This window comes from Streptomyces sp. NPDC048277 (genome assembly GCF_040652235.1).
GTDB lineage: Bacteria > Actinomycetota > Actinomycetes > Streptomycetales > Streptomycetaceae > Streptomyces.
The window spans coordinates 1-57671 of sequence record NZ_JBEZLQ010000022.1 but is presented as its reverse complement, the minus strand read 5'-3'; the positions used below and the strand labels follow the sequence as shown (position 1 = coordinate 57671).

Sequence of the window (57671 nt, the reverse complement as noted above, 5' to 3'; positions counted from 1 at the left end):
CTGGCCAACCTGGGCGTGATCTTCGGAGGTCAGGACGCCGGAATCCTGACCGACGACCCCGGGCTCGCGGACTGGCTCACGGAGCACGGGGCGCCGGCCTCGACGTTCGACGGGGTGCTGGGCGGACGCGATCCGGCGCCGCCGCGGGCGGTCGCGGTGCCACTGGACTACGGCCGGCTGCCGTCCCGCCGGGCCCTGCGCGACATCTTTTCCAGAACCAGTGTGCTGTGGGTCCCGCTGGCTTCCTTCTCCGCCGATCCACGGGTCGCCAGATACGGTCTGGAAAGACTTTCGGAGATCGATGTGCCGGGCTGTATCGCGGCGAACCGCCGGATCATCTCCCAACTTCTCCTGGCCTCCGACGAAGTGCGTATGACCGGCCCCGGAACCGATATCACCATCCGTCTTCCGGAGGACCTCCAGCTTTCCAGCCGAACCCGTCCCGAACTTCTCCCCGACGAACACTCCACCATCGGCAACTACTTCGAAGTCGCCATGTCGCCGACCGATCTTGCGGGGCGGGTCGACACCGAACTCACGGTCTCCGGAACATTGCGTGTGGATTCCGTACTCGTCGCGAAACACCGTGAACTGCAGGGCGCCCGCGCCGGTCAATTCAGGGCCGCCGCCGAAATAGCGGAGGAGATGCGGAGATCCTGCCCGCTGCAGGTGCGGATCCAGGACAACCGGTTCGTCGACGGGTTCGGCCCGTTCGCCGGAGGCATCGACGCCACGAGCGGGCCGGAGTACCGGGGGGCGGTCACCGAGGTCGCCATCGGCACCGGCGTGCTGTCCGCCGACCGGGTGGACTGGAGCGTGAACTGCCTGCTCAACGAGGGTGCCGCCGGGGTCCATCTGGGCGTGGGCAACGGCCTGACCGGCATGCACTTCGACTTCATCTCGCGGGAGGCCCGACTTGACACCCTCTGACACGTTTTCCGGCGCGCCGACGATCCGCCTCGTGGGTTCCCTGCACCTGAGGCCGGAGCCGGACGGCGGTGCCCGGGTGATCGACGACACCACGTTCACCGCCGCCCAGGTGAACACCTCGGCCCGCATCCTCCTGGAGGCCCTGCGCGAACCCCGCACCGAACAGGAACTCGTGACCACCCTCGCCCTGGCCGCCGACTGCACCCCGGCCGAGGCCACCGCCCCGGTCGCCCGCCTCCTGGCCGACCTCACCGCCTACGGCTGGATCGAGCCGGCGCCCCGCACGGACTAGTCCGCCCCGACATCCTTCGCGCGCACGGCAGCCATGCACGGGAGCCGTGGGAGTCGTACCGGACCACGACAGGGCGCGGTCCGGGCATGACCATCCGGCGCCCGTGTACTAGAGTTATCTCGACATCGAGATATCTGCCAGGCGCACCGCGGCCGCCGACCCGGTAAGGGTTACCTAACTTAGCCTTGCCTTAGTGGGACGGGCAAGTCGGTGTGGCGGCAGGATGCGGTGGTACGCGCACATCAATGAAGGAGACTGTCGTGTCGGCGAACAGCTTCGACGCCCGCAGCACGCTGCAGGTGGGCGACGAGTCGTACGAGATCTTCCGGCTGGACAAGGTGGAAGGCTCGGCTCGCCTTCCGTACAGCCTGAAGGTGCTGCTGGAGAACCTGCTCCGCACCGAGGACGGCGCGAACATCACCGCCGACCACATCCGCGCCCTCGGCGGCTGGGACTCCCAGGCCCAGCCGTCGCAGGAGATCCAGTTCACGCCGGCCCGCGTGATCATGCAGGACTTCACCGGTGTCCCCTGTGTCGTGGACCTCGCCACCATGCGTGAGGCCGTGAAGGAGCTCGGCGGCGACCCGGCGAAGATCAACCCGCTGGCCCCGGCCGAGCTGGTCATCGACCACTCCGTCATCGCCGACAAGTTCGGCACCAACGACGCCTTCAAGCAGAACGTCGAGCTGGAGTACGGCCGCAACAAGGAGCGCTACCAGTTCCTGCGCTGGGGCCAGACCGCGTTCGACGAGTTCAAGGTCGTACCCCCGGGCACCGGCATCGTCCACCAGGTGAACATCGAGCACCTGGCCCGCACGGTCATGGTGCGGGGCGGGCAGGCCTACCCCGACACCCTGGTCGGCACCGACTCGCACACCACCATGGTCAACGGCCTCGGCGTGCTCGGCTGGGGCGTCGGCGGCATCGAGGCCGAGGCCGCGATGCTCGGCCAGCCGGTCTCCATGCTCATCCCGCGCGTCGTCGGCTTCAAGCTGACCGGTGAGCTCAAGCCCGGCACCACCGCCACGGACCTCGTGCTCACCATCACCGAGATGCTGCGCAAGCACGGCGTCGTCGGCAAGTTCGTCGAGTTCTACGGCGAGGGCGTCGCCGCCACGAGCCTCGCCAACCGCGCCACCATCGGCAACATGTCGCCGGAGTTCGGCTCCACCGCCGCGATCTTCCCGATCGACGACGAGACCCTGAACTACCTGCGCCTGACCGGCCGCTCCGACCAGCAGGTCGCGCTCGTCGAGGCGTACGCCAAGGAGCAGGGCCTCTGGCTGGACCCGAAGGCCGAGCCCGACTTCTCCGAGAAGCTGGAGCTGGACCTGTCGACGGTCGTCCCGTCGATCGCCGGCCCGAAGCGCCCGCAGGACCGTATCGTCCTCGCCAACGCCGCCCAGCAGTTCGCGCTCGACGTCCGCAACTACGTCGACACCGCCGACGAGGCCGGCAAGGAGTCCTTCCCGGCCTCCGACGCCCCCGCCTCCATCAACGGCGTCCCGTCCAACCCGGTCACCGTGACCGCCCCCGACGGCACCACGTACGAGATCGACCACGGCGCGGTCACCGTCGCGGCCATCACCTCCTGCACCAACACCTCGAACCCGTACGTCATGGTCGCCGCCGCGCTGGTGGCCAAGAAGGCGGTCGAGAAGGGCCTGACCCGCAAGCCCTGGGTCAAGACCACCCTCGCCCCGGGCTCCAAGGTCGTCACCGACTACTTCGAGAAGGCGGGCCTGACCCCCTACCTCGACAAGGTCGGCTTCAACCTGGTCGGCTACGGCTGCACCACCTGCATCGGCAACTCCGGCCCGCTGCCGGAGGAGGTCTCCAAGGCGGTCAACGACCACGACCTCGCGGTCACCTCGGTCCTCTCCGGCAACCGGAACTTCGAGGGCCGGATCAACCCCGACGTCAAGATGAACTACCTGGCCTCCCCGCCGCTGGTCGTCGCGTACGCCCTCGCGGGTTCCATGAAGGTGGACATCACCAAGGACGCCCTCGGCACCGACCAGGACGGCAAGCCGGTCTACCTGTCGGACATCTGGCCGACCGAGGCCGAGGTCAACGACGTCGTCGCCAACGCGATCGGCGAGGACATGTTCAACAAGTCCTACGCCGACGTCTTCGCCGGCGACGCCCAGTGGCAGTCCCTCCCGATCCCGACCGGCAACACCTTCGAGTGGGACGCCGAGTCGACCTACGTCCGCAAGCCCCCCTACTTCGAGGGCATGCAGCACGAGCCGGCCCCGGTCACCGACATCGCCGACGCCCGCGTCCTGGCCAAGCTCGGCGACTCGGTCACCACCGACCACATCTCGCCCGCCGGCGCCATCAAGGCCGACACCCCGGCCGGCAAGTACCTCACCGAGCACGGTGTGGAGCGTCGTGACTTCAACTCCTACGGCTCCCGCCGAGGCAACCACGAGGTCATGATCCGCGGCACGTTCGCCAACATCCGCCTGCGCAACCAGATCGCGCCGGGCACCGAGGGCGGCTACACCCGCGACTTCACCCAGGCCGACGCTCCGGTGGCGTTCATCTACGACGCCTCCAGCAACTACATCGAGCAGGGCATCCCGCTGGTCGTCCTGGCCGGCAAGGAGTACGGCTCCGGCTCGTCCCGCGACTGGGCCGCCAAGGGCACCGCGCTGCTCGGCGTCAAGGCCGTCATCGCCGAGTCGTACGAGCGCATCCACCGCTCGAACCTCATCGGCATGGGCGTCCTCCCGCTGCAGTTCCCGGAGGGCGCCACCGCCGAGTCCCTCGGCCTGACCGGCGAGGAGACCTTCTCCTTCACCGGTGTCGAGGAGCTCAACAACGGCACCACCCCGCGCACGGTCAAGGTCACCACCGACACGGGCGTCGAGTTCGACGCGGTCGTCCGGATCGACACCCCCGGTGAGGCCGACTACTACCGCAACGGCGGCATCATGCAGTACGTGCTGCGCAACCTGATCCGCAAGTAAGCGGTACGGAACGGCAGTCGAGGGCCGCCTCCCCGGTACGCCGGGGGGTGCGGCCCTTCGCCGTACCCGGACCCGGTACGGCTACACCCAGCCCCGCTGGGCGGCCCGCGCCCCCAGCTGGAACCGGCTGGCCGCCCCCAGCCGCTCCTGCAGCTCACTCACCCGCCGCCGCAGCGTCCTGAGGCTCACCCCCAGGTGGCGGGCCACCGCCTCGTCCTTCATCCCGGCCGACAGCAGCCTGATCAACGTCTGTTCGCCACCGGAGAGTTCACCGTCGCCGACCGGCTGGCCGAGCGGCATCGCCTGCTGCCAGGCCAGTTCGAAGAGTTTCTGGAGGGCCTCGGTCACCGCCGAGTGCCACACCACGACCGCGCAGTACCCGCCCGCCTCGGACGCGGTCAGCGGGAGCATCGCCCGGCATCCGTCGACCACCAGCAGTTTGAGGGGCACGGACGGCAGCACCCGTGCCTGTTCGCCGAGTTCCGCCATCGTCCAGGCGCGCGCGAGGACCTTCGGATCCTCCAGGGCGGTCGCCGAGTAGACCCCGCGGGAGACGATCCCGCGCCGGAGCAGATCGGCCTGGAGATCCACCTGCGGGGCGGGCGGGGCGAGATACGGCGGCGTGTCGAAGAGACACACCTCGTACTCGGCGCGCGCGTACAGCTCCTCCAGGCGGGCCGCGATGGCGCCCTCGCCGGAGGCGACCTCGACCAGCCGGGACGGCTCCTCCCGCAGCAGTCCCGCCTCGTACGCGGTCGCCATCTCCTCGGCGGTGGCGGCGAGCAGTTCGGACTCCGTCTCGCGCCGCCGGATCAGCGCGCGGATCGCCACCCGTGGGTCCACCGCCCGTAACCCGCCCATGGAGTCGGGCTCCTGGAGCAGACCGAGCCCGAGCAGCCGGTTGCAGGACTCGCGGACCTGGGCCGGGGACGCCCCGGCCAGCAGCGCCCAGCCGCCCGCGCCGATATCGGGCTGCTGAAGGATCGTCCGGTACACCCGCTCGTCGAACGCGGAGACCCCCACCACGGCCCAGGGGCTCGCGGCAGGGGTCTGTCTTGCCGGGTCGTGTGCCGTGTTCACCATGGCCCGGTACGGTAGACGATCACTGTTAAGGCCCGTCGAACCGATCCGGGCGATGACTCACTTCAAGCCGCGTCGTTCACTTCAGGCCGAACGCCCGCAGCACGGTCTGGTCGATCCGGTTGCCGTCCTTGTCGGTGGCCTGTACCCGCAGCGACACGGACGCCGAGCCCTTCGCGGGCTTGAACCGCGCCTCGCCGTGCCTGACCGTCACCTCCTTCCAGGACGTGCCGTCGTCGTAGGAGACCCACGCCTTCAGACCGCATGCCCTGACGTTCCCCAGCTGATCGGTGACCGAGAGGCCCACCACCGACTCCCGTCCGCCGTCGGCACGGTTGAGGAGGTCGAGCCCCTTCGGGACGATGCCGACGCTGAGCAGCGGCAGCGCCGTCGCGGTGTCGGTGTGCGCCGAGGCGAAGGACCACTCGGTGTGCGTGCTCGTGGAGTACACGGCCCAGTCGGGGTGGCGTTGTACGTCCAGGACGAAGCGGTACGAGGCCTTGTCCGCCGGTACGTCGAAGGTGCCGTAACCGCCGAGCGCCGAGTTGCCGACCGCCTGCCCGTTCGCGTACAGCGTGCCCTTCGCGGTGTTCTGGATGCCGTCCACGGCTCCGTAGTGACCCGGTGTGGAGTCGGTCAACTCCGGTATCCGCAAGGTGAGTTTGTCGCCGGTGCGCTGGGAGGTGCCGTACTCCTCGCTGGACGCCGGGCGGACGACCTGACGCAGCCAGTCCTCGGAGGGCTCGGTGATCGCCTTGTCGTAGGTCTTCAGGGGGCTCCACTCGCCCAGGAGCGCCGTCGAGTCGGGGTAGACGGCGTGCCGGGTACGGGTGTCGGGGTCGGCGTAGTAGTACTCGGTGCGCTTGATGCCGAGCTGCAGGTACTTGGGGTTCTCGATGCTGAACTTCTGCCAGGGGCGGAACGTGTACAGACTGTCCATGCCTATCCCGCCGGCCGTGCCCCCGTAGTAACGGGCCGTCTTCCTCGCCGTGTTGGAGTCGTCCAGACGGTACGTCTGGTCCGCCGAGATGGAACCGCTCTGCGCGGCGAGCAGGTTGTAGACGTACGGACTGACCGGTGTGCCGCCCAGCTTCATCATGACCCTCTTGCCGGTCTGCAGCAGACCGGTGAGTTCGGCACCCTCCTCACCGGTGGCGATCATCGTCGGGACGGTGGTGGCCTTGTCCACGGCCTCGATCCAGAAGCCGGGTGTCTTGCGGTACACGATGAGGTAACCCGCGCCGGCCTTGGTCGCGTTGTCCAGGGCGCTCTGCGCCCGCTCGGTGGAGCCGACCCCGACCACCGCGACCTTGCCCTTGACGTCGAGCCCCGCGAAGTCGGCCGCGGTACCGCCGCCCGCGTCCACCGCCTGCACGGTGTGCTCACCGCTGATCTTCAGCGGGAAGCCGTTGTAGGTCTGCGAGTAGTAGAGCGACGACAGTGACGTCTTCTCCGGACTGGTGACGCTCGCCGTCAACTCCTTGGCGTACAGGCGGAACTTGGCGGAGAACTCCAGGGTTCCCTCGGTGACCTTCGGGGTCGGCGCCACATAGATGTGGTCGGTCCACCAGCCCTGGCTGTACGTCAGCCCCCAGGCACCGCCCGGCCCTTCGCGGTGCCAGGAGGTGGTGAAGCCCTGGAACTCGGAGTCCTCCTTGGTCTTCGGCTTGATCTCCACGGCCTTGCGGGCGTCGAGGACGACCTCGGTGTCCCCGTTCACCTTGATCTCCGGATTGCCGACGACCGAGGTGCCGACGGGTGCCCCGCCCGCGTCGCGGTCCGGGATCCAGGTCGCGATGGAGTAGGTACCGGCCGGAACCTGCCAGGTCCAGCCCGCGCCGACGAAGCCGTACTCGTCGGGGTAGGCGCCGTTCAGTTCCTGCAGCGTGTAGAGCGAGGCGCCGGTGGACGGGTTGCCCTCCCGGTTCACGAGGGACACCTTCAGGTCGTACGTCTTCGGCGCCTTCTCGAAGCCGACGCCCGTGGTGACCTGGATGCCGTCGGCGGTCGCGGTGACGTAGCCGGTGTAGCGGCCCTGGGCCTCCTGCGCAGGGTCGACGGCGACCGGAACCGTGGCGCTGCCGTTCGCGGGCACCGTCACCGTGCCGGCGCCCAGCGCGAGGTCCGCGAGGCTCGACGCGACCTTCAACTCCACTGCATTGCCGGTGGTGTTGGTGTAGGTGATGTCCTTGGTGACGACATCGTTGTCGCCGTCCTCGAACTTGCCGAAGCTCAGTGTCGGGGTCGCGAAGACGCCCTGCTGCACCGCCCGTACGGCGTCGACCCGGCCGTCGCCCTGCTCGAAGGCGGTGGCGTCGGTCATGGTCTTCGCGGTGCTCGCCAGGTCCGCCTTGATCTGCTGGCCGGTCCAGTCGGGATGCGCCTCGGCCACCAGTGCCGCAGCGCCCGCCACGTGCGGGGTCGCCATCGACGTACCGCTCGCCGTCGTGTAGTAGTCGTTCACCGGGGTGCCCATGCTGGTCCCGGCCGCGCGGGCCGCCGTGATGTTCACGCCCGGCGCGGTGATCTCCGGCTTGACCGCGTAGTCGCCGGTGCGCGGGCCGCGGCTGGAGAATGGGGCCAGGTTGTCGGACTTGTCGACCGCGCCGACCGTCAGCGCCGAGTCCGCGATGCCGGGGGTGCCGACGGTCTGGTCGGACGGGCCGGTGTTGCCCGCCGCGATCACGAAGAGGGTGCCCGTGGCGGCGGACAGCTCGTCGACGGTCTCGCTCATTACGTCCGAGGGACCCGAGGCCGTGCCGCCCAGGGACATGGAGACGATCTTCGCGCCCGAGTTCGCCGCCCACTCCATGCCGGAGATGATCCAGGACTCCTGGCCCGAGCCCGTGTTGTCGAGCACCTTGCCGATCAGCAGCTGCGCGCCCGGCGCCACGCCCTTGTACTTCCCGTCCGAGGCGGCGCCCGAGCCGACGATCGTGTCGGCGACGTGGGTGCCGTGGCCGAAGCCGTCCTGCACGGTCTCGTCCGGCACGAAGCTCTGTGCGTCGGCGATCTTCCCGGCGAGGTCGGGGTGGCCGGTGTCGACGCCCGTGTCCAGGACCGCGACCTTGACGCCCGTGCCGTCGTAGCCCGCCTTCCACACCTCTGGCGCGCCGATCTGCGGCACGCTCTGGTCGAGCGACACCTTCACCCTGGCGTCGAGCCAGATCTTCTCGATGCCGTCGCCCAGCTGCCTCGCGGCCTTCGCGGTGGGCTCGGTGCCGACGGCGGGGGCGACGTCCGCCCAGAAGGCGGTCGACTTCTTCGCGGTCAGCGCGGCACCGGCGATCCCGGGCAGCGCCAGCGTGCGGCGTGCACCCTCGGGGACCTCACTGCCCTTCTTGTACGTCGCGATCACCGGGGTGGCGCCGGTCCTCGCGTCCGTGTACCCCTGCTTCACCAACTGGGTGACGTTGAACAGGGCCGGGTCGAGACGGCCCGACTGGAGCAGCGGGATCGCGTCCGACGGTACGACGCTGACCTCGCCGTTCTTCTCGCTGGACAGGAACGTGACGGCCTCACGGCCCTTCCCGCGCCGGACGTCGACGCCGTACCGGCCGTCCGCCGCGGCGGTGAGCGTCACGGTGTCGCCGGTGACGAGGGTGACGGTCTGTGTGCTCGTGGCGCCGGACGCGGTGACGCTCCGGGTGTCCGTGGCGGCCGCTTTGGCGACCGGGGACACGGGACCGGCCGCGGCGGGGACAACAGCCCCCGCGAGCAGCCCGGCCGCTCCTGCCACGGCCCAGAGGGCGTGGAGTCTTCGCATGTGTGGACTTCCTCCCCTGAACGCTGAAACACTTCCGGCCCGGTGGGCGGAAGCCAGTGATCAGAGTGGGCGCCGCGGGGAAAGCGGCTCAAGGGATTCCTGTGGCCGAGGCGTGCCAATGCCCGCTTCGGCCACGGCGGTCGGCGCTGAACGGTGCGCCTCGGGCCGGAACGGCGGCCGGTTCTGGACGCTCCGGCGCGGAACGCCGTCCAGGCATGCGGCCCAGTCACATGGCTGTGGCCCAGTCGGAGCACAGGATTCCCTCAGCGGACCGGGACAGTATCGAGACATGTCTGGCACCTCCGCGTCCCGAACCGGCCGAGTCCGCGTACTGATCGTCGACGACGAGCCCGGTCTCACCGAGCTGCTCGCCGCCGCCGTCGCGGACGCGGGCTGGTGCCCCTACCCGGCCCTCGACGGACAGACCGGACTGCGGCTGGCCCGCGGCTGCGCCCCGCACGCGGTGGTGCTCGACGGCATGCTCCCCGACCTCGACGGCCTCCAGGTACTGCGCAGACTCCGCTACGAGATGCCGAAGCTGCCCGTCCTGATGCTCACCGCCCGCGACGCCGTCGAACACCGGATCGACGGCCTGGAGGCCGGGGCCGACGACTACGTCACCAAGCCCTTCTCCCTGGAGGAGGTCGTGCTGCGGCTGCGCGGACTGCTGCGCCGGGCCGGCACCGAACAGACCCCCGCCGACGACCCCGTACGCGTCCTCGGCGACCTGGTGCTGACCGCCGAGTCCCGGGAGGTGCAGCGGGCCGGCACCCCGATCAAGCTCACCGCCAAGGAGTTCGACCTGCTCAGCCTGCTCCTGGACCATCCACGTCAGGTGCTGAGCAAGGCCCAGATCCTCGACCACGTCTGGAGCACGTCCTTCGACGCCGGCGGCAACCTCGTCGAGGTGTACATCTCCAGCCTGCGCCGCAAGATCGACCGCGGCCGCGCCCCGATGATCCACACCGTGCGCGGCATGGGATACGTCGTACGACCCGTGGAGGACGGCAGATGACCGCCCGGTTGCGGAGCCGGTCGCTGCGTACGCGACTGCTCGTCTTCATCACCGCCGTCCTCGTCTGCGTCTGCGCGGCGATGGCCCTGACCACCGTCCTCGCCCAACGCGCCTATCTGATGGGCAGCCTGGACAACCGGGTGAGCGACGCGGCCGAGCGCGGGGTGGGCGGCGCCGCCCTGCACCCCGAACTCACCCGCGATCTGACCTTCATCCACGAGAGCGGCCAGCCGGCCGGCATGCTCGCCGCCCGCCTCGACGCCCAGGGCAACATCCTGAGCGCGGCCGTCGTCACCCGGGACGCGCCCCCGACCTCGCTCACCACCGCCCAGACCGCCGCCCTCAAGGGCATGGCCCAGGACGGCTCCACCCACACCCGCCAGGTCCCCGGCCTCGGCACCTACCGGGTCACCGCCCTGAACGCGAGCGGCATCCGGGTCCTGGCCGGCCTCCCCATGGACGACGTGCTGGACACCATCAGCGGCCTGGTGGAGGTCGAGATCGCGGTCGCGGCGGTCGGCCTCACGGTCGCGGGCTGTGTGTGCGCCGTGGTCATACGACGGCAGCTGCGCCCCCTCGGCCGGGTCGCCGCCACCGCCGTCGAGGTCTCCCACGCGCCCCTCGGCCACGGCCAGGTGGCCGGTCTGACCCGGGTGCCCGAGCGGGACACCGACCCCGGCAGCGAGGCCGGCCAGGTCGGCGCCGCCCTCAACCGCATGATCGACCATGTCGAGGCGTCACTGGCGGAGCGCCAGCGCAGCGAGGAACAGGTACGCCGGAGCGAGGAGCGCATGCGCCGCTTCCTGGCCGACGCCAGCCATGAACTGCGCACCCCGCTCGCCTCGATCGCCGGGTACGCCGAGCTGATGAACCGCGGCACCGACCGTATCGAACCCGGCCTCGCCTGGCGCCGCGTCAACGCCGAATCGGCCCGCATGCGCAGCCTCGTCGAGGACCTCCTGCTCCTGGCCCGCCTCGACGAGGGCCGCCCGCTGCAGTCCACCGAGGTGGACATGGCCGCGCTGGTCGCGGAGGCGGTGTGGGACGCGCGGGCCGCCGGCGCCGGACACCACTGGCAGCTCGAACTCGGCCCGGGCGAACCGGCGCTGGTCCTCGGCGACGAGGCCCGACTGCACCAGGTGGTGGCCAACCTGCTCGCCAACGCGCGGGTCCACACCCCCGCGGGTACGACGGTGACCGCCACGGTCGAGGCCACCGCCACCACCTGTGTGATCCGCGTCCGCGACGACGGACCGGGTATCGCGCCCGGCCTCCTCCCCACCGTCTTCGAACGCTTCACCCGGGCGGACACCTCCCGCACCCGTGCCGGTGTCCTGGAGGGCGGCTCGGGCCTCGGCCTCGCCATCGCCTCGGCCATCACCTCGGCCCACGGCGGCCACCTCGACGTACAGAGCACGCCGGGCCGCACGGAGTTCACCCTCGAACTCCCGGTCACCGAACTCCCGCCGACCGGCACGGCGATGCGCGCCCGCCCGGCGCCGGTGTAGGAGAGCGGCGCCGGTCAGTCGTCCGGGGCCGTGTCACGCACCACATGGTCCGTGGCCTGGACCCGGTACAGGACCACGCCGTGCGGCGGGACGTCGGCGGCGATCCGGCCCGGGGACCCGGTCAGCCGGTGGCTCCACAGGTCCCGCAGGGCGTAGCCGCGCGCCGAGGGCAGCCCGAGCGCGGCGGCGCTGGTGGCGACCTCCCGTGCAGTCGCGCCGGTGTTGAACAGGCCGACGACGACATCCCCGTTCGGCTCGGTCTTGGCGAACACCTGGGAGTCCGCGTCCTCGGACATCCGCTCGGCGTCGATGCCGTCCTGGTCGACCGCGAGGACGTCGGTGTTCGTCAGCAGGGCGAGGTCGGCCGGGGCGAGGTGGGTGAGGTCGGTGCCGAGGACGAGCGGGGAGGCGGCCAGCGACCACAGGCTCAGCTGGGTCCTGCGCTCGTCCGGGGTCAGGCCGTCGTGGTCGCCGTTGCCGATCTCGAGGGAGTCGTAGTCGTTGTGGCCGCCGGGACCGCCGTACGGCGCCCACGCGGCGACCTGGCCGAACCGTGAGGCGACCTTGTCCCAGGTGGTCAGCGGGTAACTGCTGTCGTCGGGGCCGCAGTAGCACTCGATGTCGCCGCCGGTGCGCCAGCCGTTGGACAGCTCGGCCCAGGTGGCCGCCCCGTCGATGCCGAGGCTGTTGGAGAGCTCCAGGTGGATGGGGCGACCGGTGTGCCGCAGGGCGTCCGACCAGGCCCGGATGTCCTGTTCGTCGCGGGTGCCGACGCCGTCGATCTTGAGATAGTCGACGCCCCAGCCGGCGAACTGACCGGCCCAGGAGTCGATGAACGCCTGCGCGCCGGGCTTGGCGTAGTCGATGCCCACCATGCCGCCGCAGTTGTAGTTCTTCTCCTTCGCGGCGGTGGCGATGTCCCGGGCGTGGTAGGGCGTTCCCCGGATCTCGGTGTTCCGCCGGACCGCCTGCCGGGAGATACCGGGCGTGACATACAGCCCGAACTTCAGCCCGAGGGAGTGGACATGGTCGGCGACGACCTGGATGCCGTTCTCACCGCGGGCGGCCGGGAACTTCACCGGGTCGGTGACCCAGCGGCCGTACCTGTCGACGTCCGGACCCCGGCTGCCCGGGCACTCGTACCAGAAGTCGTCGACGTTGACATAGACGAACCCGTTCTTCGCCAGTCCGCTGTCCTTCAGGGCCTTCGCCTGTGCCTCGATGGTCCGCGCGGTCGGATCGCGGCGGACGAAGCTCCAACTGCTCCATCCCAGCGCGGGCTTCAGCCCGAGACCATTGCCGTAGGCCCGCGCCGACTGACCGTCCGACGTGAGGATTCCGGTGACGAGCAGCAGCGCCACGCCGAACGCGGCCGGCACGGCGCGGATCCGTCTTCTCATGCGTATGCGTACTTCCTCGCCGGAAGGTCGGGGTCCGGCTCGGAAAACATCAGGAACCAACCCCACGGACGCGTCAAGTGAACACGACCGACCCCGGGGCCGCCCACCCGGCCCCGACGACACCGGCGCCCTGCTCCTGCTGGAGTTCACCGAAGCCCCACCGTGCGTACTCGGCCGGCTCCTCGTCGCGGCGATCAGAATCCGACGAGGGCGTCGAGGTCGATCTCGACCGGGAACGGCAGCTCAGTGATGAGCTTGCCGTGATGCACCGGGTGCATGGGGGCGGGGATGTAGGTGAGAGTGTCGGCGTTGAGCCAGTATTCGTGCACTTCCAGCCTCCCGGCGCGGTCGAGTTCGACGCGCCAGTAGCACGGAACCCTGGCCGCGGCGAACTGCGCGGGCTTGCTCACGCGGTCGTCGCGACGGGAGCCGGGGGAGACGACCTCGACAACAAGGGCGAGATGAGTCGTCGGGACGCACTCCAGATCAAAGAAGTTGAGATTCCGAGGGTCGAAGACGATGGCGTCCGGTTTGACGACGTTCTGGTCGTCCACCATCACGCACTGCTCCATCACCACCTCGTATGGCTCGGTGCACGCATCCTCCAGGGCGCGTGCAACCCTGTCCCGTACGCGGTTGTGCCAAAACCTGGGCTGCCCTTTGACCACGATCCATCCGTCCACGAGTTCCCAGTCGAAAGGCAGCTCCAGGTCTTTGACCTGATCGAATGTCCAGCCGTCAGCAGGCGGGAACATCCAGTTGTCCTCGTTGGCCGGCCCCTGCTGGCGTGTCGTCATCACTGCTCCCATGGGCGAGAGTGTGGACGCTGTTACGCGTCGTGATCCTCTGTACGAAGGTATCGCCACTCGAAGCGGTGAAGCCATGCCGCGCCGTTTACAGCCGCCCCCGTCCGCGCTAGCTTCACGGATGAGTGGGGTGGGAGCGCTCCCATATAGCACCGGCGGACCGGAACCCGCCGAGGCGCGGGGCCCGCTCCCATCCCGCCATCGTCGCCATGACCCGCGCACGACCGTTCACCCCACACAGAGGTTGAAGTGTCATGCATATGACAATCCATAGGTCTTCGTACCGCCCGAGGCTTCCCCGATTACCCCTCCCCACCCGGGGCCGGGCCCTCTTCCTCACTCTTCTCGCGCTCCTCACCACCGTCCCCGCCCTCGCCCTGATCCTGGCCGCCGGCACCCCGGCCCAGGCGCACGGCACCCCCATGAAGCCGGGCAGCCGTACCTTCCTGTGCTGGCAGGACGCGCTCACCGACACCGGTGAGATCAAGCCCGTCAACCCGGCCTGCAAGGCGGCGCAGCAGGTCAGCGGGACCACGCCGTTCTACAACTGGTTCTCCGTGCTCCGCTCGGACGGCGCCGGCCGCACCCGCGGCTTCGTCCCCGACGGCGAGCTCTGCAGCGGCGGCAACCCCAACTTCACGGGCTTCGACCTGCCCCGTGACGACTGGCCGGTCACCCACCTCACCTCGGGTGCGACCGTCGACTTCTCCTACAACGCCTGGGCGACGCACCCGGGTTGGTTCTACGTCTACGTCACCAAGGACGGCTACGACCCGACGAAGCCGCTCACCTGGGACGAGATGGAGGACACGCCGTTCCTGACCGTCGACCACCCGCCGCTCAACGGCACCCCGGGCACGGTCGAGGCCAACTACTCCTGGACCGGGACCCTCCCCGCCAACAAGACGGGGCGGCACATCATCTACATGGTGTGGCAGCGCTCGGACAGCACGGAGACCTTCTACTCCTGCTCGGACGTCGTCTTCGACGGCGGCAACGGCGAGGTCACCGGCATCCACGACCCGGGCAACCCCACCCAGCCCCCGCCCGGCACCTGCACCGCCACCCGGACCACGACCAACAGCTGGCCCGGCGGCTACCAGTCCGAGGTCACCGTGACCAACAGCGGTGACGTGGCGATGCTCGGCTGGATGGTCGACTGGACGCTCCCGGGCGGTCAGTCTGTGGCCAGCCTCTGGAACGGCAACGCGACCTACAGCGGACAGGACGTGATGGTCCACAACGCCGACTGGAACGGCTCGCTGAGTCCCGGGCAGAGCACCACGTTCGGCTACGTCGTTCAGGGCGACGGCGGGGACAGTGCAACCGGCCTGCCCTGTCAGGTCGGTTGACACGGATGACGCGCTCTGGGCGGACCCGGTGTCGGTGCACACCGGGTCCGCGAGCCGGGCAGGCGAGGGGGGTGGGTGGCCTGTCCGGGTGGGAGTTGCTCGACAGTGCGACAACGTTGTCTGATGGTCTGTACATGACTCTACCGCCCCGACCGGCAACGACGTCAACCCGCCTCGGATAGCCCGTCCGAGTGAACCAGGGGCGGACCCGCCCGGGTCCGCCCCCTTGTTCTCGTGCCGCTGCCTCAGGCCAGCAACTCCACCTCCGCCAGAGTCGATTCGCTGTCCAGGACCAGGCGGTAGTGCGGGTACGACCCGGGCTTCTGGATCGTGAACGCCCTGGTCTGCAGGTCCCAGGTGAAGGATTCACCCGAACGCCGGTCCAGCGTCTGCCAGTCGGTGCCGTCGGACGACCCCTGGAGGGTCCAGCCGGTCGGTGCCCTGGTGTGGTCCGCCGGTGAGGTGAGCGTGTACTGCACGCCCTTCGCCGCCGCGCTCACCGGCAGGTCCACCGAGGTCACCGTCGCCTGCGTGGCCGAGGTGTTGTCGAACAGGGGGCCGTCGGGCTTCAGGACGTCCGCGCGCGGGGCCGGGACCTTGTCGTCCTGGGTGATCGAGACCGGGCCGGCGTTCTTGCCCGTGCCCCAGGCCGAGGGCTTCGGGCCCATCGTGAAGTCGATGACCCCGCCCTTGGAGACGAGCGAGTGGGGGAGCGAGGTCGACGTCCAGATACGGCCGTTGACGCGGACGCCCTGGATGTACACGTTCGTCGCGCTGTTCTGCGGCGCCCTGATCACCAGGTCACGCCCGTTCTCCAGGTGGACCGTCGCCTTCTTGAACAGCGGGGAGCCGATCGTGTACTCGCCGCTGCCCGTCACCAGCGGGTAGAAGCCGAGGGCCGAGAAGAGGAACCAGCCCGACTGCTCGCCGTTGTCCTCGTCGCCGTGGTAGCCCTGGCCGATCTCGCTGCCGAGGTAGAGCCGGGAGAGCACCTCACGCACATAGGCCTGCGTCTTCCAGGGCCGGCCCGCCGCGTCGTACATGTAGGTGACATGGTGGGCGACCTGGTTGGACTGCCCCAGCATGCCCATCCGGACGTCCCGTGCCTCGGTCATCTCGTGGATGACCCCGCCGTACGAGCCGACGAAGTCGGGGGAGGCCGTCTCGGGCGTCGCGAAGAACTCGTCCAGCTTGTCGGCGAGGCCGGACCGGCCGCCGTACAGGTTGGCCAGGCCCCGGCTGTCCTGCGGGGCGGTGAAGGCGTAGCCCCAGCCGTTGGTCTCCGTGTAGTCGTAGCCCCACACCCGCGGGTCGTACGCCGAGGAGTCCACGCGCCAGTTGCCCTGGGCGTCCCTGCCCTGGAAGAAACCGGCCTTGGAGTCGAAGAGGTTCACATAGTCCCGGGCGCGGTTGAGGAAGTAGTCCGACTCCTCCTTGTAGCGCTTCTCGCCCGTCTTCTTGTACAGGGCCCGGCCCATCTCGGCGATGCCGTAGTCGTTGACGTACCCCTCCATCGCCCACGACAGGCCCTCGCGGGTGTCGTCGCTGGTGTAGCCGAGGAAGGGGGAGGTCGTCATGCCCTTGCGGCCCACGCCGGAGGACGGGGGTACGACGGTCGCGTTCTTGAGCGCCGCCTCGTACGCCGCCTTCGCGTCGAAGTTCACGCCCTTGACGTACGCGTCCGCGAACGCCACGTCCGAGGAGGTGCCGGTCATCAGGTCGGCGTAGCCGGGGGAGGACCAGCGCGAGGTCCAGCCGCCGTCCTTGTACTGCTGCACGAACCCGTCGACCATCTCGCCGGCCTGCGAGGGTGTCAGCAGGCTGTAGGCCGGCCATGTCGTCCGATAGGTGTCCCAGAAGCCGTTGTTGACGTACACCTTGCCGTCCACGATCTTCGCGCCGGTGTGCGTCGGGGTGTCCTGGCTGGTCATCGGCGAGAAGGGGGAGGCGTACTGGTACGCCGAACCGACCTTCTCGAAGCCGGAGTTGGGGTACAGGTACAGCCGGTACATGCTGGAGTAGAGGGTGGTCAGCTGGTCGGCCGTGGCGCCCTCCACCTCCACCTTGCCGAGCAGCCGGTCCCAGACCTTCTGGGCCCGCGCCTTGACGGTGTCGAAGGAGGTGCCGTCCGGGATCTCCTGGCGCAGGTTGTCCTTGGCCTGGTCGACGCTGATCAGGGAGGTGGCCAGCCGGAGCGTCACGGTGTGGTCGGCGCCCGCGTCGAAGCGCAGGTAGCCCTTGACCCCGCTGGAGTCGCCGTCGGTCACCGGCCTGTCGAAGACGCCGTAGACGAAGAGGCGGGTCGCGCCCGTCGACAGCCCGGACTTGACGTCCGAGTAGCCGGTGACGATCCCGTGCTCCTTGTCCAGGGTCAGGCCCGCCTGCTCGGTCACGTTGTCGAAGATCACGCTCGCGTCGTCGCCCGGGTAGGTGAAGCGCAGCGAGGCCGCGTGGTCGGTCGGCGCTATCTCCGCCTTCAGCCCGTTCTCGAACCGCACCCCGTAGTAGTAGGGCCGCGCGGTCTCGTTCTCGTGCCGGAAGGCCAGTTCCCGCGCCTCCCGGCCGGTGTCCGGGGTGCCGGAGGCGGCGGACGGCATCATCTGGAAGGTCTGCCGGTCGCCCATCCAGGGGCTCGGCTCATGGCTCGCGCTGAACGCCTGGATCGTCGGCAGGTTGTCGTCGTTGTTGGCCCGCGCGTACTCGTAGAGCCAGCTCTCCGAGGACGCGTTGGTCACCGGCGTCCAGAAGTTGAAGCCGTGCGGCAGGGCCGTCGCGGGGAAGTTGTTGCCGCGCGAGAAGCTGCCGCTGGAGTTGGTGCCGCGGGTGGTCAGCGCGTAGTCGGACAGATGGGCCTTGGGCTTCTCGGGGGCGACCGGCTTCAGGGAGACGTCGTCGATCCAGCCGCGGAACTTGGCGGGCCCGGCGGGGGAGTCGTACCCCACCAGGATCCGGTCGACGGTCTTGCCGGCCGCGACCGAACCGATCAGTGACGCCACGTTGTTCCACTGGTTGACGTACAGGCCCTTCGACGCGCCCTGCCCGCGCGGGGACAGCGCGAACCCGTGCTGGTCGAGGGCCCCGAGACCGCTCAGATAGGTGCCGTCGGTGAAGGCCAGGTCCACGGCCACGTTCGTGGCGTCGTAGTCCAGATCCCCGTCGGCCATCGACGGGAAGATCCGGTACGACAACTGCGTGTCGCGGCCGACCTTCACGTTCACGTCGAAGACCTTGTTGTACGAGTACGCGCGGCCGCTCGCCGTGTGCCGTCCGGCGTAGCGCAGCGCGTGGGTTCCGGTGAACCCGGCCCGTGCCTTCGCGGTCGGTGAGCCGCTCGGGCCGTGGTCGACCAGCGAGAGCATGTCCTGGGGCACCGGCCCGCCGCTGCCGCCCGTGGAGAACTGGACGTCGGCGAGCTGCAGGATGTCGGAGGCGCCGTTGTTCCGCGTGACGTCGAGGCGGAAGTGCTGGTACTCGGCGGGGGCGGCGAGGTCGTACGACTTGGTCTGGAACCGTTCCGTGAAGGACTCGCCGGTCCGGGTGTCGACGGTCTTCCAGTCCTTGCCGTCGGTCGAGCCCTGGAGGGTCCAGTCCTGGGGGTCGCGCTCGTCGTAGTCGTTCGCCGAGGTGAGGGCGTACGTCACCAGTTTGATGGGCTTGTCGAAGTCGAACTCGACCCAGCCGGTGGGCTCGAAGGTCAGCCACTTGGTGCCCGGCTCCCCGTCGACGAGGTTCTCCTTCACCTCGCCCGCGCCGGTGTTCTCGCCGCTGGCGCGCAGGTCGGTCACATGGTCGGTGACGTTGCCGGGGATGCCGGTCGTGTAGCCGCCGTCCACGCCCGCGGCACGCGGGGCGCCGCTGGGATCCGTGTCGACGGTGTCGGTCCAGTCCGGCGCCGGATCACCCGACTCGAACGAGGACGCGAACCGGGTCGCGGCGGCCGGTGCCTTGGCGGGCAGGGCGACCGCGGCTCCCTGGGAGCCCAGCGCCATGACAACGGCGGCCGTGATCACGGCCGCCGTACCAGATCTGTGTCCTGTTCTTCGCTGCGTCTTCCGCTGCATCAAAACGGATACCCTCCCTGCCACATGAGACAACGTTGTCAGCCGAGTGGCGCAGGAACCAGTAGGTGGTCAAGTGACCCGTGATGTCAAGGGCGTTGGGTGCGGCATTCAGGGGGCTATGTCGGCTCTTTTTCCGGCAAGACGTACACAGGTCGCTCATATTTCCGACAGGTCTCAACTAGGAAAAGACCAGTGGCCAACCTTGCATTCGATCTTGCCCCGTCGGCGGGAAGTGGACTATACCTGTCGGCGTTTCCTGCGTGACTTCCTGCACGACCCAGCACTACCCGACCGCGGTGCCGGGGAGGTTCCGGTTCACCGCCTGAGTCCTGGAGAGGGCGAGGACTTGAGCATGGGATCCACTTCCGCAGCGAACCACGGTTCCGAGGGCGTCGGCCGCCGCGATCTGATCAAGCGTTCTGCCGCACTCGGCCTGATTTCGGTCCCCACCGTCGGATTTCTCTCCGCCTGCGCCAGCAGCGGCGGGGGCGGCCAGTCCAAGGACAAGGCGGGGAAGAAGACGGCCAAGAACCCGCTCGCTGTCAACGAGACCGCACAGATGGAATTCGTCCTCTTCGACGGCGGTTTCGGGAAGGAGTACGCCCAGGACGCGGTGAAGATCTACGAGAAGGACTTCCCGAAGGCCACGGTCAAGTTCTCCGCCACGCAGAAGATCCAGTCCACCCTCCAGCCCCGCTTCAACCAGGGCACCCCGCCGGACCTCATCGACAACTCCGGCGCCGAGCAGATGGACATGGGCGTGCTGGTCGGCAAGAACCAACTGGCCGATCTCACCCCGCTGCTCGACGCGCCGTCGTACGACGACCCGAGCAAGAAGGTCCGCGACACGCTGCGCCCCGGGATCGTCGAGATGGGCCAGTTCGACGGCAACCCGGTCTGGATCATGTACTACGCCTACACGGTCTACGGCGTCTGGTACTCGCAGAAGGCCCTGGACTCGCTCGACGCCGAGTACCCGCAGACCTGGGACCAGATGATCGCCGTCTGCGAGAAGGCCAAGAAGAAGGGCATGGCCGGCTGGACCTACGCGGGCAAGTACCCGTACTACATCCCCTTTTCGCTCTATCCGATGATCGGCAAGGTCGGCGGCGTCGAGGTCCTGAACGCGATCGACAACCTGGAGCCGAACGCCTGGAAACACCCGGCCGTCAAGGCGTGTTTCGAGGCCTACTACGAGCTCTACAAGAAGGGGTACATCCTCAAGGGCACCCCGGGGCTCGACCACATCCAGTCGCAGACCGCCTGGGCGCAGGGCAAGGCCCTGTTCATCCCGAACGGCTCCTGGGTGGAGAACGAGTCGGCGAACGTCATCCCCTCCGACTTCAACCTCGCCGTCTCCGCGCCCACCGGCATCGACAAGAACGACAAGATGCCGTTCGGCACGATCTGGGCCTCCGGCGGCGAGCCGTTCATCGTCCCGGCCAAGGCGAAGAACGCCGCGGGCGGCATGGAGCAGCTGCGCATCATGCTCAGCGAGGCGTCCTCCAAGAACTTCACGACCAAGGTGAAATCGCTGACCGCGTACAACGGCGGCACCGACGGCATCACCCTCACCCCGGGCCTCACCTCCGGTGTCGCCGCGCTGAAACTGGCCGGGTCGAACGTGGTCAACCCGCGGATGCAGGACTGGTACGTACAGCTTCAGAAGGAGAAGATCGGAGTCGCCGGCCTCGGCGAGATGATGGCCGGCCGGCTCACCCCGGCGGAGGCCATCAAGAAGATCCAGGGCTTTGCCGACGAGACCGCGAAGGACACCTCGATCAAGCACTACAAGCACCAGTGACCAGAACTCTCTGAGTACCGGAGTGGCGATGCAGCACGGCAAGTACCGGTTCATCGTGGGGTTTCTGGCGTTGCCCCTCGGACTGTACGCGCTCTTCGTGGTGTGGCCGTTCATCCAGTCCATCTACTACTCGTTCACGGACTGGACCGGCCTGAGCCCCGAATTCAAGATGGTCGGCCTGGACAATTACAAGAGGATGCTCCACGACGAGATCTTCTGGAAGTCCTTGCAGCACAGCTTGATGTTCGCGGTCGTGCTGCCGCTGGTGACGATCAGCCTGGCGCTGTTCTTCGCCTTCATGATCAATGTCGGCGGCCGGAGGAGGAAGGGCGGCCCGGTCGTCACCGGTGTCCGCGGCTCCTCCTTCTACAAGATCGTCTATTTCTTCCCGCAGGTGCTGTCGATCGCGATCGTCTCGCTGCTGTTCGCCTTCGCCTACAACCCGGACAGCGGCGCGATCAATTCACTGCTGCGCGGAATAGGTCTGGACAATGTCCAGCCGCTCTGGCTCGGCGACCCGAGCCTCGCCCTGTGGTGTGTGATGGCCGTCCTGGTCTGGTCCACGGTCGGTTTCTTCGTGGTCCTCTTCTCGGCCGGCATGGCGTCCATCCCCACGGATCTCTACGAGGCCGCCCTGCTCGACGGCGCCGGCCGCGCCGCGACCTTCTTCCGCATCACCCTGCCGCTGCTGTGGGACACCGTGCAGTCCGGCTGGGTCTACATGGGCATCCTCGCGCTCGGCGCCGAGTCGTTCGCGGTCGTACAGATCATGACGACCGGACCGGGCGGCCCCGACTACTCGACGACCGTGCTGGTCCTGTACGTGTACCAGAAGGCGTTCCGGGACGGTCAGGCCGCCTACGCCACCACCATCGGCGTCGCCCTGCTGGTCGTCACGCTCGCCTTCGCGGCGATCGTGATGCGGCTGGGCCGTCGCGAGCGGCTGGAGTACTGAAGCGATGACGACGACCGAGACCGATGTCACTGTCACCCAGGCCGAGAGCCCCGAACCCGCGCCGGCCCGGCGAAAGCGCGAAGGTGGCGTCCTCAACGTCTTCTCGCACGGCGTCCTGATCATCTGGGCCGTGATGGTGGTCACACCGCTGCTGTGGGCGGTGATGACGTCGTTCAAGGACGACAAGTCGATCTTCGGCTCGCCCTGGGCGCTGCCCGACAAGCTGCACTTCGACAACTGGTCGCGGGCGTGGACCCAGGCCAACATGAGCGACTACTTCCTGAACACCATCCTGGTGGTGGGCGGTTCGCTCATCGGCACGCTGGTCCTCGGCTCGATGGCGGCCTATGTCCTCGCCCGCTTCGACTTCCCGGGCAACCGCTTCATCTACTACCTGTTCATCGGCGGCATGAGCTTCCCGATCATGCTCGCGCTGGTCCCGCTCTTCTACGTCGTGAACAACATGGGCCTGCTGAACACGATCCACGGCCTGATCCTGGTCTACATCGCGTACTCGCTGCCGTTCACGGTCTTCTTCCTCACGGCGTTCTTCCGCACGCTGCCCACCTCCGTGGCCGAAGCCGCCTTCGTCGACGGCGCCTCGCACACCCGCACGTTCTTCCAGATCATGCTGCCGATGGCGAAGCCCGGCCTGATCAGCGTGGGGATCTTCAACTTCCTCGGCCAGTGGAACCAGTACATGCTCCCGACGGTCCTCAACACGGACCCCGACAAGCACGTCCTCACCCAGGGCCTGGTCCAGCTGGCGGTGAGCCAGGGCTACAAGGGCGACTGGTCCGGCCTGTTCGCGGGCCTGGTGATGGCGATGCTCCCGGTACTGGCGGCGTACATCATCTTCCAGCGCCAGGTGGTGGCGGGTCTGACGGCGGGCGCTTTGAAGTAAGGCCCGGCTTGCCAACCTGAAGGGGCGCGGGGCTGCATTCAATATGCGACTGCCGTCGCGTGGGCGCGACCAGCCACGACGCAGCCGCACCCGCCCACGGACCCACCCACCATCCCCCCTCCGACCTGCTCCGCAGTGGCCTAGACATGTCCGCAACATTGCCACCAGTGAACTCCCGAACCGCGAACGATTTCTGTCAAGGTCTTGACGCCGGTAACCCGTTCAGCAGAGCTTGGAGTTCATAACTTGTAAGTGACCCGGCCCCAGAGGTGTGGCCTGGGTCACGTTGGCGGCATCGTGGCCGCCTCCGATGGCGGGAGTGGATGGGTCGATGGAGACTCCGGGGTCGCAGTCGTCGCTGCACCGAGCCAACCTGGAACGTGTCGTACGGGCCGTACGTCTGGCCGGATCGCTCACGCAGGCGGAGATCGCGCGCACGACCGGCCTGTCGGCGGCGACGGTCTCCAACATCGTGCGCGAGCTCAAGGACGGCGGAACCGTCGAGGTCACGCCCACGTCGGCGGGCGGCCGAAGGGCCCGCAGCGTGAGTCTGAGCGGTGACGCCGGCATTGTCATAGGGGTCGACTTCGGCCACACCCACCTGCGTGTCGCGATCGGGAACCTCGCCCACCAGGTGCTGGCCGAGGAGTCCGAGCCCCTCGACGTGGACGCGTCGGCCAGCCAGGGCTTCGACCGGGCGGAGGAGCTGGTCAACCGCCTGATCGCGGCGACCGGCGTGGACCGTTCGAAGATCGCCGGCGTGGGCGTCGGCGTCCCCGGTCCGATCGACGTCGAGTCCGGCACGCTCGGCTCCAGCGCCATCCTGCCGGGCTGGATCGGCGCGAGACCCGCCGAGGAGCTCCGGCTCCGCCTCGGTGTCCCCGTGCACGTCGACAACGACGCCAACCTCGGCGCCCTCGGCGAGCTGGTCTGGGGCAGCGGCAAGGGCGTACGTGATCTTGCTTACATCAAGGTCGCGAGCGGTGTCGGTGCCGGGCTGGTGATCAACGGGAAGATCTATCGTGGTCCCGGCGGCACCGCCGGCGAGATCGGCCACATCACGCTCGACGAAGCCGGTCCGGTCTGCCGGTGCGGCAACCGCGGCTGTCTGGAGACCTTCGCGGCGGCCCGCTACGTCCTGCCGCTGCTCCAGCCCAGCCACGGCACCGACCTGACCATGGAGGGCGTCGTGCGGCTGGCCAGGGACGGGGATGCCGGCTGCCGTCGGGTGATCGCCGACGTCGGACGTCACATCGGCAGCGGTGTGGCCAATCTCTGCAACCTGCTCAACCCGAGCCGGGTGGTCCTCGGCGGCGATCTCGCCGAGGCCGGAGAGCTGGTCCTGGGGCCCATCAGGGAGTCCGTGGGCCGCTACGCGATCCCCAGTGCGGCCCGTCAACTCTCGGTGCTCCCGGGGGCACTTGGCGGTCGCGCGGAGGTGCTCGGCGCGCTCGCCCTCGCGCTCAGCGAGATGGGCGATTCGACCCTTTTGGATGGCTCGGTGCCTGCTGTTGCACCTGCCTTCACTTAGAGAACGAATGGCGCCGTTGCCATCTCGTTAAGTATTTACTTCTTGACGTCGAACTTGCGGCCGAGTTGACTTCGAGCCACCTCGGCCGCAGCGTTGCGGCCCTGTCAGGGAGGCACCCCCAAATGAACGCAACGATGCGTAGAGTCGTGATCGGCACCGCCGCTGTTTCCATGGCGCTGTCCCTCGCCGCCTGTGGCAAGGCCGGCGACAGCAAGAAGAGCGACTCGTCGAGCAGCAGCTCCTCCGGTGGTAGCAAGACCATCGGCCTGCTGCTCCCCGACAGTGTGACCGCGCGCTACGAGAAGTTCGACAAGCCGTACTTCGAGGCGCAGGTCAGCTCGCTGTGTGCCGACTGCAAGGTCGAGTACGCGAACGCTGCCGGTGACGCTGCCAAGCAGGCCCAGCAGGTCAGCACCATGGTCACCAAGGGCGTGAAGGTCATCGTGATCTCCGCCCAGGACTCCGCGGCCATCAAGTCCTCCATCCAGGCCGCGGTGGACAAGGGTGTCAAGGTCGTCGCGTACGACCGCCTCGCCCAGGGCCCGGTCTCGGCCTACGTCTCCTTCGACAACGTCAAGGTCGGCCAGCTGCAGGGCCAGGCCCTGCTGACCGCCCTCGGCTCCAAGGCGACCACCAAGTCCAAGATCGTCATGATCAACGGTGACGACGCCGACCCGAACGCCGCCCAGTTCAAGAAGGGCGCGCACGAGGCCCTCGACGGCAAGGTCACCATCGCCTACGAGCAGTCCGGCCTGTGGAAGGACACGGTCGCCGCGCAGAAGGTGAAGGCGGCCATCACCCAGCTGGGCGCCAAGAACATCGCGGGCGTCTACTCCGCCAACGACGGCATGGCCGGTGGTATCGCCACCACCCTCAAGGGCGCCGGCATCAGCGGCATCCCGCTGACCGGTCAGGACGCGGAGCTCGCGGGCATCCAGCGCATCATCGCCGGTACCCAGTCCTCCACCGTCTACAAGGCGTTCAAGCCGGAGGCGGACGCCGCCGCCACGATCGCGGTGGACCTGCTCCAGAACAAGAGCATCACCTCGCTCGCGACCACCACGCAGACCAGCGGCTCCGGCGACAAGGTGCCCTCGCAGCTGCTGACCCCGGTGTCGGTCACCAAGGCCAACATCAAGGACACGGTGATCAAGGACCAGCTGTACACCGTCGCCGACATCTGCACCGCCGAGTTCGCCAAGGCCTGCAAGGCCGCCGGCCTGCAGTAGTCCGGCCCTGGAGCCGTCAGGCTCCGGCCGCCAGCGCCCGGGTGATCGCAGTACGACACCCGGGCCCCGGCCGCCCGACACGACCGGCCCTTCCGCAAGGCGCCCCGTCCGTCCGGCGGTCACGCGAAACTCCTCCGACGCCCGCTCCGGCCTTCATACCCCGCTGCCGGAGCGGGCGTCGGACGGACCCGTTGCCAAGCGCAGCGGATTCGCGCATGTTCATCTTGTAAACCGCGTGCGAAGACCCGAACACCCTGAGGTACCGCACGTCCCTCCGCGCCTGATCACCAAGCGCGGCATCCCCGCCGGTCAGGCGGCGAAGGAGATGGTTCACGTGTCCGCTACGCCCGTGCTGGCGTTGCGCGGAGTCTCCAAGCGATTCGGTGCGGTCCAGGCCCTCACCGATGTCGATCTGGAGGTCCACGCCGGAGAAGTGGTCGCCCTGGTGGGCGACAACGGCGCAGGAAAGTCGACCCTGGTCAAGACGATCGCGGGTGTGCACCCCATCGATGAGGGCGTCATCGAGTGGGAGGGCAACCCGGTCAGCATCAACAAGCCGCACGACGCCCAGGGACTCGGCGTCGCGACGGTCTACCAGGACCTCGCGCTCTGCGACAACCTCGACGTGGTCGGCAACCTCTTCCTCGGGCGTGAGCTCCTGCACCGGGGCGTCATCGACGAGGTGACGATGGAGAAGCAGGCGCGCGAGCTGCTGAGCACGCTCTCCATCCGCATCCCGAGCGTGCGCATCCCGATCGCCAGCCTCTCCGGCGGTCAGCGCCAGGTCGTGGCGATCGCCCGCTCGCTGATCGGCGACCCCAAGGTCGTCATCCTCGACGAGCCCACCGCCGCCCTCGGTGTCGAGCAGACCGCGCAGGTCCTCGACCTCGTCGAGCGACTGCGCGAGCGCAACCTCGGCGTCATCCTCATCAGCCACAACATGGCCGATGTGAAGGCGGTCGCGGACACCGTCGCCGTCCTGCGCCTGGGCAAGAACAACGGCTCCTTCCCTGTGAAGACCACCAGCCACGAAGAGATCATCGCCGCGATCACGGGCGCCACGGACAACGCCGTGACCCGTCGTGCGGAGCGTCGCACCACGGAGGCGGCAAAGTGAGCGAGACGTCCAACAAGACCGTGCAGGGCGACGAGTCGCCCGAGGTCGAGAAGAGCGCGGCCGTCGAGGCCGCCGCGGCCACCGCGACGGTGGCCCCCGCCGACGACCCCACGGCCGCGCCGGTCGCGGTCGTCGACCCGCGGCTGCTGGTCCGTGAAGAGGGCCTCAAGGGCTACCTCACCGAGTTCAAGCGCAAGGTGAGGGGCGGCGAGCTCGGCTCGCTGCCGGTGGTCATCGGCCTGATCATCATCTGGACCATCTTCCAGGTGAAGAACAGCCTGTTCCTCAGCGCGGACAACCTGTCCAACATCAGCTACTTCCTCTCGGCCACCGGCATGCTCGCCATCGGCCTGGTGTTCGTGCTGCTGCTGGGTGAGATCGACCTCTCCGTCGGTTCGGTGAGCGGTCTGGCGTCCACGGTGTTCGCCGTCTTCGTGGTCAACCACGGGATGAACCAGTGGCTCGCCCTGATCCTCACGATCATCACGGGCGTCGGCATCGGCGCGCTGCACGGCTGGTTCTTCGCGCGGATCGGCGTACCCGCGTTCGTGGTCACCCTGGCCGGCTTCCTCGGCTGGAACGGTCTGATGCTGTGGCTGCTGGGCGACAGCGGCACGATCAACATCCCGGCCGACAGCGGACCGGTGCACATTCTCGGCCAGTCCTCCTTCTTCATGGACCAGGCCATCATCGGCGCCTACCTGCTGGCCGGCCTCGGTGTCGTCCTGTCGGCGCTGGGCCAGTTCAACGAGCAGCGCCGGCGCCGTGCGGCGGGCGTGCCGTTCCGGCCCACCAGCGAGATCCTCATCCGCGTCGTCCTCCTCGCGATCGCGTCCTTCGCCGCGGCGGCCGTGCTGAACAACGCGGCCGGTGTCTCCAACGCGCTGGTGATCTTCCTCGCGTCGCTGGTCGTCGTCGACTTCGTGCTCCGTCGTACGACGTTCGGCCGCAAGGTCTTCGCGGTCGGCGGCGGCATCGAGGCGGCCCGCCGTGCGGGTATCAGCGTGCCGCTGGTCCGGATCACGGTCTTCGCGATCTCCGGTGGCTTCGCCGCCATCGGCGGTATGTTCTTCGCCGGTCAGACCGCGAGCGCGACGCTCAACGCCGGTGGCGGCAACACGCTGATGCTGGCCATCGCGGCCGCGGTCATCGGCGGTACGTCGCTGTTCGGCGGCCGCGGCTCGGTGTGGTCCGCGCTGCTGGGCATGCTGGTCATCCAGTCCATCCAGACCGGTCTCGACCTGCTGAACATGAACACGTCGATCCAGTACATGATCACGGGTGGCGTTCTGCTGGGTGCGGTGGTCATCGACTCGGTGTCCCGTAAGAGCCAGAAGGCGGCGGGGCGCGGCTGACGCCGAGCGCCCTAGGGGGTGCGGTGCGTCTGCGGCTGATCCGCCGTCGTGGCTGGTCGCGCAGTTCCTCGCGCCCCTGGGTTTCCGACTGTGCCCGGCACTGGACAGTGCCGGGCACAGTCGTGTCATAGGTGGGGCTCATGATGGGTACGGCCGATCGCGTGACCTATGACCCATGGGCCGGAGTTCGGCCGCCCGGGCGGAACATTAGACTCGACGAGCCCGGCAACAGCTCGATCAGCTCTACTGCAAGGAGGCACGGGTGCCGCTGCTGACCCGTATCAGGGGACCGCGCGATCTGGACCGGCTCAGCCCCGAGGAGCTGGTCCAGCTGGCAGAGGAGATCCGGAGCTTCCTCGTGGAAGCGGTCTCCAAGACCGGCGGACACCTCGGTCCCAACCTGGGCGTGGTCGAGCTCACCATCGCCCTGCACCGCGTCTTCGACTCCCCGAAGGACAAGGTGCTGTGGGACACCGGCCACCAGTCCTATGTGCACAAGCTGCTCACGGGCCGGCAGGACTTCTCGAAGCTGAAGCAGAAGGGCGGCCTCTCGGGCTACCCCTCGCAGGCCGAGTCCGAGCACGACGTCATCGAGAACAGCCACGCCTCCACGGTCCTCGGCTGGGCCGACGGCATCGCCAAGGGCAACCAGCAGCTCAAACGCGACAGCCATGTCGTCGCCGTGATCGGTGACGGCGCTCTCACCGGCGGTATGGCCTGGGAGGCGCTGAACAACATCGCCGACGCCAAGGACCGCCCGCTGGTCATCGTCGTCAACGACAACGAGCGGTCGTACGCCCCCACCATCGGCGGCCTCGCCAACCACCTGGCGACCCTGCGCACCACCGACGGGTACGAGCGGTTCCTCGCCCGTGGGAAGGACCTGCTGGAGCGCACCCCGGTCGTCGGCAAGCCCCTCTTCGACACCCTGCACGGCGCGAAGAAGGGGCTCAAGGACTTCATCGCCCCGCAGGGCATGTTCGAGGACCTCGGACTGAAGTACGTCGGCCCCATCGACGGGCACGACATCGAGGCCCTGGAGTCGGCGCTGGCCCGCGCCAAGCGGTTCGGCGGCCCGGTGATCGTCCACTGCCTCACCGAGAAGGGCCGCGGCTACCAGCCCGCCCTCCAGGACGAGGCAGACCGCTTCCACGGCATCGGCCCCATCCACCCCGACACCGGCCTGCCGGTCAAGGCCTCCGGCGCCGACTGGACCTCCGTCTTCGGCGACGAGATGGTGAAGCTCGGCAAGGAGCGCGAGGACATCGTCGCGATCACCGCGGCCATGCTCCAGCCGGTCGGCCTGAAGAAGTTCGCGGACACCTTCCCGGACCGGATCTACGACGTCGGCATCGCGGAGCAGCACGCCGCCGTCTCCGCCGCCGGCCTCGCGACCGCCGGGGTGCACCCCGTCTTCGCCGTCTACGCCACCTTCCTCAACCGCGCCTTCGACCAGGTGCTGATGGACGTGGCCCTGCACAGGTGCGGGGTGACCTTCGTCCTGGACCGGGCCGGCGTCACCGGCACCGACGGCGCCTCCCACAACGGCATGTGGGACATGTCGATCCTCCAGGTCGTCCCCGGCCTGCGGCTCGCCGCACCGCGCGACGCCGACCAGGTCCGCGCCCAGCTCCGCGAGGCCGTCGAGGTCGACGACGCCCCGACGGTCGTCCGCTTCTCCAAGGGCGCGGTCGGCCCCGCCGTACCCGCCGTCGGCACGGTCGGCGGCATGGACGTGCTGCGCGAGCCGGGCACCGACACCCCCGATGTGCTCCTCGTCTCCGTGGGCGCGCTGGCCCCCATGTGCCTGGAGATCGCCGGCCTCCTCGACAAGCAGGGCATCTCGACGACCGTGGTCGACCCGCGCTGGGTCAAGCCGGTGGACGAGGCCATGGCCCCGCTGGCCGAGCGGCACCGGGTGGTCGTCACGGTGGAGGACAACATCCGGGTGGGCGGCGTCGGCTCGGCCGTCGCCCAGGCCCTGCGCGACGCGGGCGTAGACGTCCCCCTCCGCGACTTCGGCATCCCGCCGCGCTTCCTGGACCACGCGTCGAGGGGTGAAGTAATGGCGGAGATCGGCCTGACGGCCCCGGACATCGCCCGCCAGGTCACGGGCCTGGTGGCAAAACTGGACGGCCCGACGCCAGATGTGGATTCGGTGGAGCCCGCGAGGGATTAAGCAACCCTGGCTGTAGCGCCCCTTTAGGGGCGCGGGGAACTGCGCGACCAGCCACATACGGCCCGCACCCCCCGACGAAACCCGAACCACCCCGATGGGCCGGTCTCTCCACTCCCCCAAGTGGCGAAACCGGCCCAGCTGCGTGAACCTGCCCTTGCCGGGGCATACGCACCCCCGGCCCTCTGGGAGGTAGGCACGTGCGCAGTACGCTCTTCAGGACCAAGAACGTCGAACAGTCCATCCAGGACACCGAGGAACCGGAGCACGCGCTCAGGAAGTCCCTGTCGGCCCTGGACCTCACGGTCTTCGGCGTGGGTGTCATCATCGGCACCGGCATCTTCGTCCTGACCGGCACGGCCGCCAAGAACACCGCCGGCCCCGCCGTCGCCCTGTCCTTCGTCGTCGCCGGCGTCGTCTGCGGCCTCGCCGCCCTGTGCTACGCCGAGTTCGCCTCCACCGTCCCGGTCGCCGGATCCGCGTACACCTTCTCGTACGCCTCGCTCGGCGAGTTCCCCGCGTGGATCATCGGCTGGGACCTGGTCCTGGAGCTGGCGCTCGGCACGGCGGTGGTCGCCGTCGGCTGGTCGGGGTACATCCACTCGCTGCTCGACAACGCCGGCTGGCACCTGCCCGCGTACCTCAGCGGCAGGGACGGCGCCCACGGCTTCGGCTTCGACATCCTCGCCGCCGCGCTCGTGCTCGTCCTCACCTCGATCCTCGTCGTCGGCATGAAGCTCTCCGCCCGGGTCACCTCGGTCGTCGTCGCCATCAAGGTCGCCGTCGTGCTGGTCGTCATCATCGCGGGCGCGTTCTACGTCCACGGCGGCAACTACCAGCCGTTCATCCCCGAGAAGCAGCCGGTCCCGGCGGGCGGCAACCTCAAGGCGCCGCTGATCCAGCTGATGTTCGGCTGGGCGCCCTCCAACTTCGGTGTGATGGGCATCTTCACCGCCGCGTCGGTGGTCTTCTTCGCCTTCATCGGCTTCGACGTCGTCGCCACCGCCGCCGAGGAGACCCGCAACCCCCAGCGGGACATCCCCCGCGGCATCATCGGCTCCCTCATCATCTGCACCGCGCTGTACGTGGCCGTGGCCGTCGTGGTGACCGGTATGCAGAAGTACAGCGAGCTGTCCGTGGACGCCCCGCTCGCCGACGCGTTCAAGGCCACCGGGCACCCCTGGTTCGCCGGACTCATCAGCTTCGGTGCGGCCATCGGCCTGACCACCGTCTGCATGATCCTGCTCCTCGGCCAGTCCCGCGTCTTCTTCGCGATGAGCCGCGACGGCCTGCTGCCGCGCTTCTTCTCGCACACCCACCCGCGGTTCCGCACCCCGTACCGGCCGACGATCCTGCTCGGTGTCGTCATCGCGATCGTCGCCGGCTTCACCAGTCTCAGTGAACTCGCCGAGCTGGTGAACATCGGCACGCTCTTCGCGTTCATCGTCGTCGCGATCAGCGTCATCATCCTGCGCAACACCCGCCCCGACCTGGAGCGGTCCTTCCGCACCCCGTGGGTGCCGGTGCTGCCGATCGTGTCGGTGCTGGCCTCGCTGTGGCTGATGCTCAACCTGCCCGCCGAGACCTGGCTGCGGTTCGCCATCTGGATGGTCATCGGCTTCGTCGTCTACTTCCTCTACGGCCGCTCGCACAGCCGCCTGGCCGTGCGGGAGCAGAGCGGCGCGGACGCCCCGTGATCACCAGGCTCGCCACTCCGGCCCCGTATGTCCCGTCCGGGTGGGACTGCGGGGCCGGATAGCGTGCTCTCCATGCTCGTCGCGCCCCTCGCCCCGCCACGGTCCGTAGTCGGACGGAAGGGGTACTGGGCGCGGCTGCTGCCCGTGCTCGCCGTGCTGGCCTGCGTCACCCGGGTGCCGTCCTTCGTCCGGCCGCTGTGGAACCCGGACGAGGGGTTTCTCGCCGTACAGGCGCGGATGCTGGCGCGGGGCGGACAGCTGTACGAGACGGTCGTGGACCGCAAGCCGCCGCTGCTGCCCTGGCTGTACGAGGCGGTCTTCACGGTCTTCGGCTCCGGGTCGCTCACCCCGGTCCGGGTCCTCGCCGTGCTCGCGCAGCTGGCCACCGCCGTACTGCTGGCCTCGCTCGCCCGGCGGCGCTGGGGCGACCGGGCGGGCCGTACCGCCGGGGCGCTGTACCTGCTGGTCTCCGTGGGGCTGAACCCCGAGGACGCGCAGGCGGCCACCTTCGAGGTGTTCATACTGCCCTGCACGGCCGCCGCGATGTGGTGCGCCGACCGCCGCCGCTGGGGCGCCGCCGGGGTGGCCGTCGCCTGCGCCTTCCTCACCAAGCAGACCGGCGGCGCGGTCCTGCTGCCGGTGGCCTGTCTGTTCCACCGGTACGGCGGCTCGCGCGCGGGCCTGCTCAGACTGGCGGCCGGCGCGGCCCTGCCGGTGCTCGGCGCGGCCCTTGTCACCGACCCGGCCGGCTTCGCGTTCTGGACGGTCACCGGCTCCGGTGCCTATGCCTCCTTCACCGGCTCCGAACTCCACGTCCTGGCCAGGGCGCTGACCAACTCCGCGATCCTCGCCACGGCCTGCGCCGGGCTGCTCCCGCCCGTGGTGCGCGCCCTGCGCATCGCCCGTACCGGCGCCGGGGACCTGTGGCTGTGGCTGGCCGCGTCGGCGGTCGCCGTCACCCTCGGCTTCCACTTCTTCGGCCACTACTTCCTGCAACTCACCCCGCCCGCTGCCCTGTTGGCCACGGCCGCGCTGCAGATCCTGCCGCGGGAACGGGCGTCGGCCGCCGTCCTCGGCTCCTGCTGCGCCTGCGCCCTGTTCCTGGCCTGGGGCCTGCTCGCCCCGCGTCCCGAACTCGCCCATGCCCAGCGGCTGGCGCTCACCCTCGACCGCCGCACCGCACCCGGCGACCGGGTCCTGGTCTGGGGGATACACCCGGAGACCTACTGGCTCGCCGACCGCACCCCCGCCACCCGCTACCTCACCGCGGGCCTCCTCACCAACTTCAGCGGCGGCCGGGACGGCCCCCAGGTCGGTGAGAAGTACGCCGTCGAGGGGACCTGGCCGGTCTTCCGCGAGGAACTGGCGGAGAGCCCCCCGGCGCTGGTGATCGACGACTCCCGCGGCAAGCCGTACGGCCCCGACCACGTCCCAAGCCTGCACCGCCTCCTCGCGGCCCGGTACGAACAGGTGGGCGAAGTGGACGGAGCGGTGCTGTACGCGCCGGTGGCGGGGGAGTAGGCGGGTTCGGCAGCGTTCCGCGGGCGCGCGGCCCCGCTGAGCGGGCGCTGCCGGCTACGGTGATGCGGCGGGTGGTGGACGGCGGTTGGCGCATCGCCGTGGCGCGGCTTTTCCGGCGGAGCCGTAGGTGGGTCCGGTAGGGCTCCGAGGGGCGCGGGCCCGGGCGCGACGGGTGCGGCTCCGCTGCGCGGGCGCGGCCGGCCAGGGTGATGCCGCGGACGGTCGGCGGTGCGGCGCGGAATCTTCGGCGGCACGCTCCGCGCCCTCGGCGGCTCAGTCGAGGATCGAGCGCGGCCCGATCACCTCGGCGCCCGACTCCGTCACCCTGCGCCGCAGTTCGCGGTCGGCGGTGACGACGAGCCGGGGCCTGCCGGGGTCCTCGGCGGCCAGTTCGACGATCCGGTCGTCTCCGCTGCCGGGTGCCGACTCCACCCGTACCCCGGGCACCGACTCCACCCCGCGGGCCGCGCCCTCGACGACGAGCACCAGCTCCACCGGGGTCGGGTGGCCCGGCAGCCCCCGCTCGGCCAGCCGGTCGCGCAGCCGCTCGGCGGCGCCCCTGCGGTCCCGCCACCAGCCGTCCGGCCGTGACCCGACGACGTTGGCGCCGTCGACGATCACCAGCAGAGGAGCTTCGTCTTCCATGCCCCCAGCCTCGCACACCGGGGGCCGCGCCACTGTCCCGAACGGCCCCGCTTAGATTGAATCCTCACCTCAGTGAACGGAGGTGATTCCTGGCTCACGCTGCCTCTCAGGCTGGCGGCCTGTCAGGTCTTCCACGATCGACACCAGCCGGGTTGAAACCAGCCCGGGCAGCTCGCCTGCTGCAAGGTCACACAACTTCAAGGAGACTCCGCGTGCTTGGCTCTCGCGACGCATCGTCCGTGAATCACGCTACTGGCGCGCCGTTCCGTCCTGGGGGCGAACCGGCTTTTTCCGCCCTCGTGCACAGGTGTCCGATTATCCCCCGCAAGCGGGAGGTGCCCCCACCCCGGCCTGAAGGTCAGGGCGTCCTCGGAAGGATCCGGTGAAGCGGTGAACGGCGACTGGCTCCTCCGCGGCCGTGACGGCCGGCTCAGTGTCCATCTGCCGTCGGGCGACGCCGTGCTGTGCCGGGCGGAACGCGGTCCCGGCGGTCCCTGGGGCGCGCCCCGGAAGATGGGCGGCGACCAGCGGCTGCACCCCGGCTTCTCGGTGGGACAGGGGGCCGACGGATATGCCCACCTGGTCGCCTGGCGGCCCACCGCGAAGGGCGAGGCGGGTCTCGTCCACTCCACCCACTACCGGCCGCAGCTGGCCGCCCTGGACTGGCAGTCGATCGGCCACCCCGGCAAGAAGGGCGACGTCACCGGCACCCCCGCCGTCGCGGTGGACGCGCAGGGCCGGGCCCATGTCTTCGTCCGGAACCGGGGACGCGGGGTGAGCATGGTCGCCCAGAAGGAGAAGGGCGGCTGGGACCCGTGGCGCGATCTGAAGGGCCGGCTGGTCGAGGACGGGCTCGCGGCGGTGACCGGCGAGTCCGGGCGGGTCGAGGTGTACGCGGCCGTGCCCGGCGGGATCGTGTACTGGCGCCAGGAGGAGCCGGGCAGGCCGCCGGTGTTGCAGGAGGCCCTGGAGGCCCCGGTCCGCCCCGGCACCCTCGCCGCCCTCGCCACCTCGGCCGAGAGCACGACCCTCTTCTACACCGACGAGTCCGGTGACCTCTGTGCCTGGCGCCCCGGCGGAAAGCCGCACACCCTGCTGCCCTCCGCCGGGTCCGGCCCGGTCGCCGCGGTCCGCTGCGCGCTCGACGGGTTCGACTGCACCCTGCTCGCCCAGCGTTCGGCGAGCGGCCGGGTGGCCTTCGCCGCGTATCCGACCGAGGACGAGCAGGCCGGCGCCTGGTGGACCGAGTCCGGCCCGCAGCTCCCGGCGGACGCGACCGTCGCCCTGACCACCGACGAGGACGGCCGGGTGGCCGCGGCGAGCCTGTCCCCGGCCACCGGCCAGCTCCTCCTCACCCGCCGCAAGGACGAGCCGGGGCTGGCTCTGGAGGCCTGGCGGGAGGTCTGACACACAGCCAGTAGGGCCTGACGTACCGTCAGCTGCCGCCCGTGGCCGGGGACTTCTTGGCCGACTCGGGGATCGTGGAGTCGGTGCGGATCGCCTTCCACAGCGTCGACGCCTGCGGCTCGGCGGCCACCACCCGGTTCGGGTCGACCTTGTCGTACGCCACCGGGAGCATGATCGTCTCCATGGTCGACGGGTTGACGCCGTTCAGGCTGCGGCCGAACTCCGCGAGCTTGGTGAGGGAGGCGAGTTCGGAGTCGGTGGTGAGCGCGGCGGTCAGCTTGTCGGCGATCTTGTACGCCTTGACCGGGCTGCCCAGCAGGTCCTGCTTCTGGATCTCCGCGAGCAGCGCGATCATGAACTGCTGCTGGAGGCCGATCCGGCCGAGGTCGCTGCCGTCGCCGATGCCGTGCCGGGTGCGGACGAACTGGAGGGACTGGGTGCCGTTGAGCTTGTGGGTGCCCTTGGTGATGTCCAGTCCGCTGGAGGAGTCGTGGATGTCCTGGTCGACGGTGACGGTCACCCCGCCGATCGCGTCCACCAGGTCCTTGAAGCCGGCGAAGTCGATCTCGACGTAGTGGTCCATGCGGACCCCGGACATCTGCTCCACCGTCTTGACCACGCAGGCCGGACCGACCTGGGAGTAGATGGAGTTGAACATCACGCGCTTCGCCGAGGCGACCTGGGAGCCGTCCGCCTTGGTGCACTCGGGGCGGGTCACGAGCGTGTCGCGCGGGATGCTGATCGCGACGGCCTTCTTGCGGCCCTCGGGTATGTGCATCACCAGCGCGGTGTCCGAACGGGCGCCGGAGACCCCGGTGTCGTCCACCAGCTTCCCGTTGGCGCCGGCGCGTGAGTCGGAGCCCAGGATCAGGATGTTCTGGCCCGAGGTGGGCAGCTTCTCCGGGCGGTTGTCGCCGATCGCCCCGTCGATGTCGACGCCCTTGATGTTGCCGTCGATACCGCTGTAGAGCCAGTAGGCGGTCCCGCCGCCGACGAGGACCAGGACGGCCAGCGCGAGCAGGATCCACCGCCCGGTACGGCGGCGGCGAGGCGTATCGCGTCGCGAGGGGCGGTCCGAGCTGCTCGGGCTGTCGACGGCAGGTGTCGTCATCGGATGCTGTCCTCGTCTGCTGTGTCCGGGGCCGAAATTGACCGGGTGATCGGACAGACCGGTGGCAGCCGACGTGAGTTGTATGCCAGTGATCCACGTCACGTCAACTTCCCCGGAAGGGGGTCAAGTCGGGTGATGTGTCCGTTCCCGCGCCGACCGCGGGCCCGCTGTCCGAGCCCGGCGAGTGTAGGCACCGTGCATATGATGTGGCGAATTTCAGGTCCGCCGAGGTCGGACGGGTCGGACATGGTGTGGGGGAGTCCCTGATGGTGATGCGGGGTCGCTCTGTGCGTTCCGCGCAGCGGCGCATTTCGGCCACGTCGGGCGGTGCCGCCCCGGCGGCCGCCGTGACGGGTACGGCCTCGGGGCCGTGGCTGGTGCGCGGCAAGGACGGCCTGCTCACCGCGTACGCGCCCGCCCGGGGCGGCCTGCTGCGCTGGACCGAGACCCGCCCGGGCGGCCCCGAGTGGTCGGGGCCGGACTTCTTCGCGGTCGCGGACCTGACGCATCTCGCCGTCGTCCAGGGTGCCGACGCCTACGTCCACTTCCTCGGCCGGCGGGAGCGGACCCGGGCCGACGGATCCGCCGGCGTGGAGGTCGTCCACGCCCTCCAGTACCAGTCCGGACGGCCCGTCACCGAGTGGCGCTCGCTCGGCAATCCGCACCGCGAGCCGGAGAAGGCGCGCAGGTTCGGTGTGCCGGCCGGAGCCGTGGACGCCCAAGGCGATCTGCACGTCTTCGTGCGGAACGCGGGCGGCGGCCTGATGATGCGCCGGGAGGGCAGGGGCGGCAAGTGGGAGCCCTGGACGGACCTGCGGGGCGCCGACGTCCAGGACGGACTGACCGCGACGGCTGTGTCGGACGGCCGGATCGAGGTGTTCGCCCCGGCCGGGGGTGTCGTACTGCACTGGACGCAGCCGGAACCCGGAGCCGTACCGCGGCGGTCGCACGACATACGGCCGGGCGCGCTGCCCGGTTCCGCCGCCGCGCTGGAGACCGCACCCGGCCGGCTCACCCACGTCTGGACCGATCCGGCCGGCTCGGGTCTGCTGTGCCACCGGCCCGGCGGCTGGCCGGTTCCGCTCGGTGGCACACCGGGGGAGGGCGGCAACGCGGTGCTGCGCACCACCCTCGACGGTTACGACTGCACGGTCGTCGCGCATCGCGGTGCGGCCGGGAGCGTCCTGGTCGGTGTGTGCGGCACGGAGTCCGAGGCGTCCGGACTGTGGTGGACCGACACCGGCAGGCCGGGGACGGGAACCCCCGCCCTGGCCCATGACGCCCGGGGGCGCGTGGTGCTCGCCGCCTTCGACGGGGACGGCGCCCTGTGGGTGGGGCGGCAGGCGCCGGAGCCCGGACTGGTCCTCGCCGACTGGGTGCGCGTCTGACGTTCCGTCGGGCCACATGGTTGTGCGGATGTGGTCTTCGCGACAGAGATTCCAGGGAAAGCGATTACTTCTGGACAGTTTGGAATTCAGATGTAAACATTCTGTCCGTTCAGTAAGGCCCAGGTAAGCCGAACATGTGACTTCGGTGAACGTGAGGGTCGGATGGACCGGTATGTCGACATTCGCACAGGGGGAGCCAGGTGAGCCTCAACAATCCCGAGGCGAGCACGTTCGTGTCGACATATAGATCTTTGGTGCCGGTGGGAGCCCGCCGCAGCATCGTCAAGCGCGTACCCAACCCCCTGCGTACCTCGGTGAAGCGCTCGCTCGCCTCCGCCGACGCGGTGCGCTCCGCCATGGTGGTCCGGGCGCTGAGCGGCAGCCGCAAGGCCGACCGGCGAACCGGCGAGGACCGGATGCGGGTCGTCCGCATGGGCGGCAAGCACGTCCGTGCCCTGGAAGTGCCCGGAGCCACCGCCTGGGCCGCCCGCGCCCGCAACCTCCACCTCCTCGTCGCCGTCCTCGAAGAGGCCGGGATCGACTACTTCTGCGTCCGCGGCACCTCGGCCGCCGTGCCCTGCGTCGCCGTACCCGCCGCCCGGCGCACGGAGGTGGAGACCGCCCTGCGGCCGGCCTGCGAGGACCGGGCCGGCTACATCGGCACCGTCTCGCCCGGCCAGCCGCGGCCCGGCGAACTCCCGGGGAGCTGGCGGGGGCTGCGCGACCAGCGGGTGCTGCGCATCGCCTGGCACGTCTGCGACCCGACCGGGAACCTGCTCTTCGGCCGGGAGTCCGGCTGCGACATCGAGTTCTGGGAGGAGCGGGACGGGCAGCTCGTCGCGCCCCGGCCCAACCGCGTGGTGACCGAGGTCCCGGTGGACGCCGGCCGCTGCTGGACCGAGCAGAAGCGCTTCAGCCCGGCCCCGGCCGTCTACGCCACCGGCCATGCCCGCACGCTGCCCGAGTTCGCCGCGGCACTGCCCGACGACCACCTCTTCCCGATCGACGTCGTCTACACCTGGGTCGACGACTCCGACCCGGGCTGGCGCGCGGGCCGGGACGCCTTCCGGCGCGAGCTCGACGGCGGCCCCGCCGGCCAACTGCACGAACAGGCCGCCAACGACTCCCGTTTCACCAGCCGGGACGAGCTGCGGTACTCGCTGCGCTCCATCCACCAGTACGCGCCGTGGGTGCGCAACATCTTCCTGGTCACCGCCGGCCAGGTGCCCGCCTGGCTGAACACCGAGTTCCCCGGCATCCGGGTGGTGGACCACCGGGAGATCTTCGCCGACCCCTACGCGCTGCCGACCTTCAACTCGCACGCCATCGAGAGCCAGCTGCACCACATCCAGGACCTCTCGGAACACTTCCTCTACCTCAACGACGACGTGTTCTTCGGCCGCCCGGTCCAGCCCGGCCACTTCTTCCACCCCAATGGCCTGACCAAGTTCTTCCAGTCCAAGGCGCTCATCCCGTCCGGCCGGGCGAGCACCGAGGACCTTCCCGTCAATGCGGCGGGCAAGAACAGCCGTGGTCTGATCGCCCAGCAGTTCGGCACCGTCATCTCGCAGAAGATGAAGCACACCCCGCACGCCCTGCGCCGCAGCGTGCTGGGCGAGATCGAGCAGGTCTACGCCAAGGCCCACCGGGTCACCCAGCACTCCCGCTTCCGCTCGCCGAACGACGTGCCGATCGCCTCCTCGCTGCACCACTACTACGCCTACCAGTCCGCGCGGGCCACGGTCGGCGAGATCCGCTACGTCTATGTCGACCTCGCCGACGACCTCGCCGAGCGCCGGCTCAACAACCTCCTCGCGCGCCGCAAATTCGACACCTTCTGCATGAACGACACCGTCACAGCGGCCGACCCCGAGGCCCAGAACCGCATGGTCGAAACGTTTCTGGAGGCCTACTTCCCGGTCCACAGCCCGTTCGAGACCGCCTCCGGCATCCCCGCACCGCGCACCCCGGCGCGCACCGCCCGGCTGGGGTCCGTCGGCTCATGACCGCTCGTCAGAAAAGTCCCGCCGGAAAGGACGGCGGGACCGTACGGCCGCGCGCCCGCGCCGCCGCCCTGCGCAACCGGCTCATGCTCGGCGTCTTCATCCCGCTGCGCCGCCGGCGCACGGCCCGGCTGCACTACGCCGCCATCCTCGACGGCCAGACGGTCAACCTGCACGCCGAACTCCCGCCGTCCACCCGGCTGCCCGAGCGGGCCGAGATCGTGCTGCGCCGCGGCCGGCACCGGCACACCGCCGAGGCCCGCGTCTACGCGGGACCGGCCGGCGAAGTACTCGTCGACGCCGCCGTCCTGCTGGGCGCGGAGGTCGGCGGAGCCCCCGTCACCAGCGGCCGGTGGCGGCTGCGCCTGCGTCTGCACACCGGGCGCCGCACGCGCTCGCTGTCCCTGCTGCTGCTCAAGCCGCCGGTGCCGTACGAGGGCCCGACCAAGCCGATGGAGGCGTCCCCGGTGACCGGCGAACGCCACCGGCTCGGCCGCTCGGTGCGGGGCAGCGCCCGGGTGGTCAGCAGCGGAGCCCGGGCCGCCGTCGAGGTGGCCAAGGTGCACCTGACCCACGCCGGGGTCACCGTCGACTTCCGGGTGCTCGGGACCCGGGCCGAGGAGCCCTGGGCCGAGTTCGTCGCCTCCGGACGCCGTATCCAGCAGCCGGTCACGGCGCTCGGACCCGACACCTTCCGGGTCGACGTCCCGCTGGCGCAGATGCCGCCCCGCGGCGCCCGCCCCGAGCACTGGGACGTCGAACTCCACGACCGCGCCGGCCGGTCCATGCGCCTGGGCCGCCGCCTCCACGACGTACGCAACCCGCTGCGCGTCTTCGCCATGCGCAGCCTCGCCATCACCCCCCAGGGCCACCCGCCCATGATCGTCCAACCGCGCTACACCCCCGCAGGAAATCTCCGAGTCACCTGCACGCGCATGCCCGAGGCAGGCTGAACCGACAGATGAAGATCACCTTCCTGCTGACCACGGCGGACGCCGTGGGCGGCACCGAACGCGCGGTGTTCAACCAGGCGTCCGAACTCGCCGCCCGGCACGACGTACGGGTGCTCAGCGTCTTCAGGAGCAAGCGGGACCAGTTCTTCACCCCCGACGAACGGGTCCGCGTCGACTACCTGGTCGACCTCACCGGCCGCACGCCCCGCCCGGTGCGCCCCACCACCGTGGACGCCCCGGTGTGGGCCTCGCTCGCCGCGCAGCCCAGCGAGATCGTCGACCGGTCATGGGAGTCGGCCTTCAACCGGCTCGCCGACCTCGAACTCGACCTCGCCCTCCAGGACACCGACACCGACGTCCTCGTCACCACCACCCCGGCGCTGATGGCCCTGGCCGTCCGGCTCGCCCCCGCCCACGTCATCACCGTCCACCAGGAACACCGGGTCTCCGAACTGCGCGGCACCAGCGGCGAACCGCTGCGCCGCTTCGCCGCCCGGCTGGACGCGCTGGCCGTGCTCAGCGAGCGCACCCGGGACTGGTTCGCCGAGACCCTGGGCGACGCCGCGCCCCGTCTGGCAGTGGTGCCCAACGCCCTGCCCAGCGGCTTCCGGCCGCGCTCCACCCTGCAGACCCGCACGGTGGTGATCGCCGGCCGGCTGGTGGCGGAGAAGCAGATCGACCACGCCGTCACGGCCTGGGCGACGGTCGCCCGGCTCCGCCCGGACTGGCAGCTGCGGATCTTCGGCGACGGCCCGCTCAGCGGCGCCCTGCGCCGGCAGATCGACATGCTCGGACTGCACGACTGCGTCCAGCTCAACGGCAACTCCCGCCATCTCGCCGAGGAATGGGCCAAGGCCAGCATCGCCGCCCTCACCTCCCGCAACGAGGCGTTCGGCCTGGTCCTCGCCGAGGCGCACGCGGCCGGCGTCCCGGTGGTCTCGTACGACGCCCCCAACGGCCCCCGCGAAGTCGTCATCGACGGGCACACCGGCATCCTCGTCCCGCCCGACGACACCGACGCCCTCGCCGCGGCCCTGCTGCACCTCATCGACGACGCCGAACTGCGGCAGCGGATGGGCGCCGCCGCCCTCGCCTCCGTCAACCGGTTCTCGCCCGCCGTGGTCACCGCGCACTGGGAGCGCCTCTTTCACGAGCTCGTCGCCGAACGCGACAGCGGCCGCCGGGCCGTCGCCAAGGCCGAACGCCAGGCGATCCACGGCCACTTGGCGAGCACCGACGGCATGGTCCCCGCCGCCGCACCGGCCCCGTCCAGCACCGTGCGCGGCTCCGACCAGCGCGCCCTGGAGGAACGCCTGCTCAAGCGGCGCGAGCTGGTCAGCGACGGCGGCCAGGTGTGCCGGCTCCTCGACTGGGAGTCCCCCTGGGACGTGGTCCAGCAGAACCTCGCCCTGGTCGCGGGCGCGCTGGAAGCGGCGGACATCCCCTATCTCGTGGTCCGCGACAGCCTGGTCCGGCACACGGTCGCCGTGCACACGGTGCACCGGGAGGCCGTCTTCAAGGCCGTCGCCGAGCGCTTCGCCGACGACGCCGTCTACACGGCCGTGCTCAACGAGGGCCAGAAGACGGTCGCGACCGTCCTCGCCGCGTTCGCGGGGTCGTACGCCGACACCCCCTCCTCCGGACTGCGCGTCTACCGGAGCGTGGTCTCCCACTCCCGGCTGCTGCGCCTGGGCGCCGTCTACGGCTGCACCATCTCCTTCTGGGACCACGACCCCGAGGACGACAGCCACCTCAGGGCACCCGCCCGCACCCTCGTCGGCGACCGCGTCCCGAACAGCGCCATGTACCGCGGCACCCTCACCCTGGGCGGCCGCCCCTACCCGACGATCGGCCCCTTCACCCGGACCCTGCACGGGGACATCACGTTCCCCGTCGACGCCGTGTACACCTGGGTGAACGGCGCCGACGTCGACTGGCTGGAGCGCAAGAACGCCGTCCTGGCCGCGATGGGCATGGAGACCGAGGACGCGGCGACCAGCGCGGCCCGCTTCCGCGACCGTGACGAACTGCGGTACTCCCTGCGGTCCATCGACATGTACGCCCCCTGGATCCGGAACATCTACCTCGTCACCGACCGGCAGGTCCCGCACTGGCTGGACCTCGCCCACCCCCGTGTCCGGGTGGTCGACCACGCGGAGATCTTCGGCGCCGGGGGTGCCCTGCCGACCTACAACTCCCATGCCATCGAAAGCCAGTTGCACCACATCGAGGGCCTGGCCGAGCACTTCCTCTACTTCAACGACGACGTGTTCATCGGCCGGACCGTGCAGCCGGACATGTTCTTCCTCGGCAACGGCCAGGCCCGGCACTTCATGTCGCCGACCGCCGTGCCGATGGCCGAGGCGACCACCGCCGACGAGTTCAACATCAGCGCCGCCAAGAACAACCGGGCCCTGGTCGAACGGGACTTCGGGCAGACCCTGGTGCACAGCTTCCTGCACGCGCCGCACCCGCTGCGGCGCAGCATCCTCGCCGACATCGAGGAGCGCTACGCGGACGCCGTCCGGGCCACCGCGGCCAGCCGACTGCGCAGCCACGGCGACCTCTCCGTCGCCTCCTCGCTGCACCACTACGTCGGCTACCACACCCTGCGCAGCGTCCCCGGCAGCATCTCCTGCGGCTTCGTCAACGTCGGCCTCAGCGAACACGCGGCCCGGCTCAACCGGATCCTCACCGTGCGCCCGCACGACGTGTTCTGCCTCAACGACTACCACGACGGGGACGTCCCCGAGGACGAGCAGGACGCCGTCCTCGCCGCGTTCCTGCCCAGTTACTTCCCGGTGCCGAGCCAGTTCGAGACCGGATCGCCCCGCAACCAGCGGGCGCACGCGGGCTATCTGCCGGGATGGCCGCTGTGACCCCCACCGTCTCCCCGGCCGCCGGGAGGAACGCCCCGTGACCAGCCCCGCCTCCGTGCTGCAGATCGTGGCGCACCCCGACGACGACCTGTACTTCATGAACCCGGCCGTCTTCCAGGGCCTCAAGGCCGGCACCCGCACCACCACGGTCTGCCTCACCAGCGGCGACGCCGACGGCCGCAACCCGCGCCCCGGGCAGACCGGCCCGGTCGCCGAGGACCGCGCGGCCTACGGCAGGGCCCGGCAGAACGGCCTCAGGGCCGCCTACGCCGCCATGGTGCTCGGCGACCGCACCGCCGCCTGGAAACCGGCCACCCTCGCCACCGCGGGCGGCGCCGTCGCGGAGGCCTACACCCTCGCCGACGCCCCCTGGGTGACCCTGATCTTCCTCAACATCCGCCAGCACGGCACCCCCGAGGGCCCGCCGCGCAGCCTGCACGTCCTCTGGCACGACGAGGTCCAGCAGGTCCCGACCCTGGTCCCCGCGGGCGGCCTGGTCCCCGAGTCGTACGGGTACACGCGCACGGGCCTGGTGGACACCCTGGTCCAGATCATGGACATGGTCCGCCCGACCCTGGTCCGCACCCTGGACCCCGACCCGGACCGCCTCGTCCACAACGACGCCTTCCCCCAGCGCCACGACCACGGCGACCTCTCGGACCACGCCGACCACACCGCCGCCGCCCTGTTCAGCCGGCTCGCCCTGGACCGCCACCAGGGGGGCACCTACGCCGTCGAGTCCTACCGCGGCTACTACAACGAACGCTGGCCCCACAACCTCAGCCAGCGGTCGGTGTCGTTGAAGGACTACTTCCTCAACGTCTACGGCGCGGCCGACGGTTACGACAGCGGCGACCCGGCCGGCAGCGGGGACTACGCGCTCTCGTTCTCCTCACGCCGCACGGGCTGGGTGCAGAGCACCGCCCCCCGCCACCCGGCCGGCGCCAACTGGCTGCTCGCCGACCGGCGGGGCCGGCTGGCCGCGTTCGCGGTCGTCAACCAGCAGGCCGCGGTCTGGCTGGAGGCACAGCCCGGCGCCGACCAGTGGCGCGGCCCCTTCTTCCTCGGCGGCGGTCCCCTGGCCCCCGGCCTCGCGGTGAGCCTCACCCCGGACGGCCGCTGGCAGATCCTCGCCGAACGCCTCTCCCACCTGGCCGCCGACGCCGGACACACCCGCGAGATCGTCCTGCTCGAACAGGCCGAACCCGACGGCGTGTTCCCCGGCTGGGTCAGCCTGGGCAACCCGTCCGCGGGCATCCCGCACCGCGACCGCCACCTCGGCGGCCCGGTCGTGACCCGGGACGGCAAGGGCCGCCTGCACCTCTTCGTACGCAACGCGGGGCACGGCCTGCACACCCGCATCCAGGAGACCGACGGCACCTGGAGCGACTGGACCGACCTGCGTGGCCACGACCTCCAGGAGGGCCTCGCCGCACTCACCGCGGCCAACGGCCATGTCGAGGTCTTCGGCGCCAGCCGTGAGGGCGTCTTCCACTGGGCCCAGAACTCCCTCGACGAACCGCTGACCAGGGCACCGCGGTTCCGCCTCACCGTACCGGCGGGCCCGGTGGCCGCCGTCGTACAGCCCGGCGGCCAGGTCATGACCGTGTACCGCCAGCCCGAGACCGGCCGCCTGCTGATGGCCCAGGAGGACGCCCCGGGCGGCCGCTGGGCCCAGCCGGCGGCACCCGTCGGCGGCCCGGGCGGCTTCGGCGCGATCGCACTGGCGGCCGGGCCGACCCCGGAAACCGGCACGTTGGCGGTGAGCAGGGGAGACCTGGGCGGGGTGGCGTACCGGTTCCTGCCGGGCGAGGCACCGTGGCGCGAACTGCCGACAGCGGACCTGGGCGGCACGATCACCGGCGCACCGGCAGCCGCGTTCGACGCGCTGGGCAGGGCGACGATCGCGGTGATCGGCGCGGACGCCCGACTGGCAGTGGCCCGCCAAGTCGCCCCTGGTTCAAGTGAGTTCAGCTCCTGGCTGACGGTCGGATAGCGCCCCGTCAGGGGCGCGGGGAACTGCGCGACCAGCCACAACGAACCGGCACTCGCCCACTCACCGCACCCTGAACGGCGCTACGCGACACACAACTCACCCGGACATGCGAAGGGGGCCCCGCGTCACGCGGAGCCCCCTTCACCGTACGGCCGTTACGCCGGTACGGACGCCACACCCGGCGCCAGGAACTTCTTGCCGTTCACCCGCTCGGACACACCCTCACGGTCCAGGTACGGAGTGATCCCGCCCAGGTGGAAGGGCCACCCCGCGCCCGTGATCAGGCAGAGGTCGATGTCCTGCGCCTCGGCGACGACACCCTCGTCGAGCATGAGCCCGATCTCCTGCGCCACCGCGTCCAGCACCCGCTCGCGGACCTGCTCCTCGGTGAGGACGACATCGCCCTGCTTGAGCAGCGCGGCGACCTCGGGGTCCAGCTCCGGCTTCCCGCTGTCGTACACGTAGAAGCCGCGCTTGCCCGCCTTGACGACGGCCGCGAGGTTCGGGGAGACCGTGAAGCGGTCCGGGAAGGCCCGGTTGAGGGTCTCGGAGACGTGCAGACCGATCGCGGGGCCGACCAGTTCGAGCAGCACCAGCGGGGACATCGGCAGACCCAGCGGCTCGACCGCCTTCTCCGCGATCTCGACCGACGTGCCCTCGTCGATGACGTTCTGGATCTCGCCCATGAAGCGGGTGAGGATGCGGTTCACGACGAACGCCGGGGCGTCCTTGACCAGAACCGCCGTCTTCTTCAGCTTCTTGGCGACGGCGAACGCGGTCGCGAGCGACGCGTCGTCGGTCTGCTCGCCGCGCACGATCTCCAGGAGCGGGAGGACCGCGACCGGGTTGAAGAAGTGGAAGCCGACGACCCGCTCGGGGTGCTGGAGCTTCGACGCCATCTCCGACACCGACAGCGAGGACGTGTTGGTGGCGAGGATCGCGTGCGCCGGGGCGACCGCCTCGACCTCGGCGAACACCGTCTGCTTGACGCCGATCTCCTCGAACACGGCCTCGATGATGAAGTCCGCGTCGGAGAAGCCCTCGGCCTTGTCCAGCACACCGGTGACCAGGGCCTTCAGACGGTTGGCCTTGTCCTGGTTGATACGGCCCTTGCCGAGCAGCTTGTCGATCTCGGCGTGGACGTAGCCCACGCCCTTGTCGACGCGCTCCTGGTCGATGTCGGTCAGTACGACCGGCACCTCAAGGCGGCGCAGGAAGAGCAGCGCGAGCTGCGAGGCCATCAGACCGGCGCCGACGACGCCGACCTTGGTGACCGGGCGCGCCAGGTTCTTGTCCGGGGCACCGGCGGGCCGCTTGCCGCGCTTCTGCACCAGGTTGAACGCGTAGATGCCGGCGCGCAGTTCGCCGCCCATGATCAGGTCCGCAAGGGCCAGGTCCTCGGCGTCGTAGCCCTGCTGGAGGTCGCCGTTCTTGGCGGCGGCGATGATGTCCAGGGCGCGGTAGGCGGCCGGGGCGGCGCCGTGCACCTTGGAGTCCGCGATGAACCGGCCGCGGGCGACGGCCTGGTCCCAGGCCTCGCCGCGGTCGATCACCGGGCGCTCGACCTGGACGTCACCCTTGAGTACCTGGGCGGTCCAGATCAGCGACTGCTCCAGGAAGTCGGCACCCTCGAAGAGGGCGTCGGCGATGCCGAGGTCGAAGACCTGCTGGCCCTTGAGCTGCTTGTTCTGGTTGAGGCTGTTCTCGATGATGACCGAGACGGCCTTGTCGGCGCCGATCAGGTTCGGCAGCAGCGCGCAGCCGCCCCAGCCCGGGACCAGGCCGAGGAAGACCTCGGGGAGCGAGAACGCCGGGATGGCCTTCGAGACGGTCCGGTACGTGCAGTGCAGACCGACCTCGACGCCACCGCCCATGGCGGCACCGTTGTAGTACGCGAAGGTCGGCACGGCGATGCCCGCGAGGCGCTTGAAGACCTCGTGGCCGCCCTTGCCGATGGCGAGCGCGTGCTCGTGCTCCTTGAGGAGCTCGACACCCTTGAGGTCGGCGCCGACCGCGAAGATGAACGGCTTGCCGGTGATGCCGACACCGACGATCGTGCCGTCGGCCGCCTCCTTCTCCACCTGGTCGATCGCGGTGTTGAGGTTCGCCAGCGAGGCCGGGCCGAAGGTGGTCGGCTTGGTGTGGTCCAGGCCGTTGTCCAGGGTGATCAGCGCGAAGCGGCCGGCCCCGAAGGGCAGGTCGAAGTGGCGTACGTGCGCCGACGTCACGACCTCGTCGGGGAACAGGTCCGAGGCCTGCTTCAGAAGCTCGGCGGTGGTGCTCACTTGTCCCCCTCGAAGTGCGGGTTCTCCCAGATGACCGTCGCGCCCATGCCGAAGCCGACGCACATGGTGGTCAGGCCGTAGCGGACGTTCGGCTGCTCCTCGAACTGACGGGCCAGCTGCGTCATCAGACGCACACCCGAGGAGGCCAGCGGGTGACCGAAGGCGATCGCGCCGCCGTACTGGTTGACGCGCTCGTCGTCGTCAGCGATGCCGTAGTGCTCCAGGAAGGCCAGCACCTGCACGGCGAAGGCCTCGTTGATCTCGAAGAGACCGATGTCGGAGATGCTCAGCCCGGCCTGGGCCAGGGCCTTCTCCGTCGCCGGGATCGGGCCGTAACCCATGACCTCCGGCTCCACACCCGCGAAGGAGTACGCCACGAGACGCATCTTCACCGGCAGGTTGTTCTCGCGGGCGAAGTCCTCGGACGCGATCAGCGAGGCGGTCGCACCGTCGTTCAGACCGGCCGCGTTACCGGCGGTGACCCGCCCGTGCACCCGGAACGGCGTCTTCAGACCCGACAGGTTCTCCAGGGTGGTGCCCGGACGCATCGGCTCATCAGCGGTCACGAGCCCCCAGCCGGTCTCACCGCCCTCCGGGTTGGTCCGGCGCACCGAGATCGGCACCAGGTCGGCCTGGATCTTGCCGTTGGCGTACGCCTTGGCGGCTTTCTCCTGGGAGCGGACCGCGTATTCGTCCGCGCGCTGCTTGGTGATCGTCGGGTAGCGGTCGTGCAGGTTCTCGGCGGTCATGCCCATGAACAGCGCCGACTCGTCGACCAGCTTCTCGCTGACGAACCGCGGGTTCGGGTCGACGCCCTCGCCCATCGGGTGGCGGCCCATGTGCTCGACACCGCCGGCGATGGCGATGTCGTACGCGCCGAAGGCGACGGAACCGGCGACCGTGGTGACGGCGGTCAGGGCGCCGGCACACATACGGTCGATGGAGTAGCCCGGCACGGACTGCGGCAGACCCGCGAGGATGCCGGCGGTGCGGCCGATGGTCAGACCCTGGTCACCGATCTGCGTGGTCGCGGCGATGGCGACCTCGTCGATCTTCTTGGTGTCCAGACCGGGGTTGCGGCGCAGCAGCTCCCGGATCGCCTTCACGACGAGGTCGTCGGCGCGGGTCTCGTGGTAGATGCCCTTCGGGCCCGCCTTGCCGAACGGGGTGCGGACGCCGTCGACGAAGACGACATCCCTGACGGTACGAGGCACGATTGGCTCTCCTCCAGGGTCCGGGATCTGCACTGCTGCGATGCACTGAGCACGCGCTCAGCCCCATGCTACTTATGAGTAACGTGACTGCACACCCCTGGCGGGCGGAGCGGCGAAGGTCACATGTGCTGCAGCGCCCCGTAAGGGGCGCGGGGCGTAATCGATATGCGGCTCCGCCGCGTGGGCGCGACCAGCCACATACGGCCCGCACCTCCCGTACAACCGTCACCTCGGCGGCGCTGTGGACCCCCTCGGAGTCAGCACCGGCGTGGCCACCGCATGCGACCCCCCCTCCTCGAACAACGTACGCGCCACATCCGCCCCGAACCCGTGCACGTCATGACTCATCGCCGACAACGTCGGATGAGTGAGCCGGCACAGCTGCGAGTCGTCCCACGCCAGCAACGACACGTCGTCCGGCACCCGCAACCCCATCTCCGCGGCCACCGAGAGCCCCGCCACCGCCATGATGTCGTTGTCGTACACGATCGCCGTCGGCCGCTCCGGCGCGACAGCGCTGAGCAGCGAGCGGGTCGCCCGCGCCCCCGCCTCCCCGGAGTAGTCGGTGGTGACCTGCGAGGCCCCGGCCAGCCGCAGGGAGCGCGCCGCCTCGTCGAACGCCGCCGTCCGCATCGCGGTGTGGCCGAGCGCAGCGGCCCCGCCGACGCGCGCGATACGGCGGTGCCCGAGCGCGGCCAGATACCGTACGGCCTCGGTGACGGCGTCGCCGTCCTCCGTCCACACGGACGTGAGCCCGCCCGTCAGGGAGTGGTGCCCCACGGCCACCACCGGCAGCCCGAGCCGCCGCGCCGCGTCCACCCGGGGATCGTCCGCCCGGAAGTCGACGAGGATCGCCCCGCCGATGTGCCGCCCCTTCCACCAGGAGTCCAGCAGCCCGACCTCGTCCTCCGCGTTCCGTACGAGACGCAGCAGCAGGGAGCAGGAGTGCTCGGTCAGGACGCTCTCCAGGCCCGAGATGAACTCCATGTACCAGGGTTCGAGCCCGAGCATCCGGGCCGGCCGGCAGATCGCGAGCCCGACCACGTCCACCCGGGCCCCGGCCAGCGAGCGTGCCGTGGTGTTCGGCGCCCAGCCCAGTTCCCGGGCCGCCGCGAAGATCCGGTCGCGGGTCGCCTCGGCCAGCCCCGGCTTGTGGTTGAAGGCCAGCGACACGGCCCCCTTGGACACACCGGCGCGCGCGGCGACGTCCTTGATGGTGACGCGGGGTGCTGTCATCGGGAGGGCTCCACGCAGTACAGGGCGGCCCGGGCGGCGGCCACGTCGGGAGTCTTCCAGCCGGTCACTCCGATCGTGACCCGTTCCCCGGGAAGGAGGGTGACCAGTCCCCGGTCGGCCCGTGCGGCGGGGTCCAGCCGGTCGGCCTGGAGCAGCAGATCCCGTACGAGGGTGCGGGCCGTCACCCTGACCTCGCCCGGCGCCACGGCCACCTCGAACTCGGGCTCCACATAAGGGATGTCACGATCCGGCGCCGGGAAGTACAGCGCGCGCAACGCGCCGGCGTCGGCGACCAGGAACTCCTTCGCCCCGTCCGGCCGCAGCTCCCTCGGCACCTCGACGAACGCCACCGCCCGTGCCCCGGCCGCCAGTTCCGTGCTCGCGCCCCCGACCACCACCCCGTCGACGGTCATCCGGCGCAGGGTGACCGACCCCTCCCACACCTCCCGCGCCTGATTGACGGCGGCCAGCACCAGCCCCCGCCCCTGCCCCCGCTCCTGAAACGTCAGCAACCGGTCCGCGTACAGCCGCCGCAGCTCGTGCCAGAGCGGCTTCTCCCGCCCGTCCCCGTCGATCGCGGCCCAGGAGGTCACCGGCCAGCAGTCGTTGAGCTGCCAGACCACCGTGCCGGCACACACCGGCCAGTGCGAGCGCCAGTGCTCGATGCCGGCGGCCACGGCACGCGCCTGGTTGACCTGCATCAGGTAGTGCCAGCGGTCGAAGTCCCCTTCCGGAAAGGCGAAATGGTGTTCCAGGCCCCGCCGCAGCTTCCCGTTCCCGTCGTCCGCCTTCTGGTGGTGCAGCATCCCGGGGGAGTCCGCCGCGAGCGCCTCGCCCGGCAGCGCCCGCCGCAGCGTGGCGTACGCGGGCGGCGCCTGCCACCCGAACTCGGCCACGAACCGCGGCACTTGGGCGCGATACTCCGCGTAGTCCGCCCGGTTCCACACCTCCCAGGAGTGGTGCGTGCCGTGCGCCGGATCGTTCGGATGGCGCTCCCACGACCCGGACCACGGACTGCCCGCCGAGTACGGCCGCGTCGGATCCAGCTCGGCCACCACCCGCGGCAGCAGCCCCAGGTAGTACCCCTCGCCCCACGACTCCCCGGCCAGCCGCTCCTCCCACCCCCAGTCCCGGAAGCCCCACAGGTTCTCGTTGTTGCCGTTCCACAGCACCAGCGAGGGATGCGGCATCAGCCGTACGACGTTCTCCCGGGCCTCCGCCTCCACCTCGCCGCGCAGCGGCTGCTCCTCCGGGTAGGCCGCGCACGCGAACGGGAAGTCCTGCCACACCAGCAGGCCCAACTCGTCGCAGACGTCGTAGAAGTCCTCGCTCTCGTAGATCCCCCCGCCCCAGATCCGTACGAGATCCACGCCCGCGTCGGCGGCCCGCCCGAGCCGCTCCCGGTACCGCTCCCGGGTCACCCGCGACGGGAACACGTCGTCCGGGATCCAGTTGACGCCCCGCGCGAACAGCCGCTCCCCGTTGACGGCGAAGGTGAACCCCGTGCCGTGCTCATCGCCCCGCCGGTCCAGCTCCACGGTCCGGAAGCCGACCCGCCGCCGCCAGGAGTCGAGCACCCCGTCCCCGTGCAGCAGCGTCAACTCGACGTCGTACAGCGGCTGTTCACCGTAGCCGCGCGGCCACCACAGCCGTACGTCCGGCACCTCCACCCGTACGACCCCCTGTCCGTCCCGGACCGAGGCCCGTGCCGTCCGCCCGCCCACCCGCACCTCGACGTCCAGCCTCGCCCCGCCCCGGGTCCGCTCCACATCGACGTGCAACTCCACGACACCGGCACCCCGTTCGACGGTGACCACCGGACGCACCCGGCTGATCCGGGCCGTCGACCAGTGCTCCAGCCGCACCGGCCGCCAGATGCCGGCCGTCACCAGCGTCGGCCCCCAGTCCCAGCCGAAGGAACAGGCCATCTTCCGGATGTACTGGTACGGCTCCGCGTAGGCGGCGGGCCGTTCGCCCAGCCGGTCGCGTACCGCGGCCGCCTCGGTGTACGCGGAGTCGAACCGCACCGCGAGCCGCCCGTGCAGCCCGGTCACGTCGAAGCGGTACGAGCGGTGCATGTTCCTGGTCCGGCCCAGGAGCCGGCCGTCCAGGGTGAGCTCGGCGGCGGTGTCCAGCCCGTCGAAGACGAGGTCGGTCCGCTCATGTCCCGACCGCGCGTCCAGCCCGGTCGTGTACGTCCAGTCGCGCCGCCCGACCCAGGCCACCTCGGTCTCGTTCCGCCCGAGGAAAGGGTCGGGGATCACGCCCGCGGCGAGCAGATCGGTGTGCACACACCCAGGGACCGCCGCCGGAAGCCCGCCCCCTTCGTACTCCAGGACCCAGCCCTCACCGAACGGCGTGACCTCCAGCATGCGCACTCCCTAAACCGGTCCACTCCAGCACTGGGCGTACTTTCCGCATCCTTGGCGGGATTGGGACTTTACCGGTTGAGGAAAGCGCTGTCAGAGTGCCGAATCAGCCAACCCCGCAAGTGCTCTTCCGTCTCTGCAGAACGGAGTGGACGCACATGAACGGACGTACGCTCGCCGCCCTCGCCACCGGGACCGCGCTCCTCCTGGCCGGCTGTACCGGTACAGGCGCTTCGACGAAGGGCGCGGACGCCAAGGCGCCGGACGACCCCTCGAAGGTGACCGGGACCATCACGGTCCTCACCCAGCGGACCGATCTCAAGCAGGACGGCACGCTGGACCGGTACGCGGCCGAGTTCAACAAGGTCTATCCGAAGGTGAAGGTCGAGTTCCAGGCGCTCACCAACTACGAGACCGAAGTCAAGATCCGGATGAACACGGAGAACTACGGTGACGTCCTGATGATCCCGGGGGTCGTGAAGAAGAGCGACTACCCGAAGTTCTTCGCCTCCCTCGGCAGCCAGGCCGAACTCTCCAGGAAGTACCGGTTCACCGGCTTCACCACGGTCGACGGCAAGGTCTACGGCCAGAGCCCGATCGGCGTGATGCCGGGCTTCGTCTACAACAAGCGGGTCTGGAAGCAGGCCGGGGTCACCCGATGGCCCACGAGCCCGGCCGAGTTCATCGCCGACCTCAAGGCGGTCAAGGCGAGGACCGGCGCGACGCCGTACTACACCAACTATGCCGCCCAGTGGCCCCTGTCCTCCTGGACGTTCGTCAACGGCTCGGTCCACTGCGACACCGGGGCCACCACGAAGCTCGCCGAGGGGAATCCGTGGGCGGCGGGTGCGGATCTGCGTGTGGGGGACACCCTGCTCTACGACATCGTGCACGACGGCCTGGCCGAGAACGACCCGACGACCACCAACTGGGAAGCCTCCAAAGCCCAGTTGGCCAAGGGGAAGATCGCCACGCAGTGGCTGGGCACCTGGGCGATCGTCCAGTTCCAGGACGCGGCGAAGAAGGCCGGCGTGGACCCCGGCGACATCGGCTTCATGCCCTTCCCGGCCCAGGCGGACGGCAAGTTCTGCGGCACCGTCGGCCCCGACTACAACCAGGCCGTCAACGTCCACTCCCAGCACAAGGCGGCCGCCCGCGCCTGGATCGACTGGTTCACCGACAAGTCCGGCTACGACAAGGACAACCTGGCCATCTCCCCCCTCAAGGACGCGTCCCTGCCCGCCGTCCTCAAGCCGTACGAGGACGCCGGGGTGAAGCTGATCGAGCTGGACGACACGGCCGGCGCGAAGGTCAAACTCATCGACTCCGAGTCCGAGGTCGGCATCTACGCGCCCGACTACCGCCAGAAGCTCGTCGACCTGGCCCGGGGCGCCCGCGGCGGCACCCTGGACGGCTTCCTGGGAGACCTCGGCAGGAAGTGGACCGAGGCGGAGAAGTCGGCGGGGACGTCATGAGGTACGCGCGGCGCCTCACCCCCTGGCTCTTCCTCCTGGCCCCGCTCGCCCTCCTGATCACCTTCACCTACGCGCCGATCGTCAACATGCTGGCGTACAGCTTCACGGACTGGGACGGCGTCAGCCCCGAACTCCACTACACCGGAGCCCACAACTACGCGGAGATCTTCACCCGCCCCGACCTCTTCGAGGTCTTCCTGGTGAGCGCCTACTACCTGGCGGCCTCGGCCGTCCAGATCGTCGCGGCGCTGTACTTCGCGACGATCCTCAGCTTCGACGTCCGCTTCCGGAACTTCTTCAAAGGAGTGCTGTTCTTCCCGTCCCTGATCAACGGGGTGGCGATCGGCTTCGTCTTCCTCTACTTCTTCCAGGACGGCGGCACGCTCGACTCGGTCCTGGCCCTGCTCGGTATCCACACCCACCACGCCTGGCTGGGCACCCCGGTGTCGGCGAACATCTCGTTGGCCGGCGTCTCGGTCTGGCGCTACATGGGCCTGAACTTCGTCCTCTTCCTGGGCGCGATCCAGTCGATCCCCGGGGAGTTGTACGAGGCGGCCGAGCTGGACGGCGCGAACCGCTGGCACCAGTTCCGCCACATCATCGCGCCGGGCATCAAACCGGTCGTCACCCTCACCGTCATCCTCTCCGTCTCCGGCTCGCTGTCCGTCTTCGAGGTGCCGTACATCATGACCGGCGGGGCGACCGGCACGGAGACCTTCGTGACCCAGACCGTGAAACTCGCCTTCCAGTACAACAAGACGGGCCTCGCCTCGGCGGCCGCGGTCGTCCTGCTGCTGATCGTCCTGGCGGTGACCTGGCTGCAACGGCGGCTGGTGCCCGACGAGAGGGTGGACCTCGTATGACACGGCGACGGGTGGCACGCGCCCTGGTCTACCTCACCCTCACGGCGGCCGCGATCGTGGTGTTGCTCCCCCTCACCGTGGTCCTGCTGACCTCCCTCAAGTCCTCGTCGGAAATGGCCGACGGCAGCGGGGCGTTGACCCTCCCCGACGACCTGCTGAACGTCCACAACTACGTGACCGCATTCCGGGACGGCGGAATGCTCCGCGCCTTCGGCAACACGCTGTTCATCGTCGTCTTCTCGATCGGCGGAACGGTTCTGATCGGTTCGATGACGGCGTACGCGATCGACCGTTTCACGTTCCGCTTCAAGAAACCGGTGGTCGCGCTCTTTCTGCTGGCCGCGCTGGTCCCCGGCGTGACCACTCAGGTGGCGACCTTCCAGATCGTCAACAGCTTCGGCCTCTTCGACACCCGCTGGGCACCGATCGCCCTCTACATGGGCACGGACATCGTCTCCATATACATCTTCCTGCAATTCGTCCGCTCGATCCCGATCTCCCTGGACGAATCGGCCCGCCTGGACGGAGCGAACGCGTTCACGATCTACCGCAGGATCATCCTGCCGCTCCTGAAACCGGCGATAGCGACGGTGGTGATAGTGAAGGGGATAGCCGTCTACAACGACTTCTACATTCCCTTCCTCTACATGCCGTCACAAGATCTTGGCGTGATCTCGACGTCGCTGTTCCGCTTCAGGGGCCCGTACGGAGCGCACTGGGAGATCATCTCGGCAGGAGCGATCCTGGTGATCCTGCCGACACTGATCGTCTTCCTGTGCCTGCAGAGATTCATCTACAACGGCTTCATGAGAGGGGCGACGCGGTGACGCGCCCCGTCAGGGGCGCGGGGCTGTACCGAATTGCGGCTCCGCCGCGCGGGCGCGACCAGCCGCAACGCACCCGCAGCCGCCGTACGTCACCAAGCACCTACGGCGCCTAGGCCACATCCGCCCCCGACAACGCGGCGACCAACACCGGCGTGACCTGCTCCACCTGCCACGGCCGCGCACCGTACCCCACCAGCGCGGCCCCCACGGTCTCCGCGTCCGCCGCCGCGGGCGGCTCCCAGCACAGCCTCCGCACGGTGTCCGGCGTGATCAGATTCTCCTGCGGCATGTTGAGCTGCTCGGCCAACGCCGACACCGCGGCCCGCGCCGCGGACAGCCGAGCCGCCGCGGCGGGGTCCTTGTCGGCCCACGCCCGTGGCGGCGGCGGCCCCGTGACCGGCTGCCCCGGCTGCGGCAGCGCCGCGTCCGGCAGCGCCTTGGCCCGGTCCACCGCCGCCTGCCACTGCTCCAGCTGCCGGCGCCCCATCCGGTGCCCGAACCCGTTCAGCCCCGAGAGGGCGTGCACGTTCGGCGGCAGGGCGAGCGCCGCCTCCACGATCGCCGCGTCGCTGAGCACCTTGCCCGGCGACACGTCCCGCTTCTGCGCGATCCGGTCCCGTGTCTCCCACAGCTCCCGCACCACACCCAGCTGCCGGCGCCGCCGCACCTTGTGCATCCCCGACGTCCGGCGCCAGGGATCCTTCCTCGGCTCGGCCGGCGGCGCGGCCGCGATCGCGTCGAACTCCTGCCGCGCCCACTCCAGCTTCCCCTGCCGGTCCAGCTCCTTCTCGAGCGCGTCCCGCAGGTCGACGAGGAGCTCGACGTCGAGCGCCGCGTAGCGCAGCCACGGCTCGGGCAGCGGCCGGGTCGACCAGTCGACCGCGGAGTGGCCCTTCTCGAGGACGAAGCCGAGGACGCCCTCGACCATCGCGCCGAGCCCGACCCGGGGGAACCCGGCGATACGGCCCGCCAGCTCGGTGTCGAAGAGGCTGCTGGGCACCATGCCTATCTCGCGCAGGCAGGGCAGATCCTGGGTGGCCGCGTGCAGCACCCACTCGACGCCGGCCAGTGCCTCGCCGAGGCCGGAGAGGTCGGGGCAGGCGACGGGGTCGATCAGCGCGGTCCCGGCGCCCTCGCGGCGCAGCTGGACGAGGTAGGCGCGCTGGCCGTAGCGGTAGCCGGAGGCGCGCTCGGCGTCGACGGCGACGGGGCCGGTGCCGGCGGCGAAGGCGGCGATCACGCGGGCGAGCGCGGCCTCGTCCGCGACCACGGGCGGAATGCCCTCACGCGGCTCCAGCAGAGGGATCGGCGCCTCCGTCACAGAAGATCCGGCGTCGTCCGGAGGAGTGCCCCCGGTGGTGCGCAGTGAACTGTCTGCTGCGGTCTCTTGGGCGTCGGTCACATGTCAAGGGTATCTGTGTGTGGACGGCGTCCGTCGACGGAACGTTCCGGGGACGAGCCCGGGGGGGGGGTAAAAAATGACGTGGGGGGAATGAAAGGGGCCACCAAGGGGGGCACCGGGGGGCGGCCTGGGGGGGGACCCCCC

Annotated in this window: 37 protein-coding genes (1 of these 37 running past the window's edge); 25 read left to right on the top strand and 12 right to left on the bottom strand. The window is 69.9% G+C overall.

The annotated features are described in order from the left end of the window. The 3 genes from AB0D85_RS37000 to acnA form a co-directional block, all read left to right on the top strand. Positions 1 to 930: the 3' portion of a hypothetical protein gene (locus AB0D85_RS37000; RefSeq protein ID WP_362330208.1), read on the top strand. The gene continues 15 nt to the left of window position 1, outside the view; 930 of the gene's 945 nt are visible here — the last part of the coding sequence; its start codon lies beyond the left edge, outside the window; its stop codon occupies positions 928 to 930. A 31-nt stretch (positions 931 to 961) separates the two neighbouring features. Continuing rightward, complete coding sequence (locus AB0D85_RS36995; protein WP_362330205.1) at positions 962 to 1222, top strand: PqqD family protein; 261 nt, start codon at positions 962 to 964, stop codon at positions 1220 to 1222. A gap of 260 nt (positions 1223 to 1482) precedes the next feature. Then, positions 1483 to 4197 (top strand): aconitate hydratase AcnA, encoded by a 2715-nt coding sequence (gene acnA / locus AB0D85_RS36990; protein WP_362330201.1) that lies wholly within the window; start codon positions 1483 to 1485, stop codon positions 4195 to 4197. Between the two features lie 81 nt (positions 4198 to 4278). Here acnA and AB0D85_RS36985 read toward each other — a convergent pair whose 3' ends face one another. Together AB0D85_RS36985 and AB0D85_RS36980 are read right to left on the bottom strand one after the other, a co-directional pair. Then, positions 4279 to 5280: a helix-turn-helix transcriptional regulator gene (locus AB0D85_RS36985; RefSeq protein WP_362330198.1), complete on the bottom strand. Its 1002-nt coding sequence runs from the start codon at positions 5278 to 5280 to the stop codon at positions 4279 to 4281. Positions 5281 to 5356: 76 nt separating this feature from the next. Next, the gene (locus tag AB0D85_RS36980; protein ID WP_362330195.1) at positions 5357 to 9043 is read right to left on the bottom strand and encodes a S8 family serine peptidase; all 3687 of its coding nucleotides are present in this window, start codon (positions 9041 to 9043) and stop codon (positions 5357 to 5359) included. Positions 9044 to 9332: 289 nt separating this feature from the next. Between AB0D85_RS36980 and AB0D85_RS36975 the strand changes: the two genes are divergently transcribed. Together AB0D85_RS36975 and AB0D85_RS36970 are read left to right on the top strand one after the other, a co-directional pair. Further along, positions 9333 to 10058: a response regulator transcription factor gene (locus tag AB0D85_RS36975; RefSeq protein WP_362330192.1), complete on the top strand. Its 726-nt coding sequence runs from the start codon at positions 9333 to 9335 to the stop codon at positions 10056 to 10058. Beyond that, positions 10055 to 11566, top strand: coding sequence for an ATP-binding protein (locus AB0D85_RS36970; RefSeq protein ID WP_362330189.1), 1512 nt, complete (start codon positions 10055 to 10057; stop codon positions 11564 to 11566). The genes AB0D85_RS36975 and AB0D85_RS36970 overlap by 4 nt, the downstream gene beginning before the upstream one ends. A 14-nt stretch (positions 11567 to 11580) precedes the next feature. Here AB0D85_RS36970 and AB0D85_RS36965 read toward each other — a convergent pair whose 3' ends face one another. After that, positions 11581 to 12966 (bottom strand): glycoside hydrolase family 27 protein, encoded by a 1386-nt coding sequence (locus AB0D85_RS36965; protein ID WP_362330185.1) that lies wholly within the window; start codon positions 12964 to 12966, stop codon positions 11581 to 11583. Between the two features lie 194 nt (positions 12967 to 13160). Then, positions 13161 to 13775, bottom strand: coding sequence for a Uma2 family endonuclease (locus AB0D85_RS36960; RefSeq protein WP_362330182.1), 615 nt, complete (start codon positions 13773 to 13775; stop codon positions 13161 to 13163). Between the two features lie 257 nt (positions 13776 to 14032). On the opposite strand from AB0D85_RS36960, the gene AB0D85_RS36955 reads away from it, so the two are divergent. Beyond that, positions 14033 to 15124, top strand: coding sequence for a lytic polysaccharide monooxygenase (locus AB0D85_RS36955; RefSeq protein ID WP_362330179.1), 1092 nt, complete (start codon positions 14033 to 14035; stop codon positions 15122 to 15124). Positions 15125 to 15369: 245 nt separating this feature from the next. Here AB0D85_RS36955 and AB0D85_RS36950 read toward each other — a convergent pair whose 3' ends face one another. Beyond that, entirely contained in the window at positions 15370 to 19113 is a 3744-nt protein-coding gene (locus AB0D85_RS36950; protein ID WP_362330481.1) for a GH92 family glycosyl hydrolase, read from the bottom strand. A 424-nt stretch (positions 19114 to 19537) separates the two neighbouring features. Between AB0D85_RS36950 and ngcE the strand changes: the two genes are divergently transcribed. The 10 genes from ngcE to AB0D85_RS36900 all read left to right on the top strand — a co-directional run bounded on the left by ngcE (position 19538) and on the right by AB0D85_RS36900 (position 33474). Continuing rightward, positions 19538 to 20989 carry an N-acetylglucosamine/diacetylchitobiose ABC transporter substrate-binding protein gene (gene ngcE / locus AB0D85_RS36945; RefSeq protein WP_362330176.1) on the top strand — a complete coding sequence of 484 codons (1452 nt, stop codon included), beginning with the start codon at positions 19538 to 19540 and terminating at the stop codon, positions 20987 to 20989. 28 nt (positions 20990 to 21017) lie between these two features. Then, on the top strand, positions 21018 to 21944 hold the full coding sequence (locus AB0D85_RS36940; RefSeq protein WP_362330173.1) for a sugar ABC transporter permease: 927 nt from the start codon (positions 21018 to 21020) through the stop codon (positions 21942 to 21944). Positions 21945 to 21948: 4 nt separating this feature from the next. After that, on the top strand, positions 21949 to 22848 hold the full coding sequence (locus tag AB0D85_RS36935) for a carbohydrate ABC transporter permease (RefSeq protein WP_362330170.1): 900 nt from the start codon (positions 21949 to 21951) through the stop codon (positions 22846 to 22848). 331 nt (positions 22849 to 23179) lie between these two features. Beyond that, positions 23180 to 24379, top strand: a complete 1200-nt coding sequence (locus AB0D85_RS36930; RefSeq protein WP_362330167.1) for an ROK family transcriptional regulator — start codon at positions 23180 to 23182, stop codon at positions 24377 to 24379. Positions 24380 to 24513: 134 nt separating this feature from the next. Next, positions 24514 to 25608, top strand: a complete 1095-nt coding sequence (locus AB0D85_RS36925) for a substrate-binding domain-containing protein (protein ID WP_362330164.1) — start codon at positions 24514 to 24516, stop codon at positions 25606 to 25608. A gap of 325 nt (positions 25609 to 25933) precedes the next feature. Further along, entirely contained in the window at positions 25934 to 26725 is a 792-nt protein-coding gene (locus AB0D85_RS36920; protein ID WP_362330478.1) for an ATP-binding cassette domain-containing protein, read from the top strand. A gap of 89 nt (positions 26726 to 26814) precedes the next feature. Continuing rightward, positions 26815 to 28080: a sugar ABC transporter permease gene (locus tag AB0D85_RS36915; RefSeq protein ID WP_362330475.1), complete on the top strand. Its 1266-nt coding sequence runs from the start codon at positions 26815 to 26817 to the stop codon at positions 28078 to 28080. 262 nt (positions 28081 to 28342) lie between these two features. Beyond that, positions 28343 to 30259 carry a 1-deoxy-D-xylulose-5-phosphate synthase gene (gene dxs / locus AB0D85_RS36910; protein ID WP_362330161.1) on the top strand — a complete coding sequence of 639 codons (1917 nt, stop codon included), beginning with the start codon at positions 28343 to 28345 and terminating at the stop codon, positions 30257 to 30259. 197 nt (positions 30260 to 30456) lie between these two features. Next, positions 30457 to 31953: an amino acid permease gene (locus tag AB0D85_RS36905; protein WP_362330158.1), complete on the top strand. Its 1497-nt coding sequence runs from the start codon at positions 30457 to 30459 to the stop codon at positions 31951 to 31953. A gap of 72 nt (positions 31954 to 32025) precedes the next feature. After that, positions 32026 to 33474: a glycosyltransferase family 39 protein gene (locus AB0D85_RS36900; RefSeq protein WP_362330155.1), complete on the top strand. Its 1449-nt coding sequence runs from the start codon at positions 32026 to 32028 to the stop codon at positions 33472 to 33474. Between the two features lie 273 nt (positions 33475 to 33747). On the opposite strand, the gene AB0D85_RS36895 is transcribed toward AB0D85_RS36900, so the two are convergent. Continuing rightward, entirely contained in the window at positions 33748 to 34119 is a 372-nt protein-coding gene (locus AB0D85_RS36895) for an NTP pyrophosphohydrolase (RefSeq protein ID WP_362330152.1), read from the bottom strand. Between the two features lie 390 nt (positions 34120 to 34509). Here AB0D85_RS36895 and AB0D85_RS36890 point away from each other — a divergent pair, with 390 nt between their 5' ends. Beyond that, positions 34510 to 35526: a hypothetical protein gene (locus AB0D85_RS36890; protein WP_362330149.1), complete on the top strand. Its 1017-nt coding sequence runs from the start codon at positions 34510 to 34512 to the stop codon at positions 35524 to 35526. Positions 35527 to 35554: 28 nt separating this feature from the next. Here AB0D85_RS36890 and AB0D85_RS36885 read toward each other — a convergent pair whose 3' ends face one another. Continuing rightward, the gene (locus tag AB0D85_RS36885) at positions 35555 to 36637 is read right to left on the bottom strand and encodes an LCP family protein (protein WP_362330146.1); all 1083 of its coding nucleotides are present in this window, start codon (positions 36635 to 36637) and stop codon (positions 35555 to 35557) included. Positions 36638 to 36903: 266 nt separating this feature from the next. On the opposite strand from AB0D85_RS36885, the gene AB0D85_RS36880 reads away from it, so the two are divergent. From AB0D85_RS36880 to AB0D85_RS36860, 5 genes are all read left to right on the top strand, one after another. Next, a complete protein-coding gene (locus tag AB0D85_RS36880) occupies positions 36904 to 38025 on the top strand; it encodes a hypothetical protein (protein ID WP_362330143.1) in 1122 nt (373 codons plus the stop codon). 200 nt (positions 38026 to 38225) lie between these two features. After that, positions 38226 to 40031, top strand: coding sequence for a stealth family protein (locus AB0D85_RS36875; protein ID WP_362330140.1), 1806 nt, complete (start codon positions 38226 to 38228; stop codon positions 40029 to 40031). Beyond that, positions 40028 to 40981, top strand: a complete 954-nt coding sequence (locus AB0D85_RS36870) for a hypothetical protein (protein ID WP_362330137.1) — start codon at positions 40028 to 40030, stop codon at positions 40979 to 40981. Before AB0D85_RS36875 ends, AB0D85_RS36870 begins: the two co-directional genes overlap by 4 nt. A gap of 8 nt (positions 40982 to 40989) precedes the next feature. Continuing rightward, the gene (locus AB0D85_RS36865; RefSeq protein ID WP_362330134.1) at positions 40990 to 43860 is read left to right on the top strand and encodes a stealth conserved region 3 domain-containing protein; all 2871 of its coding nucleotides are present in this window, start codon (positions 40990 to 40992) and stop codon (positions 43858 to 43860) included. A gap of 37 nt (positions 43861 to 43897) precedes the next feature. Continuing rightward, positions 43898 to 45856, top strand: a complete 1959-nt coding sequence (locus tag AB0D85_RS36860) for a PIG-L family deacetylase (protein ID WP_362330131.1) — start codon at positions 43898 to 43900, stop codon at positions 45854 to 45856. Between the two features lie 155 nt (positions 45857 to 46011). Here AB0D85_RS36860 and AB0D85_RS36855 read toward each other — a convergent pair whose 3' ends face one another. From AB0D85_RS36855 to AB0D85_RS36840, 4 genes are all read right to left on the bottom strand, one after another. Then, the gene (locus tag AB0D85_RS36855) at positions 46012 to 48141 is read right to left on the bottom strand and encodes a 3-hydroxyacyl-CoA dehydrogenase NAD-binding domain-containing protein (RefSeq protein ID WP_362330128.1); all 2130 of its coding nucleotides are present in this window, start codon (positions 48139 to 48141) and stop codon (positions 46012 to 46014) included. After that, positions 48138 to 49355 (bottom strand): acetyl-CoA C-acyltransferase, encoded by a 1218-nt coding sequence (locus AB0D85_RS36850; protein ID WP_362330124.1) that lies wholly within the window; start codon positions 49353 to 49355, stop codon positions 48138 to 48140. Before AB0D85_RS36850 ends, AB0D85_RS36855 begins: the two co-directional genes overlap by 4 nt. 225 nt (positions 49356 to 49580) lie before the next feature. Further along, positions 49581 to 50591 carry a LacI family DNA-binding transcriptional regulator gene (locus tag AB0D85_RS36845; protein WP_362330121.1) on the bottom strand — a complete coding sequence of 337 codons (1011 nt, stop codon included), beginning with the start codon at positions 50589 to 50591 and terminating at the stop codon, positions 49581 to 49583. Beyond that, the gene (locus AB0D85_RS36840; protein WP_362330118.1) at positions 50588 to 52963 is read right to left on the bottom strand and encodes a glycoside hydrolase family 2 protein; all 2376 of its coding nucleotides are present in this window, start codon (positions 52961 to 52963) and stop codon (positions 50588 to 50590) included. The genes AB0D85_RS36845 and AB0D85_RS36840 overlap by 4 nt, the downstream gene beginning before the upstream one ends. A gap of 155 nt (positions 52964 to 53118) precedes the next feature. Here AB0D85_RS36840 and AB0D85_RS36835 point away from each other — a divergent pair, with 155 nt between their 5' ends. From AB0D85_RS36835 to AB0D85_RS36825, 3 genes are read left to right on the top strand one after another with little or no spacing between them, the layout of a single operon-like run. Then, on the top strand, positions 53119 to 54435 hold the full coding sequence (locus tag AB0D85_RS36835) for an ABC transporter substrate-binding protein (protein WP_362330115.1): 1317 nt from the start codon (positions 53119 to 53121) through the stop codon (positions 54433 to 54435). Further along, a complete protein-coding gene (locus AB0D85_RS36830) occupies positions 54432 to 55298 on the top strand; it encodes a sugar ABC transporter permease (protein WP_362330112.1) in 867 nt (288 codons plus the stop codon). Before AB0D85_RS36835 ends, AB0D85_RS36830 begins: the two co-directional genes overlap by 4 nt. Continuing rightward, positions 55295 to 56125, top strand: coding sequence for a carbohydrate ABC transporter permease (locus AB0D85_RS36825; RefSeq protein WP_362330109.1), 831 nt, complete (start codon positions 55295 to 55297; stop codon positions 56123 to 56125). The genes AB0D85_RS36830 and AB0D85_RS36825 overlap by 4 nt, the downstream gene beginning before the upstream one ends. A gap of 109 nt (positions 56126 to 56234) precedes the next feature. Here the strand turns inward: AB0D85_RS36825 and AB0D85_RS36820 are convergent, their stop codons facing one another. Next, the gene (locus AB0D85_RS36820; protein ID WP_362330106.1) at positions 56235 to 57527 is read right to left on the bottom strand and encodes a ribonuclease D; all 1293 of its coding nucleotides are present in this window, start codon (positions 57525 to 57527) and stop codon (positions 56235 to 56237) included. Between the last annotated feature and the right edge of the window lie 144 nt (positions 57528 to 57671).

What these genes read in the sequence shown, in the direction of transcription:
- ngcE (WP_362330176.1), top strand. Translation starts at nt 19,538, where the DNA reads ATGGGATCCACTTCCGCAGCGAACCACGGTTCCGAGGGCGTCGGCCGC.
- AB0D85_RS36950 (WP_362330481.1), bottom strand. Translation starts at nt 19,113, where the DNA reads ATGGCGCTGGGCTCCCAGGGAGCCGCGGTCGCCCTGCCCGCCAAGGCA.
- AB0D85_RS36900 (WP_362330155.1), top strand. Translation starts at nt 32,026, where the DNA reads ATGCTCGTCGCGCCCCTCGCCCCGCCACGGTCCGTAGTCGGACGGAAG.
- AB0D85_RS36985 (WP_362330198.1), bottom strand. Translation starts at nt 5,280, where the DNA reads ATGGTGAACACGGCACACGACCCGGCAAGACAGACCCCTGCCGCGAGC.
- AB0D85_RS36955 (WP_362330179.1), top strand. Translation starts at nt 14,033, where the DNA reads ATGACAATCCATAGGTCTTCGTACCGCCCGAGGCTTCCCCGATTACCC.
- AB0D85_RS36835 (WP_362330115.1), top strand. Translation starts at nt 53,119, where the DNA reads ATGAACGGACGTACGCTCGCCGCCCTCGCCACCGGGACCGCGCTCCTC.
- AB0D85_RS36845 (WP_362330121.1), bottom strand. Translation starts at nt 50,591, where the DNA reads ATGACAGCACCCCGCGTCACCATCAAGGACGTCGCCGCGCGCGCCGGT.
- AB0D85_RS36825 (WP_362330109.1), top strand. Translation starts at nt 55,295, where the DNA reads ATGACACGGCGACGGGTGGCACGCGCCCTGGTCTACCTCACCCTCACG.
- AB0D85_RS36935 (WP_362330170.1), top strand. Translation starts at nt 21,949, where the DNA reads ATGACGACGACCGAGACCGATGTCACTGTCACCCAGGCCGAGAGCCCC.
- AB0D85_RS36925 (WP_362330164.1), top strand. Translation starts at nt 24,514, where the DNA reads ATGCGTAGAGTCGTGATCGGCACCGCCGCTGTTTCCATGGCGCTGTCC.
- AB0D85_RS36885 (WP_362330146.1), bottom strand. Translation starts at nt 36,637, where the DNA reads ATGACGACACCTGCCGTCGACAGCCCGAGCAGCTCGGACCGCCCCTCG.
- AB0D85_RS36940 (WP_362330173.1), top strand. Translation starts at nt 21,018, where the DNA reads ATGCAGCACGGCAAGTACCGGTTCATCGTGGGGTTTCTGGCGTTGCCC.
- AB0D85_RS36930 (WP_362330167.1), top strand. Translation starts at nt 23,180, where the DNA reads ATGGAGACTCCGGGGTCGCAGTCGTCGCTGCACCGAGCCAACCTGGAA.
- AB0D85_RS36840 (WP_362330118.1), bottom strand. Translation starts at nt 52,963, where the DNA reads ATGCTGGAGGTCACGCCGTTCGGTGAGGGCTGGGTCCTGGAGTACGAA.
- AB0D85_RS36975 (WP_362330192.1), top strand. Translation starts at nt 9,333, where the DNA reads ATGTCTGGCACCTCCGCGTCCCGAACCGGCCGAGTCCGCGTACTGATC.
- AB0D85_RS36830 (WP_362330112.1), top strand. Translation starts at nt 54,432, where the DNA reads ATGAGGTACGCGCGGCGCCTCACCCCCTGGCTCTTCCTCCTGGCCCCG.
- AB0D85_RS36970 (WP_362330189.1), top strand. Translation starts at nt 10,055, where the DNA reads ATGACCGCCCGGTTGCGGAGCCGGTCGCTGCGTACGCGACTGCTCGTC.
- AB0D85_RS36895 (WP_362330152.1), bottom strand. Translation starts at nt 34,119, where the DNA reads ATGGAAGACGAAGCTCCTCTGCTGGTGATCGTCGACGGCGCCAACGTC.
- AB0D85_RS36865 (WP_362330134.1), top strand. Translation starts at nt 40,990, where the DNA reads ATGAAGATCACCTTCCTGCTGACCACGGCGGACGCCGTGGGCGGCACC.
- AB0D85_RS36920 (WP_362330478.1), top strand. Translation starts at nt 25,934, where the DNA reads ATGGTTCACGTGTCCGCTACGCCCGTGCTGGCGTTGCGCGGAGTCTCC.
- AB0D85_RS36870 (WP_362330137.1), top strand. Translation starts at nt 40,028, where the DNA reads ATGACCGCTCGTCAGAAAAGTCCCGCCGGAAAGGACGGCGGGACCGTA.
- AB0D85_RS36980 (WP_362330195.1), bottom strand. Translation starts at nt 9,043, where the DNA reads ATGCGAAGACTCCACGCCCTCTGGGCCGTGGCAGGAGCGGCCGGGCTG.
- AB0D85_RS36880 (WP_362330143.1), top strand. Translation starts at nt 36,904, where the DNA reads ATGGTGATGCGGGGTCGCTCTGTGCGTTCCGCGCAGCGGCGCATTTCG.
- AB0D85_RS36965 (WP_362330185.1), bottom strand. Translation starts at nt 12,966, where the DNA reads ATGAGAAGACGGATCCGCGCCGTGCCGGCCGCGTTCGGCGTGGCGCTG.
- AB0D85_RS36960 (WP_362330182.1), bottom strand. Translation starts at nt 13,775, where the DNA reads ATGGGAGCAGTGATGACGACACGCCAGCAGGGGCCGGCCAACGAGGAC.